This is a genomic window from Burkholderia sp. E168m22 (genome assembly GCF_001319805.1).
Classification (GTDB): domain Bacteria; phylum Pseudomonadota; class Gammaproteobacteria; order Burkholderiales; family Burkholderiaceae; genus Burkholderia; species Burkholderia orbicola.
Genome location: NZ_BBSK01000010.1, coordinates 1 through 56,981, shown reverse-complemented (window position 1 = coordinate 56,981; position 56,981 = coordinate 1). Strand labels below are relative to the sequence as shown.

54 protein-coding genes and 1 pseudogene (1 of these 55 running past the window's edge) are annotated in these 56,981 nt (G+C 65.0%); 19 read left to right on the top strand and 36 right to left on the bottom strand.

Annotated features, from left to right (window positions below):
• The 11 genes from urtD to ureG all read left to right on the top strand — a co-directional run.
• Positions 1-317: the final stretch of an urea ABC transporter ATP-binding protein UrtD gene (urtD, locus tag AP428_RS01810; protein WP_006476695.1), read on the top strand. 541 nt of this gene lie to the left of the window's left edge; only the last 317 of its 858 coding nucleotides appear in the window; the start codon falls outside the window, past its left edge; the stop codon is at positions 315-317.
• Positions 318-321: 4 nt separating this feature from the next.
• The gene (urtE, locus tag AP428_RS01805) at positions 322-1,014 is read left to right on the top strand and encodes an urea ABC transporter ATP-binding subunit UrtE (protein WP_011544776.1); all 693 of its coding nucleotides are present in this window, start codon (positions 322-324) and stop codon (positions 1,012-1,014) included.
• A gap of 269 nt (positions 1,015-1,283) precedes the next feature.
• Positions 1,284-2,015 (top strand): type IV toxin-antitoxin system AbiEi family antitoxin domain-containing protein, encoded by a 732-nt coding sequence (locus tag AP428_RS01800; RefSeq protein WP_011544775.1) that lies wholly within the window; start codon positions 1,284-1,286, stop codon positions 2,013-2,015.
• A complete protein-coding gene (locus AP428_RS01795; protein WP_011544774.1) occupies positions 2,015-3,007 on the top strand; it encodes a nucleotidyl transferase AbiEii/AbiGii toxin family protein in 993 nt (330 codons plus the stop codon). Before AP428_RS01800 ends, AP428_RS01795 begins: the two co-directional genes overlap by 1 nt.
• Before the next feature lie 208 nt (positions 3,008-3,215).
• Positions 3,216-4,091 carry an urease accessory protein UreD gene (locus tag AP428_RS01790; protein WP_054927466.1) on the top strand — a complete coding sequence of 292 codons (876 nt, stop codon included), beginning with the start codon at positions 3,216-3,218 and terminating at the stop codon, positions 4,089-4,091.
• Between the two features lie 236 nt (positions 4,092-4,327).
• A complete protein-coding gene (gene ureA / locus AP428_RS01785; protein WP_006406310.1) occupies positions 4,328-4,630 on the top strand; it encodes an urease subunit gamma in 303 nt (100 codons plus the stop codon).
• Between the two features lie 8 nt (positions 4,631-4,638).
• Entirely contained in the window at positions 4,639-4,944 is a 306-nt protein-coding gene (locus tag AP428_RS01780) for an urease subunit beta (RefSeq protein WP_011544772.1), read from the top strand.
• 28 nt (positions 4,945-4,972) lie between these two features.
• Positions 4,973-6,679, top strand: a complete 1,707-nt coding sequence (ureC, locus tag AP428_RS01775; protein WP_054927465.1) for an urease subunit alpha — start codon at positions 4,973-4,975, stop codon at positions 6,677-6,679.
• A gap of 18 nt (positions 6,680-6,697) precedes the next feature.
• The gene (gene ureE / locus AP428_RS01770; RefSeq protein WP_006476702.1) at positions 6,698-7,306 is read left to right on the top strand and encodes an urease accessory protein UreE; all 609 of its coding nucleotides are present in this window, start codon (positions 6,698-6,700) and stop codon (positions 7,304-7,306) included.
• Positions 7,293-7,973 carry an urease accessory protein UreF gene (locus AP428_RS01765; RefSeq protein WP_011544770.1) on the top strand — a complete coding sequence of 227 codons (681 nt, stop codon included), beginning with the start codon at positions 7,293-7,295 and terminating at the stop codon, positions 7,971-7,973. Before ureE ends, AP428_RS01765 begins: the two co-directional genes overlap by 14 nt.
• A 16-nt stretch (positions 7,974-7,989) precedes the next feature.
• Entirely contained in the window at positions 7,990-8,637 is a 648-nt protein-coding gene (gene ureG / locus AP428_RS01760; protein ID WP_054927464.1) for an urease accessory protein UreG, read from the top strand.
• A 63-nt stretch (positions 8,638-8,700) separates the two neighbouring features.
• Here the strand turns inward: ureG and waaA are convergent, their stop codons facing one another.
• The 4 genes from waaA to AP428_RS01740 form a co-directional block, all read right to left on the bottom strand.
• Positions 8,701-10,065 carry a lipid IV(A) 3-deoxy-D-manno-octulosonic acid transferase gene (gene waaA / locus AP428_RS01755; protein ID WP_054927463.1) on the bottom strand — a complete coding sequence of 455 codons (1,365 nt, stop codon included), beginning with the start codon at positions 10,063-10,065 and terminating at the stop codon, positions 8,701-8,703.
• Between the two features lie 37 nt (positions 10,066-10,102).
• On the bottom strand, positions 10,103-10,987 hold the full coding sequence (locus AP428_RS01750) for a Kdo hydroxylase family protein (RefSeq protein ID WP_054927462.1): 885 nt from the start codon (positions 10,985-10,987) through the stop codon (positions 10,103-10,105).
• Positions 10,988-11,010: 23 nt separating this feature from the next.
• Positions 11,011-12,006, bottom strand: coding sequence for a lipopolysaccharide heptosyltransferase I (gene waaC / locus AP428_RS01745; protein ID WP_054927461.1), 996 nt, complete (start codon positions 12,004-12,006; stop codon positions 11,011-11,013).
• A 172-nt stretch (positions 12,007-12,178) separates the two neighbouring features.
• Positions 12,179-13,573, bottom strand: a complete 1,395-nt coding sequence (locus tag AP428_RS01740) for a phosphomannomutase/phosphoglucomutase (protein WP_023475260.1) — start codon at positions 13,571-13,573, stop codon at positions 12,179-12,181.
• A gap of 245 nt (positions 13,574-13,818) precedes the next feature.
• On the opposite strand from AP428_RS01740, the gene AP428_RS01735 reads away from it, so the two are divergent.
• From AP428_RS01735 to AP428_RS01715, 5 genes are read left to right on the top strand one after another with little or no spacing between them, the layout of a single operon-like run.
• Positions 13,819-15,075, top strand: a complete 1,257-nt coding sequence (locus AP428_RS01735) for a lipopolysaccharide biosynthesis protein (protein ID WP_011544764.1) — start codon at positions 13,819-13,821, stop codon at positions 15,073-15,075.
• Positions 15,072-15,896: a glycosyltransferase gene (locus AP428_RS01730; protein WP_054927460.1), complete on the top strand. Its 825-nt coding sequence runs from the start codon at positions 15,072-15,074 to the stop codon at positions 15,894-15,896. The genes AP428_RS01735 and AP428_RS01730 overlap by 4 nt, the downstream gene beginning before the upstream one ends.
• A gap of 52 nt (positions 15,897-15,948) precedes the next feature.
• The gene (locus AP428_RS01725) at positions 15,949-17,085 is read left to right on the top strand and encodes a glycosyltransferase family 4 protein (protein WP_054927459.1); all 1,137 of its coding nucleotides are present in this window, start codon (positions 15,949-15,951) and stop codon (positions 17,083-17,085) included.
• Between the two features lie 15 nt (positions 17,086-17,100).
• Positions 17,101-18,123: a UDP-glucose 4-epimerase GalE gene (gene galE, locus AP428_RS01720; RefSeq protein ID WP_011544761.1), complete on the top strand. Its 1,023-nt coding sequence runs from the start codon at positions 17,101-17,103 to the stop codon at positions 18,121-18,123.
• 27 nt (positions 18,124-18,150) lie between these two features.
• On the top strand, positions 18,151-19,257 hold the full coding sequence (locus AP428_RS01715) for a glycosyltransferase (RefSeq protein WP_006476713.1): 1,107 nt from the start codon (positions 18,151-18,153) through the stop codon (positions 19,255-19,257).
• Positions 19,258-19,344: 87 nt separating this feature from the next.
• On the opposite strand, the gene AP428_RS01710 is transcribed toward AP428_RS01715, so the two are convergent.
• The 4 genes from AP428_RS01710 to AP428_RS01695 are packed head-to-tail and all read right to left on the bottom strand — an operon-like array spanning position 19,345 to position 24,072.
• A complete protein-coding gene (locus AP428_RS01710; protein WP_012328042.1) occupies positions 19,345-21,228 on the bottom strand; it encodes a nucleoside-diphosphate sugar epimerase/dehydratase in 1,884 nt (627 codons plus the stop codon).
• A 12-nt stretch (positions 21,229-21,240) separates the two neighbouring features.
• Entirely contained in the window at positions 21,241-22,257 is a 1,017-nt protein-coding gene (locus AP428_RS01705; protein ID WP_054927458.1) for a glycosyltransferase family 4 protein, read from the bottom strand.
• Positions 22,258-22,264: 7 nt separating this feature from the next.
• Positions 22,265-23,230, bottom strand: a complete 966-nt coding sequence (locus AP428_RS01700; RefSeq protein WP_054927457.1) for an SDR family oxidoreductase — start codon at positions 23,228-23,230, stop codon at positions 22,265-22,267.
• Entirely contained in the window at positions 23,227-24,072 is an 846-nt protein-coding gene (locus AP428_RS01695; RefSeq protein WP_054927456.1) for a glycosyltransferase family 2 protein, read from the bottom strand. The genes AP428_RS01700 and AP428_RS01695 overlap by 4 nt, the downstream gene beginning before the upstream one ends.
• Before the next feature lie 550 nt (positions 24,073-24,622).
• Between AP428_RS01695 and AP428_RS01690 the strand changes: the two genes are divergently transcribed.
• Positions 24,623-25,879: a sulfotransferase family protein gene (locus AP428_RS01690; protein WP_054927455.1), complete on the top strand. Its 1,257-nt coding sequence runs from the start codon at positions 24,623-24,625 to the stop codon at positions 25,877-25,879.
• 162 nt (positions 25,880-26,041) lie between these two features.
• Here AP428_RS01690 and AP428_RS01685 read toward each other — a convergent pair whose 3' ends face one another.
• The 11 genes from AP428_RS01685 to rfbB all read right to left on the bottom strand — a co-directional run bounded on the left by AP428_RS01685 (position 26,042) and on the right by rfbB (position 41,165).
• Positions 26,042-28,339: a glycosyltransferase family 2 protein gene (locus AP428_RS01685; protein ID WP_082409272.1), complete on the bottom strand. Its 2,298-nt coding sequence runs from the start codon at positions 28,337-28,339 to the stop codon at positions 26,042-26,044.
• Complete coding sequence (locus AP428_RS01680) at positions 28,336-31,704, bottom strand: class I SAM-dependent methyltransferase (RefSeq protein ID WP_197285581.1); 3,369 nt, start codon at positions 31,702-31,704, stop codon at positions 28,336-28,338. The genes AP428_RS01685 and AP428_RS01680 overlap by 4 nt, the downstream gene beginning before the upstream one ends.
• 147 nt (positions 31,705-31,851) lie before the next feature.
• The gene (locus AP428_RS01675; RefSeq protein ID WP_054927452.1) at positions 31,852-33,285 is read right to left on the bottom strand and encodes a mannose-1-phosphate guanylyltransferase/mannose-6-phosphate isomerase; all 1,434 of its coding nucleotides are present in this window, start codon (positions 33,283-33,285) and stop codon (positions 31,852-31,854) included.
• 86 nt (positions 33,286-33,371) lie between these two features.
• Positions 33,372-35,249, bottom strand: a complete 1,878-nt coding sequence (locus AP428_RS01670) for a glycosyltransferase family 2 protein (RefSeq protein WP_054927451.1) — start codon at positions 35,247-35,249, stop codon at positions 33,372-33,374.
• Between the two features lie 17 nt (positions 35,250-35,266).
• The gene (locus AP428_RS01665; protein WP_012328033.1) at positions 35,267-36,016 is read right to left on the bottom strand and encodes an ABC transporter ATP-binding protein; all 750 of its coding nucleotides are present in this window, start codon (positions 36,014-36,016) and stop codon (positions 35,267-35,269) included.
• A 10-nt stretch (positions 36,017-36,026) separates the two neighbouring features.
• Complete coding sequence (locus tag AP428_RS01660) at positions 36,027-36,809, bottom strand: ABC transporter permease (protein WP_054927450.1); 783 nt, start codon at positions 36,807-36,809, stop codon at positions 36,027-36,029.
• 60 nt (positions 36,810-36,869) lie between these two features.
• On the bottom strand, positions 36,870-37,769 hold the full coding sequence (locus AP428_RS01655) for a glycosyltransferase family 2 protein (protein WP_233631921.1): 900 nt from the start codon (positions 37,767-37,769) through the stop codon (positions 36,870-36,872).
• A 1-nt stretch (position 37,770) separates the two neighbouring features.
• Entirely contained in the window at positions 37,771-38,670 is a 900-nt protein-coding gene (rfbD, locus tag AP428_RS01650) for a dTDP-4-dehydrorhamnose reductase (protein WP_054927448.1), read from the bottom strand.
• On the bottom strand, positions 38,663-39,214 hold the full coding sequence (gene rfbC, locus AP428_RS01645) for a dTDP-4-dehydrorhamnose 3,5-epimerase (RefSeq protein WP_011544743.1): 552 nt from the start codon (positions 39,212-39,214) through the stop codon (positions 38,663-38,665). Before rfbC ends, rfbD begins: the two co-directional genes overlap by 8 nt.
• Positions 39,199-40,092, bottom strand: a complete 894-nt coding sequence (gene rfbA / locus AP428_RS01640; RefSeq protein WP_011694186.1) for a glucose-1-phosphate thymidylyltransferase RfbA — start codon at positions 40,090-40,092, stop codon at positions 39,199-39,201. The genes rfbC and rfbA overlap by 16 nt, the downstream gene beginning before the upstream one ends.
• Before the next feature lie 11 nt (positions 40,093-40,103).
• A complete protein-coding gene (gene rfbB / locus AP428_RS01635) occupies positions 40,104-41,165 on the bottom strand; it encodes a dTDP-glucose 4,6-dehydratase (protein WP_011544741.1) in 1,062 nt (353 codons plus the stop codon).
• Between the two features lie 343 nt (positions 41,166-41,508).
• Here rfbB and AP428_RS01630 point away from each other — a divergent pair, with 343 nt between their 5' ends.
• A complete protein-coding gene (locus AP428_RS01630) occupies positions 41,509-42,348 on the top strand; it encodes a symmetrical bis(5'-nucleosyl)-tetraphosphatase (protein ID WP_054927447.1) in 840 nt (279 codons plus the stop codon).
• A 36-nt stretch (positions 42,349-42,384) separates the two neighbouring features.
• Here the strand turns inward: AP428_RS01630 and AP428_RS01625 are convergent, their stop codons facing one another.
• The 8 genes from AP428_RS01625 to AP428_RS01590 all read right to left on the bottom strand — a co-directional run bounded on the left by AP428_RS01625 (position 42,385) and on the right by AP428_RS01590 (position 49,000).
• Entirely contained in the window at positions 42,385-43,242 is an 858-nt protein-coding gene (locus tag AP428_RS01625; protein ID WP_054927446.1) for a lysophospholipid acyltransferase family protein, read from the bottom strand.
• A 19-nt stretch (positions 43,243-43,261) separates the two neighbouring features.
• Entirely contained in the window at positions 43,262-44,539 is a 1,278-nt protein-coding gene (locus tag AP428_RS01620; RefSeq protein ID WP_054927445.1) for a dihydroorotase, read from the bottom strand.
• 61 nt (positions 44,540-44,600) lie between these two features.
• Complete coding sequence (locus AP428_RS01615) at positions 44,601-45,632, bottom strand: aspartate carbamoyltransferase catalytic subunit (RefSeq protein WP_054927444.1); 1,032 nt, start codon at positions 45,630-45,632, stop codon at positions 44,601-44,603.
• Between the two features lie 73 nt (positions 45,633-45,705).
• Positions 45,706-46,230 carry a bifunctional pyr operon transcriptional regulator/uracil phosphoribosyltransferase PyrR gene (pyrR, locus tag AP428_RS01610; RefSeq protein WP_054927443.1) on the bottom strand — a complete coding sequence of 175 codons (525 nt, stop codon included), beginning with the start codon at positions 46,228-46,230 and terminating at the stop codon, positions 45,706-45,708.
• Positions 46,217-46,666 carry a Holliday junction resolvase RuvX gene (ruvX, locus tag AP428_RS01605; RefSeq protein ID WP_006476737.1) on the bottom strand — a complete coding sequence of 150 codons (450 nt, stop codon included), beginning with the start codon at positions 46,664-46,666 and terminating at the stop codon, positions 46,217-46,219. The genes pyrR and ruvX overlap by 14 nt, the downstream gene beginning before the upstream one ends.
• Positions 46,663-47,241: a YqgE/AlgH family protein gene (locus AP428_RS01600; protein ID WP_011544736.1), complete on the bottom strand. Its 579-nt coding sequence runs from the start codon at positions 47,239-47,241 to the stop codon at positions 46,663-46,665. The genes ruvX and AP428_RS01600 overlap by 4 nt, the downstream gene beginning before the upstream one ends.
• A 182-nt stretch (positions 47,242-47,423) precedes the next feature.
• Positions 47,424-48,725, bottom strand: coding sequence for a hypothetical protein (locus tag AP428_RS01595; protein WP_054927442.1), 1,302 nt, complete (start codon positions 48,723-48,725; stop codon positions 47,424-47,426).
• 104 nt (positions 48,726-48,829) lie between these two features.
• The gene (locus AP428_RS01590) at positions 48,830-49,000 is read right to left on the bottom strand and encodes a rubredoxin (protein WP_004186709.1); all 171 of its coding nucleotides are present in this window, start codon (positions 48,998-49,000) and stop codon (positions 48,830-48,832) included.
• A gap of 255 nt (positions 49,001-49,255) precedes the next feature.
• Between AP428_RS01590 and AP428_RS01585 the strand changes: the two genes are divergently transcribed.
• The gene (locus tag AP428_RS01585; protein WP_054927441.1) at positions 49,256-50,122 is read left to right on the top strand and encodes a hydroxymethylpyrimidine/phosphomethylpyrimidine kinase; all 867 of its coding nucleotides are present in this window, start codon (positions 49,256-49,258) and stop codon (positions 50,120-50,122) included.
• A gap of 146 nt (positions 50,123-50,268) precedes the next feature.
• On the opposite strand, the gene groL is transcribed toward AP428_RS01585, so the two are convergent.
• From groL to AP428_RS37080, 9 genes and pseudogenes are all read right to left on the bottom strand, one after another.
• The gene (groL, locus tag AP428_RS01580) at positions 50,269-51,909 is read right to left on the bottom strand and encodes a chaperonin GroEL (RefSeq protein ID WP_006476740.1); all 1,641 of its coding nucleotides are present in this window, start codon (positions 51,907-51,909) and stop codon (positions 50,269-50,271) included.
• A gap of 46 nt (positions 51,910-51,955) precedes the next feature.
• Positions 51,956-52,249, bottom strand: a complete 294-nt coding sequence (locus AP428_RS01575) for a co-chaperone GroES (RefSeq protein WP_011544732.1) — start codon at positions 52,247-52,249, stop codon at positions 51,956-51,958.
• A gap of 392 nt (positions 52,250-52,641) precedes the next feature.
• The gene (locus AP428_RS01570; RefSeq protein WP_011544731.1) at positions 52,642-53,154 is read right to left on the bottom strand and encodes an SRPBCC family protein; all 513 of its coding nucleotides are present in this window, start codon (positions 53,152-53,154) and stop codon (positions 52,642-52,644) included.
• A gap of 44 nt (positions 53,155-53,198) precedes the next feature.
• On the bottom strand, positions 53,199-53,831 hold the full coding sequence (locus AP428_RS01565) for a sigma-E factor regulatory protein RseB domain-containing protein (protein WP_054927440.1): 633 nt from the start codon (positions 53,829-53,831) through the stop codon (positions 53,199-53,201).
• Positions 53,828-54,250, bottom strand: coding sequence for a hypothetical protein (locus AP428_RS01560; protein ID WP_054927468.1), 423 nt, complete (start codon positions 54,248-54,250; stop codon positions 53,828-53,830). Before AP428_RS01560 ends, AP428_RS01565 begins: the two co-directional genes overlap by 4 nt.
• 26 nt (positions 54,251-54,276) lie before the next feature.
• Entirely contained in the window at positions 54,277-55,059 is a 783-nt protein-coding gene (locus AP428_RS01555) for an anti-sigma factor (RefSeq protein WP_054927439.1), read from the bottom strand.
• On the bottom strand, positions 55,056-55,571 hold the full coding sequence (locus tag AP428_RS01550) for a sigma-70 family RNA polymerase sigma factor (protein ID WP_054927438.1): 516 nt from the start codon (positions 55,569-55,571) through the stop codon (positions 55,056-55,058). Before AP428_RS01550 ends, AP428_RS01555 begins: the two co-directional genes overlap by 4 nt.
• Before the next feature lie 27 nt (positions 55,572-55,598).
• Positions 55,599-55,958 carry a hypothetical protein gene (locus AP428_RS01545; protein WP_011544726.1) on the bottom strand — a complete coding sequence of 120 codons (360 nt, stop codon included), beginning with the start codon at positions 55,956-55,958 and terminating at the stop codon, positions 55,599-55,601.
• Between the two features lie 313 nt (positions 55,959-56,271).
• Positions 56,272-56,981: pseudogene (locus tag AP428_RS37080) on the bottom strand (hypothetical protein); the annotation flags it as partial.

Genomic DNA, 56,981 nt, shown 5'->3' with positions numbered 1-56,981 from the left:
CCGGCGAGTTGTCGCACGGGCAGAAGCAGCGGCTCGAAATCGGCATGCTGCTGATGCAGCGCCCCGCGCTGCTGCTGCTCGACGAGCCGGCGGCCGGGATGACCGACCACGAGACGATGGAACTCGCCGAGCTGCTGAACACGCTGCGCGGCACCTGCTCGATGATGGTCGTCGAGCACGACATGGAGTTCGTCGCGGCGCTCGCGGGCGACACGGGACGCGTGACGGTGATGGCCGAAGGCGCGGTGCTCGCGCACGGCACGCTCGACCAGGTCAAGCGCGACGACGCGGTGATCGAGTCTTACCTCGGACGATGATGCGATGCTGAAAATCGAAGCGCTGAACCAGTACTACGGCGGCAGCCATATCCTGCGCAACGTGAACCTCGTCGCCGACGACGGCAAGCTCACCGTGCTGCTCGGCCGCAACGGCGTCGGCAAGAGCACGCTGCTGCGCTGCCTGATGGGCGTCGTCGCCGCGAAAAGCGGCAGCGTGTCGTGGCGCGGCGCCGCGCTCGGTGCGCTGCCGCCGTATGCGCGCGTCGCGGCCGGGCTCGCGTACGTGCCGCAGGGCCGCGACATCTTTCCGCGGCTCACCGTCGAGGAAAACCTGCTCGTCGGCGCGGCGAGCCGCAAGGCGCCATCGAAGGTACCCGACCGTATCTACGATCTGTTCCCGGTGCTGAAGGACATGCGCGCGCGGCGCGGCGGCGACCTGTCGGGCGGCCAGCAGCAGCAGCTCGCAATCGGCCGCGCGCTGATGAGCGAGCCGCAGTTGCTGATCCTCGACGAGCCGACCGAGGGCATCCAGCCGTCGATCATCCAGGACATCGGCCGCACGCTGCGCCAGCTCGTCGACGAATCGAACATGACCGTGCTGCTCGTCGAACAGTATTACGATTTCGCGCGATCGATCGCCGATCGCTACTGGGTGATGAGCCGCGGTGAGATCGTCGCGGGTGGTGACGCGCGGGACATGGAAACGAATGGCGTACGCGAACTGATCGCGGTGTGATGGACACCCCGGCGTCCAGCCGGGGGTGTCGACGATCAACTCTTGTTATTCGACCCCCATACTTCGAGCGTTGAATATTTTCAAATTATCAAATGAATTACGCATTTCTCGCATGCAGTCAACGCGTCACCCCGGATCATGCCCTTCCCGAGGAGTGGTTTGAGGTGTGACGGGATCCGGCAAATCCGGCACGGCGGCGTTATAAAATTTCATATAATCAAACATACTCTATATATACTGCAATCAGACAACGCCCTAGTCACGCCACGATGAGCAACAAAACAGTCCAGCGGTTGATGCAGGAGACCCTGCGCGGTTACCCCATCGATTCCGAAACGCTTCGGAACATGGGCGTGAGCGCGGCTTTGGCGTCACATATGGTCAAGTCCGGCTGGTTACAACGCCTTTCAAAAGGTACCTACCTGCTGACCGGCGACACGCCCTCGCGGGACGGCATCATCGCGCATCTTGGCCGACGCGTCCCCGGCATCCATGTCGGCGGCAAAACAGCCCTCGCCTGGCAAGGTGTTCGCCACAACATCACATTCAAAGAGAAAGTCATTCTCTGGGGCCCGAGACCTTATCGCATCCCCTCATGGGTCGCGGAGCACATGCGCTACACGTACCAGACCACTGCGTTGTTCGACGAATCGTTGCCCTATTCATTCGGGCTGACGCAGCTTCCCGCCGGGGGGCCCGACGTGCTTGTTTCCGTACCGGAGCGAGCCATACTGGAGCTTGCAAGCGACATCGGAAAGGGACAGTCGTTAGAGGAAGCATCCAACCTGGTGATCGGATTGCGCAACCTGCGCGTCAAAACGCTGGACGTGCTTCTACATCACTGTACGAGCGTGAAGGTGGTACGACTGGTGCGGGATCTTGGACAGGGTGCGGACTTCCCGTGGGCGCGAGAACTCCAGAGGCACGTCAACCGTCTCGGCGAAGGCACGCGATGGTCGAACAAAATGAAAGACGGCAAGCGACTCACACTCAAACCGTGATGAACCAGATCTACGTAGACACCGTCCGGCTGATGCTCGCGATTGCACCGATCGTCTTCGACACGCCGCGCTTCGCGATGAAGGGCGGTACCGCGCTAAACCTCTTTCTCCATGACATGCCACGTCTGTCGGTCGACATCGATGTCGTGTTCACCGATCGAGGCCTGAACCGCGAAGAAGCGCTCGATGCGATCAACCAGGAGCTGGATCGAACCCGGAGGCAAATCGAGGCCGAGGGACATGCGACGGAGTTCTCGGCTGCCTCCTCATCCGGGAAAGCGAAGGGCGACGACGTGAAGCTCGTGGTCCTTTCCGGCGCGACCGCCGTCAAGGTCGAGGTCAACTACATATTCCGAGGCACGTTACTCGACCCCGTCCGGCGGCTCATCACGAAGCAAGCCGAGGACACCTTCAGCACCAGCATCGAAGTCCCGACGCTTCACGACGCGGAGCTCTACGGCAGCAAGCTGGTGGCCGCACTGGACCGCCAGCATCCACGCGACCTTTTCGATGTGATGCATATGTATTCGCACCATGGGTTGCGCCCGGATATCGTGGATGCGTTTGTGGGCTACCTGTCCGGGCATAACAGGCCGATTCACGAGGTGTTGTTCGGACCGAAGCATTCGATGGCAGATGCCTACGACTCCGATTTCGTCGGCATGACGGTCGAACCCGTCGACCTGGCGGTGCTCGAAACAACACAAGAACGGCTCCATCGGGAACTACCCGCATCGCTCACGGAGAATCATCGTCGATTCCTGATATCGCTGGTCCGGGCCGAGCCAGACTGGTCCTTGATGCCATACGCGCATCTGCGCGAATTGCCGGCCCTGAGATGGAAGCTCATCAACCTCGGAAATCTCAAAAAGAAAAAGCCGGAGGTGTTCGCCCAGCAGGAGTCGGCGCTCCGCGAGAAATTCGCCACGCTGGACAACGAACATGCGTCGGCCGACACGGAGACCGACACCATGCGACCGAGCCAAGAATAAACGCGCCAGCAGCGTGCCGCCATTCTCGCATCGCTCGCGTCCCTCGCACTGCTCTGACGCGCCATCGGACATGTTCGGCCATGCTGGTCACGCAGAGGATTGACGATTCGATCAAAGCCGGCACTTTCAACGCACGCGGCATCTGCATTATTGTTCCGGTAGCATCCACGTTCTTCGCACCCGCTTCCTCGTTTCCCGTTCGCCGCCGATGTCCGCCCCCGATTCGCATGCCCCGCTGTCCCGCCCCGCCGTCGCCAAGTCGTGGCGCGGCCGCCTCGAACTCGGCTTCGAGCGGCACGGCGCACGCACGACGCTCGCGCACCGGTTGCACGACGGCCCGCTGCGCGTGCAGCGGCCGCTGTACCCGGAAGGCGACGCGATCTGCCATGCGGTGATCGTCCATCCGCCGGGCGGCGTCGCGGGCGGCGACCGGCTCGACATCGACATCGCGCTCGGCGACGGCACGCACGCGGTACTGACGACGCCCGGCGCGACCAAGTGGTACAAATCGAACGGCCTCGATGCGACGCAGCGCATCGGCATCACGGTCGGCGCGCACGCGAAGCTCGACTGGCTGCCGCAGAACAACCTGTTCTTCGACGCAGCGCACGCGGCGCTCGACTTCACGGTGACGCTCGGCGAAGGGGCAAGCGCGATCGGCTGGGACGCGACGCAGCTCGGCCGGCAGGCGGCCGGCGAAACCTGGTCGGCGGGCCGCATCGCATCGACCTCTGCGCTCGTCGCCGCCGACGGCCGGCCGCTCTGGACCGAGCGCGCGCTACTCGATGCGCGCGACCCGCTGCGCGGCGCGCTGCAAGGCCTCGCCGGTTTTCCTGCCTACGGCACGCTGTGGGCCGTCGGCGCCGCGTGCGACGCGGCGCTCGCCGAAACGCTCGCCGCGCGGATGCCGTTCGACGACACGCTGCGCGCCGGCGCGACCTGCGTGACACCCGGCGTCGTGCTGGTACGCGCGATGTCGACGTCGATGGAAGCGCTGCAGCGCCACTTCACCGACTGCTGGCTGCAGTTGCGGCCGATCGTGCACGGCGTCGATGCGCGGCCGCTGCGTCTCTGGCAAACCTGACCGCGCACGCATCACGCACCGTTTCGGCGCAACGTCACCCCGCGCGCCGCACGCTCGCCATGCATCACGCACCACGAACGCGCATGAAGGCACGTCGGATGCACATGGCACGCACCTTGCTGCTTACATAAGCGATACACGACGCACGCAAAACAGCGCGGTGCTACGATGATCCGCACCCCTGCCCGGTCGCATGCGCACCGATAAAAATTACGTTTTCCTGAACGTCTGCCTTCATGAAACTGACTCCCCGCGAAAAGGACAAGCTGCTGATCTTCACGGCGGCGCTGCTCGCCGAACGCCGCCGCGCGCGCGGCCTGAAGCTCAACTATCCGGAGGCGGTGGCCTTCATCACCGCGGCGCTGATGGAAGCCGCGCGCGACGGCAAGACGGTGGCCGAAGTGATGCACTACGGCACGACGCTGCTCACGCGCGACGACGTGATGGATGGCGTGCCGGAAATGATTCCCGACATCCAGGTCGAAGCGACCTTCCCCGACGGCACGAAGCTCGTGACCGTCCACCACCCGATTCCGTGAGGCCCCGCATGATCCCCGGCGAAATCCTCACCGACGACGGCGAACACGAACTGAACGCGGGCCGCGCGACGCTCTCGCTCGTCGTCGCGAACACCGGCGATCGCCCGGTGCAGGTCGGCTCGCACTACCACTTCTTCGAAGTCAACGACGCGCTGTCGTTCGACCGCGCGGCCGCGCGCGGCTTCCGGCTCAACATCGCGGCCGGCACGGCCGTGCGCTTCGAGCCGGGCCAGACGCGCACCGTCGAGCTCGTCGCGCTGGCGGGCGAGCGCGCCGTCTACGGTTTTCAGGGCAAGGTGATGGGGCCGCTGTAAGCCGCGCCCCGCTCTTCAGGAACAGCACATGACACTACGCTTGAGCCGCCGCGCGTACGCGGAAATGTTCGGGCCGACGACGGGCGACCGCGTCCGGCTCGCCGATACCGAACTGCTGATCGAGATCGAACGCGACTTCACCACGTACGGCGAGGAAGTGAAGTTCGGCGGCGGGAAAGTGATCCGCGACGGGATGGGCCAGTCGCAGCGCGTGGCCGCCGACGTGCCCGATACCGTCATCACGAACGCGGTGATCCTCGATCACTGGGGCATCGTGAAGGCCGACATCGCGATCAAGCACGGCCGCATCGCGGCGATCGGCAAGGCCGGCAACCCCGACATTCAACCGGGCGTGACGATCGCGATCGGCGCCGCGACCGAAGTGATCGCCGGCGAAGGGCTGATCGTGACCGCGGGCGGCATCGACACGCACATCCACTTCATCAGCCCGCAGCAGATCGACGAGGCGCTCGTATCGGGCGTCACGACGATGCTCGGCGGCGGCACGGGGCCGGCCACCGGCACCAACGCGACGACCTGCACGCCGGGCCCGTGGCACATGGAGCGGATGCTGCAGGCCGCCGACGGCTGGCCGATCAATCTCGGCTTTCTCGGCAAGGGCAACGCGAGCCTGCCGCAGCCGCTCGTCGAGCAGATCGCGGCCGGCGCGATCGGGCTGAAGCTGCACGAGGACTGGGGCACGACGCCCGCCGCGATCGACAACTGCCTGTCGGTGGCCGACGACACCGACACGCAGGTCGCGATCCACACGGACACGCTGAACGAGGCCGGCTTCGTCGAATCGACCGTCGCCGCGTTCAAGGGCCGCACGATCCACACGTACCACACCGAAGGCGCGGGCGGCGGCCACGCGCCCGACATCCTGAAGGTGTGCGGCGAGATGAACGTGCTGCCGTCGTCGACCAATCCGACGCGCCCGTACACGATCAACACGCTCGACGAGCATCTCGACATGCTGATGGTGTGCCATCACCTCGATCCGTCGATCGCCGAGGATCTCGCGTTCGCCGAATCGCGCATTCGTCGCGAGACGATCGCGGCCGAGGACATCCTGCACGATCTCGGCGCGCTGTCGATGCTGTCGTCCGATTCGCAGGCGATGGGCCGCGTCGGCGAAGTGATCATCCGCACCTGGCAGACCGCGCACAAGATGAAGGTGCAGCGCGGCGCGCTGCCGGAGGACACCGCGCGCAACGACAACTTCCGCGCGAAGCGCTACGTCGCGAAGTACACGATCAACCCGGCGCTCACGCACGGCATCGCGCACGAAGTCGGCTCGATCGAGCCCGGCAAGTGGGCCGACCTCGTGCTGTGGGAGCCCGCGTTCTTCGGGATCAAGCCGTCGATGATCCTCAAGGGCGGGATGATCGCGGTCGCGCAGATGGGTGACCCGAACGCGTCGATTCCGACGCCGCAGCCGGTTCACTATCGCGAGATGTTCGCGACCCGCGGCGGGGCGCTCGCGCGCACGTCGCTGACCTTCGTGTCGCAGATGGCGGCCGATGCGGGCATCGCGGAGCGCTACGGCCTCGCGAAGCGGATCGTGCCGGTGCGCAATTGCCGCAACGTGACGAAGGCCGACATGATCCACAACGCATGGCGTCCGTCGATCAGCGTCGATCCGGAAACCTACGACGTGATCGCCGACGGCCAGTTGCTCACCTGCGAACCGGCGACGGTGCTGCCGATGGCGCAGCGCTATTTCCTGTTCTGATCCGGAATCCCCAGTTTCATGCGTACCCTCGACAAACGTATTGCCCCGAACGTGAAACTCGCCGCGTCGCTCGTGGCTCGCGCGCCGACGCTCACGCTCGCCTATGACGCCCGCTGCAAGAGTCGCCTCGCGGCGACGCTCGACACCGGCGAGGACGTCGCGGTGCTGCTGCCGCGCGGCACCGTGCTACGCGACGGCGACGTGCTCGTCGCCGACGACGGTGCGCTCGTGCGTATCGCGGCGGCCCCCGAAACCGTGCTGCTCGTACGCGCGGCCGACCCGCTCACGCTGATGCGCGCCGCGTACCATCTCGGCAACCGTCACACGCCGGTCGAGATCGGCGACGGCTACCTGAAGCTCGAAGCCGATCCGGTGCTCGCGGACATGCTGCGCCGGCTCGGCACGCAGGTCGACGAAACGCATGCACCGTTCCAGCCGGAAGCCGGTGCGTACGGCGGTGGCCACAAACACGGACACGACGCAACGTTCGCCGAAGACTACGCGCTCGCGCAGCAGGTGTTCGGCGAACACCACGGGCATGCGCATTCGCACGATCACGATCACGATCACGATCATCAGCATGGTCCCGGCTGCACGCACGGCCACCACGGTCATGACCACCACTGAGCTCGTCGCGCTGCTGCACCTCGCGTCGCCAGCTTTGCCGATCGGCGCGTACAGCTATTCGCAGGGCCTCGAAGCCGCGCTCGACGCGAACCTGATCCGCGACGCCGATTCCGCGCGCGACTGGATCGCGAGCGGCCTGACCGACGTGCTCGCGCACGGCGAACTGCCGTTCCTCGCGCACCAGCTCGCCCGCTGGCAGACGCACGACACGCACGCGCTCGCCGCCGAAAATGCCTGGTTCGTCGCGAGCCGGGAATCGGCCGAACTGCGTCGCGAAACCGAACAGATGGGCTGGTCGCTCGCGCAGCTGTGCGCATCGCTCGAATGGGGCGACGCCGCACGGCGCGCGACGCTCGCGTCGCTGTCGCCGATCGCGCTGCCGACTGCGTTCGCGTACGCGGCTGCCGCTCACGACGCCGGCGCCGACGCGACGCTCGCCGCGTACGCATTCGGCTGGGTCGAGAACCAGACGTCCGCCGCGCTGAAGGCCGTGCCGCTCGGCCAGCTCGCCGGGCAACGCATCATCGTCGCGCTGCGCGGCGCGATCGACGCGGCCGTACGCCGTGCGCTCGCGACGCCGCCCGACGCCGTCAACACGTTCGCGCCACAGCTCGGCATCCTGTCCGCGCGGCACGAAACCCAGTACTCGCGGTTGTTCCGCTCCTGAACCTCATCGCCCGACCATGAACGCACCCGCTCCCTCCTCCATCCGCCGCACGAAGAAACTGCCGCCGCTGCGCGTCGGCATTGGCGGCCCCGTCGGCTCCGGCAAGACCACGCTGCTCGAAATGCTGTGCAAGGCGATGCGCGACCGGTACGACCTCGTCGCGATCACCAACGACATCTATACGAAGGAAGACCAGCGGCTACTGACAGTCGCGGGCGCGCTGCCCGAGGAACGCATCATGGGCGTCGAGACGGGCGGCTGCCCGCACACGGCGATCCGGGAAGATGCGTCGATCAACCTCGAGGCCGTCGACCGGATGCTCACGCGCTTTCCCGATGCCGACATCGTGTTCATCGAGTCCGGCGGCGACAATCTCGCGGCGACCTTCAGTCCCGAGCTGTCGGACCTGACGATCTACGTGATCGACGTCGCGGGCGGCGAGAAGATCCCGCGCAAGGGCGGCCCGGGCATCACGAAGTCCGACCTGCTCGTGATCAACAAGACCGACCTCGCGCCGCTGGTCGGCGCGAACCTCGACGTGATGGCGTCCGACACGCGGAAAATGCGCGGCGAGCGGCCTTACGTGATGACGAACCTGAAGGCGCTCGACGGCGTCGCGGACGTGATCGCGTTCATCGAGAAAAAGGGCTTGCTGACGGTGTGAGCGGCATGGCGACGGCGCACGTCGCCGCGATGCGTTCGGGGGCGGCCTTGCGCCGCCCTTCGTCTATTCGTCTTCGGAAGCCGCGCTCGACTGGTCCGGCAACGCACGCGCGCCGGCGGCGGCGGCAGGCGGCAGCAGCGCGGCGAGCACGTCGACCGTGCGCGCGGTCGCGCCGCGATGACGCGCCGCGAAGGCCGCGCCGGCCGCCCCCATCGCGATACGCCGCGCCTTGTCGGCGAACAGCGCGTCGAGCACGTGCGCGAGATCGAGCGGATCTTCGACCTGCATCGCTGCCCCTGCCGCGACCGCGTCGGCGGTCGCCTGCGTGAAGTTGAACACGTGCGGCCCGATCAGCACCGGCACGCCGACCGCGCACGCTTCGATCAGGTTCTGCCCGCCGAGCGGCAGCAGGCTGCCGCCGATGAACGCGATGTCGGCCGCCGCGTAGTACGCGCCGAGCTCGCCCATCGAATCGCCGAGCAGCACCGTCACGTCATCCGCCAGCGGTTCGGCGGCCGGCCAGCCCGCCGCGAGCGCAGCCGCATCGGCCGCCCACACCGAGCGCCGCACGCACTTGAGCCCGCTGCGCGCGACGAGCGCCTCGACTTCGGCAAAGCGCTGCGGATGACGCGGCACGAGCACCAGCAGCGCGCCGGGCGTGCGCATTTCCGCGAACGCCTGCAGCACCAGCGCCTCTTCGTTCTCGCGCGTGCTGGCCGCGACCCACACCGGCCGCGCGCCGATCGCGTCGCGCCATGCATGGCCGCGTGCCGCGAGTTCCGGCGGCGTCGTCATGTCGAACTTCAGGTTGCCGAGCACGGTCACGTTGCGCGCGCCGAGCGACGTCAGCCGCTCCGCGTCGGCCGGGCTCTGCGCGAGCACGCGCGAGAAGCCGCCGAACACGTCGCGCGTCGCCGCGCCGAACTTCGCCGCGCGCCGGAACGAACGCGCGGACATCCGCGCATTGGTCAGCACGAGCGGCACGTCCGCACGCCGGCACTCGTCGATCAGCGTCGGCCACACCTCGGTTTCCATCACGAGGCCGAGCGTCGGCCGCCACGCGCGCAGGAAGCGCCGCACCGCGCCCGGCATGTCGTACGGCAGATAGCAGCGCAGCACGCGATCGCCGAAGATCTGTTCGCCCGTCGCACGGCCGCTCGGCGTCATGTGCGTGAGCAGGATGCGCGCATCGGGGCGCGCGCGCATCAGCGCATCGATCAGCGGCTGCGCGGCGCGCGTCTCGCCGACCGACACCGCATGCACCCAGATCAGCGGCGCGCGGTCGTCGCGCGAGCGGCCCGCGACGTGACCGAAGCGCTCGCCGATATGCTCGCGATAGCCGCGCTCCTTGCGCGAGCGCACATAGAGCCGGATCACGGCGGCCGGCGCGACGAGCCACCACAGCGCACGATAGATCGCCCTCAGCATGCGGCCGTCCGGGGGTTGCGTCGAAGCAGGTGCGCGCTCAAACCAGCGCCCTGCCCGTCAGGCGTTCGAGAATGCCGAGCGGCGCGCATTCGCGGCGCACCATCGCGTCGACCGGCAGAAAGAAGGTCTGCTCCAGCATGAACTGGCCGGACATCACAGCGTGAGAAGTCTGATCGGAGAAACATATCCACACGCTGCCCGGCGGAAACGGCATCGTCTGCTGGGGACACGTCTTCTGGTAGTCGAGATCGGCCTTCATCCCGTCGTGCAGGTTCAGCATCAGATGGTCGTACGCGCTGCGCGGCGATTTCGTTACGTGCAGGAGGTTCAGCAGCCACGCCGAGCCCGGCAACTGCGGCCGGATCTTCGGCAGGAAGCGCTTCGCGACATCCTCGAACGGCTCGCCGACGCGCCACACGCGCGGCACGCCGGCCGGGTTCACGTTCGTGAACACGCGCAGAATCCGCTCGCCGTAGTTCGGCCGCGACGGGAATGCGTCGACGTGCAGGCGGCTGTCGTCCTTGCGCCACGACGTCTGGCGCGTTTCGACCTGCATCAGCCGCAGGCTCGTCGGCGCGACGCGCAGCTTGCCGCGGTATTCGGGGAAAAGGCCATCGACGAGCATGCCGGCCTGCTGCTGGAAGCGCGCGACGAGCGCGCGCACGGCCGACTGCGTGACGCTGTCGCCGAGCACGCCGGCAAGCGCGCCGCCGTTCGGCGCGAGACTGATGTTCTTGCGTTTCGGATCGGCGAGCGCCGGATCGAGCAGCGCTTCCTCGCCGCCGTCGATCGCGAAGCGCAGATGCGGGAAATACAGCACCTTGCCTTCCTCGACCGCGGCGAGCAACTGCTCGCGCGGCGCCGACAGGTTGTGTCCGCTCCAGTCGGCGGACGGGACTTCGATGATCTGGGATTCGCTCATGATCGGTTCGCGTGTGGACAGCGTTACAGGAGACCGAAGCCCGCGAGCGCCGACTTCACCTGCGCGATCGACGGGGGTTGCCCCGCCGTGCCGAGATTGACGACGTTCGGCGACCAGTAGCCGCCGGTCCGCCAGGCCGTCGCGAAATTGTACAGTTCGACCGTCGGACGCTTCAGCGCGGCCGCGATGTGAACCAGACCTGTATCAACCCCGACCGTCGCGGCCGCGCCGTCGATCAGACCGACCACGGCCGGCAGCGACAGCTTCGGCGGCACGATCGCCGCCGCGCCGAATTCCTTCGCGAGCCGCTCGCTGGTCGCGCGCTCCGCGTCGTTGCCCCACGGCAGCACGAGCGACGCGCCGCGCCGCACGAGCGCCTGGCCGAGCTCGATCCAGGCGGCGTCCGGCCACTGTTTGTCGGCGCGCGACGTCGCGTGCACGAACACGACGTACGGCACCGGCAGGTTCAGGCCGAGCGCGGCCACCGCGAGCGCCGCCGCCCGCGTGTCGAGGCCGAATTCGACCGGATCGGCCGGGGTCGGCGCCGGGTCGTCCAGCGCGGCCGCGACGAGTTGGCGCGAGCGCTCGACCACGTGCGTGCGCGGCGCGATCGGCACGCGCTTGCGATAGAAGAGGCGCACGGGCCATTCGTAGCCGGCGCCGTCGGTCCGGTTGCCGAGCCCGACGAGCGGCCCGCGCGCCCAGCTCGCGACCCACGCCGTCTTGATGAGGCCCTGGCAGTCGATCACGAGGTCGTACTGCTCGGCCGCGAGGCGCCGGCGAAATGCGCGGATCTCGCGCCACGTCGCACCCGAGAACGGTTTCTTGCGCCAGCGGCGCAGCGAGAACGGCAGCACGTTGCGCACGCCGTCGACGAGCCGCACGAGGTCGACGAAGCTTTCCTCGACGAGCCAGTCGATCTGCGCATCGGGGTGGCGGCGCCGGATATCGGCGACCACCGGCATGTTGTGCACGACGTCGCCCAGCGACGACACGCGCACGATCAGGATCTTTTGCACGCTGAAAAAACGCCGGCTGGCAGCCGGCGACAGACATAAAGGGGGGATTTTATCCCGGCCGGACGACCGGACAGACAAAAAGCGGCCGCGCGCCCGGGGCACGCGCCGCTTTTCGAGACAAACACGGCCGACGAACCGGCCGTCGTACGGGCGGCCCGCCGGCCGCCGGCGCTCAGAACGGCAGCTTGACGTCCGGCTTCGCGGCCGTCAGCACGCGGCGGAAGTCTTCCTGGATGCGCTTGAGCCCTTCCTGCGTCTCGGCCTCGAAGCGCATCACGACGACCGGCGTCGTGTTCGACGAACGCGCGAGGCCGAAGCCGTCCGGGTACTCGACACGCAGGCCGTCGATCGTCACGACTTCATCGGCGCCGTCGAACTTCGCCTCTTTCTGCAACTGCTCGATCAGGCGGAAATTCTCGCCTTCGTCGAGCCAGAGCTGCAGTTCCGGCGTGCTCATCGCGTCCGGCAGGCTGTTGAGCAGCGCGCTCGGATCGGCCGTCTTCGCGAGAATCTCGAGCAGGCGCGCACCGGTGTACAGGCCGTCGTCGAAGCCGTACCAGCGATCCTTGAAGAACACGTGGCCGCTCATTTCGCCGGCGAGCGGCGCACCCGTCTCGCGCAGCTTCGCCTTCACGAGCGAGTGACCCGTCTTCCACATCAGCGGCTCGCCGCCCTTCGACTTCACCCACTGCGCGAGGTGGCGCGTGCACTTCACGTCGTAGATGATCTGCGCGCCCGGGTTGCGCGACAGCACTTCTTCCGCGAACAGCATCAGCTGGCGGTCCGGATAGATGATCTGGCCGTCCTTCGTGACGACGCCCAGGCGGTCGCCGTCGCCGTCGAACGCGAAGCCGAGTTCCGCATCGGTGTCCTTCAGCGCCTGGATCACGTCCTGCAGGTTTTCCGGGTGGGCGGGATCGGGGTGGTGATTCGGGAACGTGCCGTCGATGTCGGTGAAGCGCTCGACGAGCTCGCAGCCGAGCGCCTTGAACAGGCGCGTCGCGAGCGGGCCTGCGACGCCGTTGCCGGCGTCGACCACGATCTTCAGCGGCCGCGCGAGCTTCACGTCGCCGACGATGCGCGCGATGTATTGATCCGCGACGTCGATCTGCTCATAGGTGCCGCTGCCGGACTCGAACCGCTCGTCGACGATGCGGCGGTACAGCGCCTGGATCTGCTCGCCGTAGATCGCGGCGCCGCGCAGCACCATCTTGAAGCCGTTGTAGTCGGGCGGGTTGTGACTGCCCGTGACGACGATGCACGAATCGACGCGGCGCTCGCCGCCCTTCAGCGCCAGCGGCACGTTCGCCGCGAAATAACCGACCGGCGTCGGCACCATGCCGACGTCGACGACGTCGACCCCGGCCGCACGCAGGCCGTCGGCCAGCGCGCCGACCAGTTCCGGCCCGGACAGGCGGCCGTCGCGCGCGACGACGACCGCATCGCCGCCCTGCGCACGGACTTCGCTGCCGAATGCCCGGCCGATTCCGCGCGCCGTGTCGACGTCGAGTGTCTTGCCGACCACGCCACGAATGTCATATGCCTTGAAGATGGATTGGGAGATCATCGATTCTCTTCTCTCAGTTGCGTGCATGGAAAATTGTCTGGCTTGCGCGGGCCGCCGCTCACGGGTGCCGCGCATGATACATGCCTGCCGGCGGAACACCGCGCACAACGGCTGGAGCAGCCGCGATCCCACTTATAATCGCGGGTTTTGATGACGCGCATGTCGCCCATTTTAATGCCTAGCCGCTCCGCCGCCGCCCACCCGCCGCCTCCGGCCGCCCTCCGCGCGCGCCGCCGCTGCCGCGCATGCTGAAGCGCTTCGGCAACCCGGACGTCGCGAAGGCCGTCGCGAACCTCGTCTGGCTGGGGCTCGAACGGCTCACGCAGATCGGCGTCGCGATCGCGATCAGCGGCCTGCTGGCCCGTTATTTCGGGCCAGATGTGTTCGGCAAATGGCAGTATGCGAATACGCTTCTCCTGGTACTGGCGCCGCTCACCTGGGTGTGCGGCGCGGAAATCCTCGTCCCCACCATCGTCCAGCGCCCGCCCGCGCAGCTCGGCGCCGTGCTCGGCAGCGCGTTCGTGCTGCGCATCGCCGTATCGGTCGCCGCGCTCGCCGCGACCTGGATCGCGATCGCCGCGGGCGCCTTCGATCCGCTGGTCGGCGCGATGCTCGCCGGCCTGGCCGTCACGATGGTGTTCCGCGAGCCGTTCGTCGGCGTGATCAACGCGTGGCTGCAGAGCATGACCTACAGCAAGCCGCAGCTCGTCACCAGCATGCTCACCGCGCTCGCCAAGGCGCTGCTCGTCTGGCTCCTGGTGCGCGCGGCCGCCGGCCCCGCCCGTTTCGCGTGGCTGTGGGCGCTGGAAGCCGCCGCGATCGGCCTCGCGCTGCTGCTGTACTACCGCCATCGTAACGGCGGCGCGCTCGGCTGGACGTTCGACAAGCCGCTGTTCCGGCACTTTGCCACGGCCGGCACCGTGTTCTGGCTCGGCCTCATCTGCATGTACCTGTTCCTGAAGCTCGACCGCCTGATGCTCGAGCGTCACGTTTCGTTCGCCGATCTCGGCCGCTACTCGGCCGCGCAGCAACTCAACGAGAACTGGATCACGCTCGCGCTGATGCTCGCGCAGACCATCGCGCCCGCGTTCGTCTACCGCGTGCAGGACGTCGCGCGGCTGCGCCGCAACATCGTCCGGCTGATCGCGATGACGGCCGGCCTGATGACGGCCGGCGCGCTCGTGCTCGACGCCGCCGCCCCGCTGATCGTAGGCAAGGTATTCGGCCGCGGCTACGAGGCGTCCGTCGACATCTTCCGCTGGGCCGTCTGGCTGTCCGTGCCGGCCGGCATCGAGGCGATAGGCAATCTTATCGTTCTCAAATATCAAGCAAAATTCGTGTTGCTGACGAAATGGCTGCTCGCGCTGGCCATCGCCGCACTCGTCAACCTGTTCGCGATCCCGCGGCTCGGCCTGTACGGCGCGCTCGTCGGGCTGGCGGCCGGCTACCTCGCCGCCGCCGCCGTCAACTTTTATTACATCCGTTTCAAGCTGCGAACATGACGTCCCCTGATTGCCCGCCCCCGCTCGACGACGTGGCCGTGCTGATGCCGGCCTACAACGGGCACGACGACGTCGTCCGGACCCTCGCGTCGTTTCGCGAGGACGCGCCCGTGCACGTGCTGATCGTCGACGACGGCAGCACGCCGCCGATCGTCGCGCCCGACCTGCCGGGCCTCGCGATCGACGTGCTGCGCATGCCCCAGAACGGCGGCATCGAACGTGCGCTGGCGGCCGGCATCGACGCGCTCGCGGCTCGCAGCTTCCGCTACGCGGCCCGCATCGATGCTGGCGATCTCGCCGCGCCGCAGCGCTTGGCGAAAGAACGCGCCTATCTCGATGCCCATCCGCGCGTCGCCTGCGTCGGCATGTGGACCCAGGTCGTGTCGCGCGCCGGCGAGCCGCGTTTCATGCTGATGCCGCCCGCCGATCCGCGCACGCTGCGCCGAACGCGCTTCCTGCGCTCGCCGCTCGTGCATCCGTCTGTGATGTTGCGCATCGACGCCGTGCGCGAAGTGGGCAACTATCGGGCGAAGTACCGCGCGGCCGAGGATCTCGATCTTTTTTTACGGTTAATGCAACGCTACGATTGCGCGAACCTGCCGGAACTCGGCCTGTATTACGAGCTTAACGAGGGCGGGATCAGCGCGACCAAGCGCCGGCGCCAGCTGGTGTCGACGCTCACGCTGCTGCTGCGCCACTTCAACGTGCTGAACCCGTACGACTGGGCCGGCCTCGCCAAGAACCTGCTGCATTTCGTGACGCCGTACCGTACGCTGCAGCGCATCAAGCAGACGCTGTTCGCCGCGCGACCGTCCGCGTGACGCGCACCCGGCCCCGTTCGCCCATTTCGACGCTTTATTTTTTCTTTTTTTCATGGCCGCCACCTCCCCGCTGCGCATCGCGCTCGTCTGCAACACGGCCTGGGCGATCCATACGTATCGCCACGGGCTGATCCGTGCGCTCGTCGCGCGCGGCGCCGAGGTCATCGTGATCGCGCCGCACGACCGCACGGTGCCGTTGCTCGAGCAGATGGGCTGCCGCTACGTGGCGCTCGCCATCGCGTCGAAAGGCACGAGCCCGCGCGAGGATCTCGGCACGCTCGCCGCGCTGGTGCGTCACTACCGCGCGCTGCGGCCCGATCTCGTGTTCCATTACACGATCAAGCCGAACATCTACGGCTCGGTGGCCGCGTGGCTCGCGCGCGTGCCGTCGATCGCCGTGACGACGGGCCTCGGCTACGTGTTCATCCAGAAAAGCCGCGCGGCGAGCGTCGCGAAGCGACTGTACCGGTTCGCGTTCCGCTTCCCGCGTGAGGTGTGGTTCCTGAACCGCGACGATCTCGCGACCTTCACCGACGAGCGCTTGCTCGCGCATCCCGACCGTGCGCGGCTGCTGCACGGCGAAGGCGTCGATCTCGAACAGTTCTCGCCCGTGCCGCTGCCGGGCGGCGACGCCCCCGTCTTCATCCTGATCGGCCGGCTGCTGTGGGACAAGGGCGTGCGCGAATACGTGGAGGCCGCGCGTCTCGTGCGCGAGCGCTTCCCGAATGCGCGCTTCCAGCTGCTCGGGCCGCTCGGCGTCGACAATCCGAGCGCGATCGGTCGCGCGGACGTTGACGCGTGGGTCGGCGAAGGCATCGTCGAGTATCTCGGCGAAGCGCACGACGTGCGACCGCACATCGCGGCGGCCGACTGCGTCGTGCTGCCGTCGTACCGCGAAGGCGTGCCGCGCACGCTGATGGAAGCTTCGGCGATGGGCCGCCCGATCGTCGCGACCGACGTGCCGGGCTGCCGCGACGTCGTCGCCGACGGCGAAACGGGTTACCTGTGCCGCGTGCGCGACAGCGCGAGCCTTGCCGAACAATTGAATCGCATGATCGCGCTCGGGCCGCAAGGCCGGGCGACGATGGGCGCACGCGGCCGGCACAAGGTCGCGGCGGAATTCGACGAACAGCAGGTCGTCGAACGCTACAGGGAGACCATCCATTCGTTGACAGGATTCACACTCTGAAGGAGCGCATCAGCAATGACCGCTAAAGGCACCATCCTCGTTACCGGCGGCGCGGGCTATATCGGCTCGCACACGGCCGTCGAGCTGCTCGACAACGGCTACGACGTCGTGATCGTCGACAACCTCGTCAACAGCAAGGCCGAATCGGTGCGCCGGATCGAGCGGATCACGGGCAAGACGCCCGCGTTCCACCAGGTCGACGTGTGCGACGAAGCCGCGCTCGCGAAGGTATTCGACGCGCATCCGATCACCGGCACGATTCACTTCGCGGCGCTCAAGGCCGTCGGCGAATCGGTCGCGAAGCCGCTCGAGTACTACCAGAACAACATCGGCGGGCTGCTCGCCGTGCTGAAGGTCATGCGCGAGCGCAACGTCAGGCAGTTCGTGTTCAGCTCGTCCGCGACCGTGTACGGCGTGCCCGAGCGCTCGCCGATCGACGAATCGTTCCCGCTGTCCGCGACGAACCCGTACGGCCAGTCGAAGCTGATCGCCGAGCAGATCCTGCGCGATCTCGAAGTCTCGGACCCGTCGTGGCGGATCGCGACGCTGCGCTACTTCAACCCGGTCGGCGCGCACGCGAGCGGGCTGATCGGCGAGGACCCGGCCGGCATCCCGAACAACCTGATGCCGTACGTCGCGCAGGTCGCGGTCGGCAAGCTGGAAAAGCTGCGCGTGTTCGGCTCCGACTACCCGACGCCGGACGGCACCGGCGTGCGCGACTACATCCACGTCGTCGATCTCGCGAAGGGGCACATCGCCGCGCTCGACGCGCTCGCGAAGCGCGACGCGAGCTTCGTCGTGAACCTCGGCACCGGCCAGGGCTACAGCGTGCTGGAAGTCGTGCGCGCGTTCGAGAAGGCGTCGGGCCGCCCGGTGCCGTACGAACTCGTCGCGCGCCGCCCGGGCGACATCGCCGAGTGCTATGCGAACCCGCAGGCCGCGGTCGACATCATCGGCTGGCGTGCGACGCTCGGTATCGAAGAGATGTGTGCCGACCACTGGCGATGGCAGGAGGGGAACCCGCGCGGTTTTGTATAATCCGCTGTCCATTTTCCGAGCGATCCCATGCTCAGCTTCGCGTCCGGCTTCATCGTCTCCTTGCTCGTCACGCTGTTCATCGTGCGCTACGCGCACCTTCACGAGAAATTCTCGATCGACAGCGACCTGGCCGGCGTGCAGAAATTCCATGTGCGGCCGGTGCCGCGGGTGGGCGGCATCGGGATCCTCGCCGGAGTCGTCGTTGCCGCGCTGGTGCTGTTCCGGCGCTATCCGACGATCTCCGGCAGCATTCTCGGGATCGTTGCCTGCGGGCTGCCGGCGTTCCTGTCCGGCCTCGTCGAGGACCTGACCAAGCGCGTGTCGCCGCGCGCGCGGCTGCTGTGCACGATGGGCGCGGCCGCGCTCGCATTCTGGCTGATGAACATCGCGGTCACGCGCATCAGCGTGCCGCCGCTCGACTTCCTGCTCGGCTACGTGGCCATCTCGGCATTCATCACGGTGCTCGCGGTCGCGGCACTCGCGAATGCGATCAACATCATCGACGGGTTCAACGGGCTCGCGTCGATGGTCAGCTTCATGATGTTCGCGTCGCTCGCGTATGTCGCGTTCCACGTCAACGACCCGGTCGTGATGTCCGCGTCGATCATCATGATGGGCGCGGTGCTCGGCTTCTTCCTGTGGAATTTCCCCGCCGGGCTGATCTTCCTCGGCGACGGCGGTGCGTATTTCATCGGCTTCATGCTCGCGGAGCTCGCGATCATGCTCGTGATGCGCAACCGCGAAGTGTCCGCGTGGTACCCGGTGCTGCTGTTCATGTATCCGATCTTCGAGACCTGCTTCTCGATCTACCGGAAGAAGTTCATCCGCGGGATATCGCCGGGGATTCCGGACGGCGTGCACCTGCACATGCTCGTGTACAAGCGGCTGATGCGCTGGGCCGTCGGGACGAAGCATGCGCACGATCTGACGCGGCGGAATTCGCTGACTTCACCTTATCTGTGGCTGTTGTGCCTCGTCGCGGTGATACCGGCGACGCTGTTCTGGCGGCATACCGTGCACCTGTTCGCGTTCGTCGTGCTGTTCGCGCTGACCTATGTGTGGCTTTATCTCAGCATCGTGCGGTTCAAGGCGCCGCGATGGATGGTGGTGAGGAAGCATCGGCCCGGCCGCTGAATCGCGTAACCGTTTCTGGACGAAAAAAAGCGCCCTGCCGGGCGCTTTTTCTCTTCTTGCCGTTCAGTTCACGGCCGGGGGACCGCATCACCCGTTCGATACGACGCGCACCGACGGCACGCTCTGCAACACAGGGGCAACGGCCGTCTGGTATTCCGGCACCCAGCGCCGCAGATCGCGCCGTACCTCGTCGTCGGACAGCACGCGATGCTGCATCAGCCACGGCAGCAATTCGTCGAGGAAATTGTCCGGCACTTCGCGCGCACGTGCGATCCGCAGCTTCGGATGCGGCGTACGCGTCGTCGCCTCGTCGTCAGCGAGCAACTCCTCGTAGAGCTTCTCGCCCGGCCGAAGCCCGGTGAACTCGATGCGGATCTGTTCTTCCGAGAAGCCGTACAGGCGGATCAGGTCGCACGCGAGATCGACGATCTTCACCGGCTCGCCCATGTCGAGAATGAAGATCTCGCCGCCATGCCCCATGCTCGACGCCTGCAGCACGAGCTGCGACGCCTCCGGAATCGTCATGAAGAAACGCGTGATCTCCGGGTGCGTGACCGTCACCGGGCCGCCCTTCGCGATCTGCTGCTGAAACTTTGGGATCACACTGCCCGCGCTGCCGAGCACGTTGCCGAAGCGCACCGTCTCGAACTGCGTACGCCCGCTCGACTGCTGCAACGCCTGACAGGCCATTTCCGCGAGACGCTTGCTCGCGCCCATCACGTTGGTCGGATTGACCGCCTTGTCGGTCGAGATCAACACGAAGTGACGCACGTCGTGGCGGATCGCCGCCCGCGCCACGCGATAGGTGCCGAGCACGTTGTTGCGCAGCGCCTGCCATGCGTTGTGCTCTTCCATCAACGGCACGTGCTTGTAGGCGGCCGCATGGAACACGATGTGCGGCGCGTGACGCGACATCACCTGGTCGAGCAGCAGCGAATCCTTCGCATCGCCGATGATCGGCACCACGGGCAGATCCGGAAAACGCTCACGCAATTCCTCGGTCAGCCGGTACATCGCGTATTCCGAGAGATCGAATGCAACGAGCTGCGCAGGGGCGAAGCGCAGGATCTGCCGGCACAACTCGGAGCCGATCGAGCCGCCCGCGCCGGTCACCATCACGACGCGGCCGCGCAGCAGCGCCTCGACGTGCGGCGTATCGATCGTCACCGCGTCGCGGCCGAGCAGATCCTCGAGATCGATGTTCCGCACCTGCGACAGGAAGCCCTGCCCCGGCATCAGCGCGGTCAGCGACGGCAGCACCATCGCCTTCACGCCGGCCCGCACGCACAGGGTCGCGACGCGACGCTGTGTTTCGACCGACGCCGACGGAATCGCGATGATCGCGTATTCGACCTTCATCGCATCGGTCCAGTGCTTGAGGTCGTTGAACGAGCCCAGCACCTTGTAGCCGTAGATTTCGCGCCCCTGTTTCGTGACGTCGTCGTCGAGCAGGCCGACCAAGCGCCATTCACCGGAGCGCGACAGTTCGCGCGCGAGGCTCGCGCCGGCCGTGCCGGCACCCAGCACCAGCACCGGCTTGCCCTTGCCTACCAGCCCACCGTACAGGTAGTACTCCTTCGTCGCGCGATACAGCGCACGCGCGCCACCCATTGCCAGGAACAGCATCAACGGCGACACCAGCAGCACCGAGCGCGGAATGATCGGCTGCGGCTGGAACATCACGGCACCGATCATCACGATCACGCCGCCGCCGGCCACCGCCTTCGCGATGCGCATCAGATCGGGCAGGCTGGCGAACACCCACAGCCCGCGATACAGGCCGAAGCCGCGGAACATCAGCGCATAGACGGGCAGTGCCCACGTCAGCGCCATCAGCGCGCCGCTCAGGAAATCATGCGGAACGCTGCCGTTGAAACGAACGAGATAAGCGAACAACCATGCGGCGACAACCGCCGTCAGGTCGAACAGGAAAGCACTCAGGGACAGCCAAGATGCTCTGGATCGCAACATCGGCGGGAAACCTCAAGAATTGTTTTCGGCGGCCGCTTGAAACCGGCGCCAACGCATGTCGATCAACCATCCGAACCATGCCAGGACGCCATACCACGCAAGCAACGACAGCCATTGCTGCAGTTCGGGGCGGCCCTTTGCCCACGTGGCCAGAATTATGCCTGCGAGCATGATGAGGTACCAATAAAGGGCAGTCCGGCCGTGACTGACGCCCGACCGGACCATCCTTTGATAATAATGCTCGCGGTGCGCCTGCCAGAACTTTTCTCCGCGTAACAGACGTCTCAAAAGTGTTACAGATGCGTCTGCAATAAAGGGCGCGAATACCATGGCGGGGAACCAGATCGGCCAGACATCGGTACGCCAGCCCCAATAGCCCAGTGCGCCGGCCAGGAAGCCGAGCGGAATCGAGCCGGCGTCGCCGAGAAACAGTCTCGCCGGATGGAAATTGAGCAGAAGAAAGCCGAGCGCCGCGCCGGCCACTGCCGCGCCCGCCACGGCGAGATCGGGCGACGTATGCGGGCCGCCGAGCGCCGCGACCGCGTATCCGCCGAAGCCAAACAGTGCCATGCCGCCCGCGAGACCGTCGGCGCCGTCCATGAAGTTGTACAGGTTCGTCAGCCAGACCATCGCGAAACCCACGCCGGCGAGCAGCCACCACGGTGCGTCGGCCGGGAAGACGACGATCAGCGCGACGACTGCCGCGAGGTGCGCGGAGAATCGCACGCGGGCCGGCAGCCCGCGCCGGTCGTCGATCTGCGACATCGCGGCGAGTCCCGCGGCGGCGATCGCGATCAGCCAAAGCCGCGGCGCCAGCATCAGCAGCGCAACGACACAGACGGGCACGATGCCCCATCCGCCGACGCGCGGTGTCGGCAGCGTATGGAGCGAACGGTCGTTCGGAATGTCGGTGGCCAGGCGCCAGGCCCACCCGGTGGCGAGCAGTACGCGGAGAATCGTCGTCGAGGCGAATGCGGCGGCCAGGGCCACCGCGGCCGTGGTGAGCCAGGTGGGATTCGCGAGAAGCATGTGGCTTTTATTTTCGTGTATCGCGCGAACGATACCATGCGGCGGTCGCTTCGAGGCCCTGGCGGGTCGTATAGGGCGGCTGCCAGTCGAGCACGCGCCTGATCCGACCGGTATCGAGTTGCAGACTGCCCGTCAGGCGGTCGATAGCCGCACTGCGACCGATCAGCTTTCCGAGCACACGCAACAGCGCCGGCGGCACCGCGATCAGCCTCGCCGGCTTGCCGAGCGCGTCGCCGACGAGGCGCAGCAGGCCCGCGACCGTCGGGGCGTCGTCGTCGGCGACATGGAAGCATTCGCCGGCCGCTCGCGGGTCGATTGCGCAACGCAGCAGCGCGTCGGCGAGATTGTCGACGTAGACGATGCTGCGGCGCGCCGAAACCGCGCCGAGCGGCAACGGCATCCCGCGCGCGACCGCGTCCATCATTCGCAGGAAGTTGGCACGGACGGCAGGGCCATAGACGAGCGGCGGACGAACGACGACGACATCGAGCCCCGCCGACGCGCCGCACTGCGCGAGCTGCCGTTCCGCCCGCAACTTCGAACGGCCGTATGCATCCTGCGGGTCGGGTTCGAACGCTTCCGACAGCGGTATTCCGCCGTCGCCCTCTCCGACCGCCTTGATGCTGCTCGCGAACACGATGCGGCGCACGCCGTGATGGCGCGCGGCGTCGGCGAGACGCAGCGTGCCGGCGACGTTGGTGGCATCGAACGCAGCGTCGGGATCGGGGGACTCGTCGCGCATCACGTGCACGCGCGCGGCGAGATGGATCACGCAATCGGCGGTCAGGTCGGTTGGCCACGCTTCATCCAGACCCGCGAAATCGGCGGCGTCGTGCACCCATTCGAGCACGCCGTCGATGCAGCCGCCCGGACGCCGTACCAACGCGGTAACCGTATGTCCGGCATCCAGCGCACGACGACAGACCGCGCGGCCGACGAAGCCGTTCGCGCCGGTGACGACGAGGTGACTCACCAGAGCCTCCAGCCAAAGCGGTTGTAGAACTTGAAGGCCGACGCGGCGAACATGCGGATGTGCGCGAAGCCCTTGCGCGACGCCCCCCCACCGTGATGGATGACGCGCACCGAGGGAACATACGCGACGCGGGCAATCTCGTGCGTGCGCAGGCTCAGGTCGTAGTCCTCGAAGTACAGGAAATAGCGTGGATCGAAGCCGCCGAGTTTCTTCAGGACTTCGGTGCGGAACAGCATGAAGCAGCCGCTGACGATGGGGGGGTCCCAAACGACGTCGCGGTCGTTGATGACGTCGCGCATTTCGTAGCGGGCGAGGCGCTTCGCAAAAGCTGCCCGAAACCGCGCCGGCAGGAAGCCGCGCACGAGCAGATCGAGCACCGCCGGGTAACGGCGGCAGAGATACTGCTGCCCGCCTGTGTCATCGCCGATCCATGGCGTGAGCGCGCCGACGTCGGGACGCGAACCGAGAAACGCACGGGCGGCAACGAGCGCGTCTGCGTCGAGATCGATGTCAGGATTCAAGATCAGGTGAAACGGGCGTGTCGACGATTCGATCGCGAGATTGTGCCCCCGTCCGTAGCCAACGTTGCCGTGGCCCGACAGAATCCGGGTGGTAATACCTTTCGTATCGAGATCATCAATCAATGCAGACACGTCTCCCAGCCCACCGTTATCGACCAGAAACAGATCGACCGGGCATTCGAGCGAAGCCGTACGCAGGCGGTCACGCGCCGCGACCAGACTGGCCAGCGTCTGCTCAAGTTGAACGGTATCGGGGTGATAAACGACGATGGAGATTGACAAACCATCGACATCGCTGGGGGGCACGCTTATTACATTCATCCGTGGTTCGACTGCGCGCCTGCATGACGAAGCGCTGGTTGGACAACTGCCGATGCATGAAATCACGCACTCATACGGTTACTGAATCGTACAAGCCCGCTTTTCGTTTGAAATGCGGGGTCGACCCGATATTTTAACGCCTGCGTGCCCGGCAGCAATCATTAAATCAGTCCCCATTTTAAGCGCCGCTTCGACTACGACAAGCCGGCACCTCGACCGCATACTATGCCCTCTCCGTACACTAAGCTAGGCAGTTTTGACCCAGCCGGAACGATTCGGCCTTCGACGAGTCAATGCTGCTCGCAGGTAACACATGGTAACGGCTTGCCCTGAAATTACCGTACTCAAGTCGTACCTGCATTCCGTGTCTGCTTAGAATGTACCCACGGCTCAACATGCCAGCCATTGGATACCGTGCAACTGTGCCTGGAATGCCCGCGCGGAGCTCATCAGAGCCGCCTGAGCACAGCCTTGCCGACATCGAACCACGGCACCAGTTACGGAAGCGACAACGCAACGCCCCCCTCAATAGATAGGTCCGTTTCACTCTATGCTCAACTCCTCGTCCGTGACTCCGACCTTGATCGTGGTCTTGGGCATGCACCGTAGCGGAACAAGCGTTCTCACGCGCGCGATGGAAACGCTCGGCGCCAATCTCGGCTCGAGACTCATGCCTGCGGCAGCGGGAAACAACGACAAGGGATTTTTCGAAGATATCGACGTCAACCAGATCAACATCGATGTCATGCACGCCGCCGGCTTCGACTGGGACACCATGGCACCGATCGACTCGAACGCGATCGATATGCACCGACTCGACGAGCTCCGTGTCAAAGCCGCGGCCATGATTCGCGCAAAATGCGGTGGCAAGACTTTTGCGCTCAAGGATCCGCGCATTGCCCGCCTGTCTTGGTTCTGGCAACCCGTCCTCGCTGGCTTGCAAATCCGCGTCGTATACGTCATTGCCATTCGCAATCCAATCAGCGTTGCACGCTCGCTCCTGGAGCGCGACCAATTTGCCGAAGAAAAATCGCACATCCTTTGGCTCGCTCACACTCTTTCCGCACTCGAGATGAGCTTCGGCAGCACGCGGACACTCATGAGCTATGATGCGCTGCTGGATGCACCCCAAGCGGAATTGACGAGAATCTCATCCGAACTGGGATTGCAGCTAATCGAGTCCGAGGCTGCAACATTCGCCCGTGAATTCATCGACGGCGACCTCAGGCACACCAGATTTGCTGCGGAAGACCTCAATCTGCTTCACTCCGCGCCTCGCCAGGTCAAGGCGCTTTTCGCCGCACTCGATGAATCGGTACGATGCAGACTTCCGGCCGACAACACGTTGCTGTCCTCTGCCGCCAGAGACGCGCGCACTTATCTTGACGACATCTCGCCACTTTTAAGATATGAATGGCAGCTCGACCGGCAGTTCCACCAGGCACAAGCGTCCGAGAAAGCAAGCGACGCTGCACTTCACGATCACCAGCGCGCAACCGACACATTGCATGCAACAATTGCTTCGCTTAACGAAACAATTCACGCATTGGAGCAGCAGCAGCAAGCATGGTCCCAAGCACTGCAAAGCGCCCACAGCGAGCGTGACGATGCGTTTAACAGACAGGAAGAACTCGCGGCGCAACTGCGCTTGACCCATGCGGCGCTCGCCGACACGGAATCGAAAATGACGACCGCCAGCGCAGAACTCGATGATTTACGTAGATCACAGATCGAAATCTTGACGTCGAAAAGCTGGCGGATAACATCACCACTGCGTGCGGTCAAACGCTTGCTGAAGAGAGCCTGACCGGGCAAAGATACAACTCGCCTGACTCGTCAGGCCTCGCATTCCTTTCTAGTGAATGCGGGCCGCCATATCTCCGCCCATGCCCGTTGCGCCGATAGTGCAACATTGCACGCATCCCCTGACCGGAAAGCCCCGCGAAACAAGCAGCCATCACGCATGGCACTACGCCGCCATATCCTCGCTCAGATCCTTCTGCTCGACCCACGGCTTGCGCACGCGCGGCGGGAAATTGGGACGAAAATCGCCACCGCTTATGGTCAGATTCGGGTTATAGAACGGATCGTTCCTGATGACATCCGCCCAGATTCTGCGAAAATTGTCGCATTCCTCAAGGAACTGCCGACGGCGATCTTCGTTTGTCGGCAGTCCGAGGCTCGCCGATTCGTGATGGAAAAGCAATGCACGCGGCGTCCATACATTCGCGTAACCCGCCTGTCCCAGACGCATGCCAAGATCCACGTCATTGAACGCCACCGCGAAATTGACCTCGTCAAAACCCGAGACTTCGAGAAAGACTTCGCGACGCATCACCACGCACGCGGCCGTTACTGCCGAGTACCGTTGAGTGCACGCTGCACGACCGAAATAGCCGAACGTTTCGCCTGGCTCTCCGACATGCGGATGCCCCGCAAGGCCGCCGATACCCACGACCACGCCACTGTGTTGGATCGTCCCGTTCGGATAAAGCAGCTTGGCACCAACGGAGCCGACTTCGGGGCGCAACGCGTGCCCGACCATTTCCCGCAACCAGTTCGGTTCGATCACTTCAATGTCGTTGTTCACGAAGGCGACCAACGGCGCATCCGTCTGGGTCACGGCCCAATTATTCAGCGCGGCAAAACTGTACGGCTTGTCGTAGTCGAGCAAACGCACCTTCGGCGATTGCTGCACCTGCGCGAAATACTCCATCGTGCTCGCTTCGACGCTGCGATTGTTCACGATGACGATTTCATAGTTCTCGTAGGTCGTTTTTTCGAGAATCGAGTCGACGGCAACACGCAGCAGTTCTACCTTGTCCTTCGTCGGAATGATGATCGCGACCTTCGGCTCAGGTGCAGGAACCGGCCACGTAACCTGGTAGTAGCCGAGATGCGGCTGACGTTTCACCGTCGCACTCCGGCCGGTTCGCTCAAGATGCTCGCGAATCGCACGCTCCGCGGCCTCATACGGATACAGCTTCTCGGTCGTGGCAAGCGCGACAGAACCACTGATTGCCCGCCAGTGGTAAAGAATGAACGGAATATGCCTGATGCGCTCCGGCGTCGTTTGCTCGCTGAAGCGAAGTGTCACGTCGTAATCCTGGCTACCGTTGAACGCACTCCGGAAACCGCCGATCTCCCGCAGTATCGACGTGCGGTATACCGCCAGATGCACCACCGCGTTCTGCGACAGCATCAGATCGTAGTTCCAGTCCGACTTGAACCACGGCTCGTAGCGCTTGCCCTGCTCGTCGATCTTGTCTTCATCCGAGTAGAGCATGTCGAGATCGGGCTGCTTGTTCAGTTCCACCACGACCATATACAAGGCATGCGCGGCTAGCTCGTCATCATGATCGAGCAGCGCGCTGAACTCGCCTGTCGCAAGCGACAACGCCGAATTGGTGGCTTCGGCAATATGTCCGTTCGTCTCGCGCCGCATATATCGGATTCTTGAATCCTGCGCTGCATATCGTTCGCAAATCCGCTGCACGTGCGGTTGCGGCGACGCATCGTCGACGAGGCACAGCTCCCAGTGATCGTAGAGTTGCTCGCGGACCGACTCGATACATCGGATCAGGAACGGTTCGGGCGTGTTGTAGAGCGGAACCAGTACGGAAATGAGCGGACGATACGCCAGGCGCTGGATATGAGCAGCGATCCCGGATACGTCATCCTGCGACAACGTATCGTAGCGTGTCACCCAATCACCATACTCGTTGCCTGACTGGCCCGCCAAGGTATCGATCGTGCGATCCCTGAGGGCATGCCGCAGCGCGCCAACGACGCCACGCGCCTTGACTAGCCGCATGGCTTGCACGGCATACGGGAAAACCAACGCGGGCTTATCGCGCAGCACACGGATCACCGGCTTCATGCGACGCCACGCCAGCGAAAGCCTTGACATGGGTTGAATCGAGAACCGCTTGATCCTGAAACGTCCGGGGCAACTCATCGGATCCAGGCGAATCGCCTGTACATTCGCCGGGAATACGACCATCGCACCCTGAGACGACAACGACGCTGCGGGCAGCGCCTGCGCAAGCTCCTGTGAAAAACCGGCTCCGGCATTGAAATAGAACGTCGGCGCAAGAATCCCGCTCTCGAGTTCGACCTCAAGCGTGACAAGGTTCCACCCTGCCGAGATTCGAGCATTACCGAAATCAAGCAGAAAATAAGGATCCGCCCCGGTGGCAACCCACCACGGCCCGTCAGGCGTCAAATCATTCGCGGGGTTGAGCGTCGGCTCGATCATATGAGTCATTTTTGAGTTGACGAGTTGCGGGACAGACTATCGCCGCCGGGAATTTGCACAAACAGGTCGCTTACCGTCTGATCGAATCGCAGCGTTGAACAATCGACTGCGACACGCTCAAGCGCGTTCGCCCGTACGGCGTTCCACAACACCTCGTCGCTATACAAGCGCACACATGCGTCGGCATATGCATCGGCATCATCCTCGGCTAGCAGGTGCACACCGGACTCCCACCCGAGTTGTTCGGCAATCAATCGGGTGGTCACCATTGGAACACCATACGATGCGGCACTATGCGCCTTTAGCGGGATGCCTGCGGCGATTCGAGTCGGGGCAATGACGACTCGTGCAGCGTCGTACCATGGCTCGAGTTCATCGACTCGGCCGACTAGGTGTACCGATCGATCCTTCAATGCGAAAACACTGGCTGCCCGGTTGTAGCCGACGACGTGGAGCTTAAGATCGGCACCAAGTTTCTCGAGAATCCTCGGCCAGATTTGCGTGACGAACCAGCGCAGCGAATCGGCATTGGGCGATTTGTCGTCGTGAATCCCACCGACGAACAGGAAATCGGAACGTTGCGCGAACGCACGCGGCGTCGGCGTCGGCTCGACCGCATGGCCGAGCACGTAGACGGGTCCCACGCCATGCGATTCGAATTGACGCTTCTCGGCTTCGGACACGGAAATGATCGCCTTGGCCGGACGGGTCAACGCAATTTCGTCTGCAATCATCTTGCGTGCTTCGTCTGACGACACGGTCTCGCCGGACAACTTTCGCTCCAGCAGTACTCGCGACGAGAACAACGATTCTGCGTCGTAAATGATAGCCGTGTCGCTCACCCACGGTGACTTGCCGCCGTTGGTTGCCCCGAGAAACGCTTCCATATTGTGCGGACGGCAAACCACGATTGCGTCGTAGTAGCCTGCCCGCTCCTTAAGAAATCGCGGAAGCTCGCGCGCGGAATGGTCACGCATTACCTCCACTGAAGCCGGAACCGTGCGCCGGATGGCTGGCCAGCTCTCGTCGTGGCGGAACATCGGGAAAAGCGTGATGTCTGCTCCCGCCTTTTCCAGCGCGCACAGAAGTTCCAGCGCGCGCGGGTACCCCGATCCCAGGCTTTCATGCGGGACACGGTCCTCGATAAAGAGAAGTTTCTTCCGGTTGCTGCGAGCTGCACGTGCCCACAGAATCTTGTCCGGTGCCGCCTCCTGCTGCTCCCGGAGCCAGCCCGCGTGCCGCTCGCGGAATATCGCGTGGTTTCGTTGTTGCAGTTGTAAAGCCTGGGCACTGGTCGATGCACTGCCGAATTCGTAATGCATGATCACGACGTCTGGATCGAACACCACGCGGTGCCCTGACTCCCACAATCGCAGGCAATAGTCTGTTTCCTCGTAGTAGGCAGGCGCATAGCGTTCGTCGAACGCATTCAGGCTTTCGAACAATTGGCGCGGGGTCAACAGGAACGCCCCGGAGCAATAGTCGACATCGCGGCGGAACATGTATTCCGCACCATCAGGTGCGGCACCTCGGCCATAGCCCGTGCATGCACCGTTTTGCCAGACTACGGATCCAGCCTCCTGAAGTAATCCGTCGGGCAGGATGATGCGTCCTCCGACAGCACCGATATCGCCTTCCGCCTCGCAAAGCGCAATCGCTGCCTCCAGCGAGCCCGCCATTAGAAGTGCATCGTTGTTGAGGAACAGCAAATACTTGCCGCGCGCCTCCTTCGCCGCCTGGTTCGTGCCTTTCAGGAAGTGCAAGTTCTCCTTGCTGCGGATGATTGTTGCACCTTCGATACGGTCGAGCAGTCGGGACGTTGCATCGGTCGATGCATTGTCAAGGATGATAACTTCCGCCTTGATCGCGCTATCGCTCAGCACTTCGGCAATCGATGCCAAACATGCATAGCTCAACTCGACGCTGTTATAGAAGATCAGCAAAATGCTGACGTCGGGCTCGGCATGCCGTTTGAATCGCAGCATTCCGCTCGAGGTCAGGAACGCGTCGAAACGAACCTTGAATCCGGCGCGCATCGCCGCTTTCGCATCGGTTCCCAGAGCGGCGTTGGAAGACCCCGGGGCCGTCGTCAACGATCCACCGGGACCGGACGCACCGGCGGCTGAAAGCGCCAGCGGCTTCACCGCTCCCGAGCCGCGAAGCCGCGTAATCACGGCACGCATCGGTGCCGTCACTCGCCAGGATGTGGAGTTCCGAAACGATTGAACGATCTGATCGCGTTCGCGAAGCTCGCTCTCCATCAATCTGTGCAGCTGTTCTTCATACTCGCTGCGTTGCTGGGAAAGTTTCACTTCCAGCCGCTCGACTTCGGAAGAGAGACGCGCGCACTCTGCCTTGCTTGCCGCGTGGATCGATTGCTCTTCCCGTGCCCGCGCCAGATCTGCCTCAAGCACAACGATGCGTTGACGGAGGGCCTCTTGAGCGGCAACTGCATCCTCGGCGCCTGATTCAAGCGTCTGTCGAACCGCCCGCTCCTGTGCCAGCTCCGACGCAAGTGCGCCGATACGCTCATCGAATCCGGCCTTGGCAGACTGCGCTTCATGCGAGAGCCGCACGATCTCGCCACTCAGGTTATTGGCATGCCTGTCGAGATCAACTGCCTGAACATGACGGCGAAATGCCTCGCCGCGCGCCGCGAACATTGCCCGAATCGTCGATGCAGCTGCCGGATCGTCACCGAGCGCCATCAGTTTGGCAATTAACGGTGCACTCTCGGCCCCAATACAAAGCACGCCAAGCCCCTCGGAGTTGTCGAACTCGAACGACGGGTACTTGGCCGACAGTTCCTGCCAAAGCTGCCAGACTCCGAACCCTCGCTCGCGCACGTTGATATCGTGAAACAGGACAACTGCTTGATCCGAGAGAGCGTCGAACCATGTATCGAAATCGTGCTTAACCGCCTCGTAGGTATGCAAGCCGTCGATATGGAGCAGATCGATCTCTCCTTGCGGACGAGTCGGAAAGTATGCCCTCGCCTCGTCGAACGTCATTCTGAGGAGCTTCGAGAACCCCGCGTAGTGAAGGTCGTTGAACTTGGATATGCTCTCGAATACATCCTCGTCGTACTGGCCGGCATGCTCGTCTCCCTGCCACGTATCGACGGCAAAGCAGCGCGTCGATAACCCGTACTGAGATACTGCCTGACAGAACGCCGAATAGGAATTGCCGCTGTGAGTGCCCAACTCCACCAGCACCCGTGGCTGTACCGCTTTCACGAGCCAGAATGCGGTTGCGATGTGCCCCGCCCATGCACCCGGAGAAACAAGCCGGCGGGGCTCCCAGAACAGCTCCCCGTCGATGCCCAAGGCCTCGATAATTTCGGGAAGCAAATATTGACCAGTTGTATTTTCCACTTGATTCCTTCGTAGTCGGATGACTGTGCCGCCCCCGCCAGCAATCGATCCTGTGTTCAGGCGAATCCGACGCAAACCGCTACAACGCATTTCTTATCCAGCTCCGTCAGGCCGCGCTAAGCAGCTCTCACGACGCAGCACGCGCGCTTATATCGGCTTGACGTCACGTCCGTAGTTGTCCTCAAAGCGCACGATGTCATCCTCGCTCAAATAGGCGCCCGATTGAACCTCGATCAGTTCAAGCGGGATCTTGCCCGGGTTCTCCAGCCGATGCTTCGCACCGAGCGGAATATAGGTCGACTGATTTTCCGTCAACAGCAACTCGCGCCCGTCGTTCATCACTCGCGCCGTGCCGCGTACGACAATCCAGTGCTCGGCGCGATGATGATGCATCTGCAGACTAAGGGACGATCCGGGGTTCACGATGATTCGTTTCACCTGGAATCGCTCGCCGTGATCGATGCTTTCGTAAGTACCCCATGGACGCACAACCTTGCGATGCGTCACGGATTCGTGCCGGCCCGACGCATTCAAGCGCTCGACAATCGTCTTCACGCGCTCGGTCTGGCTCCGATGAGCAACGAGTACCGCGTCCGCCGTTTCAACGACGATCGTGTCCTTCAGCCCGATGGCGGCAACCATCCGATGGTCCGCCCGGATATAGCTGCCCGTCACGTCTTCTGCCATCACATCGCCCGACAATGCATTGCCGTCGGTGTCTTTCTCGGTGATGTCGGCGAGCGCAGACCACGAGCCGATATCGCTCCAGCCCATGCCCGATGCAACAACCATCGCCGCGCGGCTCGTCTTTTCCATCACGGCATAATCGATGGAGATATCGGGACACGGGGCAAACGCTTGCGCGTCCAAACGTATGAAGTCCTCATCCCGCCGGGCCTGCGCAACCGCTTGCTCGATATTTTCCAGTACCGTCGGGGTATAGCGGGCCAAATCTTCCAGATAGGCCGACGCCTTGAGCATGAACATGCCGCTGTTCCAGTAATACCCGCCTTGGTCCAGGAAGCGCCCCGCCGTTTCGGCATCGGGCTTCTCCGTGAATCCGTCGACGCGGTACGCTCGACCGATTTCGTCCAACGCAGCGCCACTGCGGATATAACCGTAGCCGGTATGAGGGCTCGTCGGCTCGATTCCGAAAGTCACGAGATACCCTTCTCGCGCGATATCGGCTGCCGACGATGCGAGCTCCGAAAACACGGCAGTGTCAAGAATGACGTGGTCCGACGGCAAGACCATCAGCAATGCATCCGGCGAGCGCTCGATAGCGATCAGCGCGGCGGCCGCAACCGCCGGCGCCGTATTGCGCTTCATCGGCTCCAGAACGATAGCCTGCGGTTTGACACCGATGCCCTGCAACTGGTCGGCGACCAGAAAGCGCTGATCCTGGTTTGCGACGACAATCGGCTCGGCCACGTCCGCCATGCCGGCCAGTCGGCGTACCGTTTGCTGGACGAGTGTGTGCTTCCCCGTCAGCCGCAAGTACTGCTTCGGATATCCGCCGCGCGACATGGGCCACAAGCGGGTGCCGCTCCCTCCGCACAAAACGACAGGATAGATGTTCACGTCAACTCCATTCTCTCCGGTGCTTCCTCAATGATCTGTTCGACAGTTCACTTCGTGCACCACTGCCATCAGTTTTCGCAAGACACCTAAGCAAGCGGTGCCACTCTGGGGGGCCACGCGAGACTGAAATCCTCACGATCGAGGGTAAGGTTCGGGCTGTAACACGGATCGTCCAGCAACATCTGGCCCCAACGCCCCATCATGTACGCGGTTTCACGCTGGAATCGCAGTTGGTTGGATGGATCGGTTTCCGGGCCGCGTGTCGCTGACTCGTGGTGATACAGCTCGGCAAATGGCGTCCATACGTTCCGGTAGCCCGCCTCGCGGACGCGCAAGCAGAAATCGACATCGTTGTAGGCCACGGCCAGATTTTTTTCGTCCAGCCCCTCGACTTCCCGGTAGATAGACGTGCGCACCAGCATGCATGCAGCCGTCACCGCAGAGAATGCGCTGACGAGACCGGCACGCCCGAAGTACCCACGCGTCGTCCGCGGAACGTGCTTATGCGCATTGCCAGCGACGCCCACGATTCCCAACACAAGACCTGCATGCTGCACGGTGTCGTTCGGATACAGCAATTTTGCACCGACTGCCCCCACTCCGGGCTGCAGCGCCAGGCCGACCATGTCGGACAACCAGTCAGGAGAAATGACTTCGACGTCGTTGTTGAGCAAACAAACAAACTCGCCGTTGGCAGCCGCTACCGCAGCGTTGTTCAGCGCCGAGTAATTGAACGGTCGATCGTCCCTCAAGACCCGAATTCTAGGATCCTGAACGAGAGACTCCAAATAAAGCAGTGCTTCCGCGTCATCCGAGCCGTTGTCAACGATCAGGATCTCGTAATTTTCGTAAATCGTACGCGCGAGAATGCTACCGATGCATTGACGCATCAGGTGCACTGCATTCCGGGTCGGAATAATCAGCGTAATGAGCGGCAGCTGGGCCGGCAGTGCATGCCGAACGCGATAGCCATATCCGATGTATTCGGCATGCGCTGCAGCCTTCAGCCGACCGAAATGCTCATTGATGGACTTTTCGCCAACCAGCGCCGCATAGGGCTTGGCTTCAACGCCGCTTGACGTGCTGGTCGAATGAATACGCCAGTGATACAGCACACGAGGAATATGACAAATGGCGCTCGCGTCGACGCGCTCGATGCAACGCAGTGCGAGATCGTAGTCCTGCGACCCTTCATAGCCGATGCGAAACCCGCCGACCTCGTCCAGCAGTGCTTTCTCGTAGACCCCGAGGTGGCTGAACATATTGTGCGAATGAAACAGCTCGGGGTTCCACTGGCATTTGAAATACGGATCCCTACGTTTGCCGGCCTCGTCGATCTTGTCCTCATCCGAATAAATCAGACGAATTGACGGATTTCGCTCGATCGTATCCGCCACGCAGTACAGCGCATGCTCCGGCAAAAGATCGTCGTGATCCAGCAAGGCAACCCACTCCCCGGTTACCAGACCGAGCGCGCTGTTCGATGCAGCGGAAATATGGCCGTTCGTTTCGCGGAATACCACCTTGATCCGCGAGTCCAATGCGGCATAACGCTCGAGTAGCGGACGAATCGCCGGGTTCGGCGAGCGATCGTCGGCGATGCACAGTTCCCAATGAGGATAGAGCTGGCTCCGCACCGATTCAATCGCTTCCGCCAGCCATTCGGGACGCGGATTGTAGACCGGCATCACGACCGAAATCAGCGGTGCTTTTGCAAGCTCGCTGATGCGACGCGCGATTGCCTCGCGCATTGCGTCGTCGATCCGATCGTGTCGACTTATCCAGTTCGCGTAATCCTCAGGATCGATCGCCCCAGGTGCTCCGGCCATCATCCACGTCAGCTTGCGTCTGACGCCGCCCCAACCTTCACGCCGATAGACGGCATAGCCCTGCCGCAACAGGGCGCCAAGATTCCTGCCACCGGTGATCCGGCCTACGAGCGAACTGATTTTTGACAATGTCATCTGGATAACGGCGAGACTCAGGCTACTGCCGCCTCGTACTGCGACACGACCTCATCGGCCGGGCCGAATGCGCGAATCCGGCCCCGCTCCATCCACAGCGCCTTGTTGCAGACCTTGCGGATTTCGCTGTTGGAATGCATGGCTAGGACGACAATCTCGGCACGACTATGCAGATCCGCCAAGCGCGCCTCCGCCTTGTGCATGAACGATGCGTCGCCCACGCCCATCACTTCGTCGAGCAACAGGATTTCCGCATCGACTGCGGTGGACACGGCGAATGCAAGGCGAACCCGCATGCCGCTGGAATAGGTACGAATCGGCAAATCAAGATAGTCTCCGAGTTCACAGAACTCAGCGATATCCTGTTGTTTCTTGCGGATTTCGGCGTCGGACATCCCGAGTAGCAGACCCCTCAGACGAATATTCTGCATACCGGTGGAATTTTCATCCATGCCGAGGCTGATATCCAGCAACGGTACGGCCTTGCCGCTGCGCGACACGGTGCCGGCTGTCGGCGGGTAAATGCCCGCCATCACACGCAACAGCGTCGACTTTCCCGCGCCGTTGTGCCCGATCAGTCCAATGCGATCGCCACGCTCGAAGCGAACGTTGACGTCGTCAAGCGCGCGCACGACGATTACGCCATCACTGCCCTCGGCAATGCGATTGCGTCGTCCCATGCGCATGACCTGCTTCTTCAGCGAGCGTCCCTGCACGTCATAGATCGGCAAATCGAGCGTCACGTTCTTCAAATCGATATAGGCCACGACGTGCTCCTCAAACCCAGTACGGGATACGTTTCACATAACGACCGGTCAGCCACAACGCGACAATCCAGCCTGCCACGGCCATACCGGCCGTGACCCCCCATGTCAGCGCACTCGGCGCCTGCCCGATCAGCGGACCACGTACGACATCGATCAGATAGGCAAGCGGATTCCACTCGACGATGAAGGTATAGCGGTTCAATGCGTTGGGACGAAAGATAATCGGCGTCACGTAGAACGCCACCTGCAGCAATGCCGAAATGATCTGGGGAAGATCGCGAAAGCGTGCAGACAGCAAACCAACCGTCATCGCAATCCAGAGAATGTTCAGGATGTACAGCAGCAGGCCGGGGATAAACAATGGCAGAGTTTCCCAGCTCTTCACACCGAACACCGCGAGGAGCACGACGATGATCACGGCGTTGTGAGTCATCACAATCAGGTTTCGCCACACCACCTGCAGCATGTAGATCAGCTTTGGGGTTGCCATTTGCCTGATGTATGACGCGCTGTTGATATAGGCAACGCTACCGTCCTGAATCGTCTGCGAAAGCAGCCCCCACATCACAAGACTCGCTGCCAGGAACGGCAGATACGCGTGCATGTCTTGGCCGAAAAGCGTACCGTAGACGACGCCCAACGACCCGATCATGACGCCCATGCTGATCGTCAGCCAGAACGGGCCGACCCGCGAGCGCGCATAGCGCTGCCGGATTTCCAGCCAGCCTAGCAGCGTCCATAACCGCCAGGACACGATGCTTTGTTTAAGGTCTGCAATTGCGACAGTGAGCATGCGATTCTTCAACAATAAGTAGTTAGACGACAAATCCTGGAACCTGCCGTAATCGATGGATTACAGCTCCCCCGAGCGCCCGGTCAGTCCATGCCAGATGCCGAGCAATGAGAGCCGCAGGTGCGCCACGCGAGGCTGCATGAACAACGCGTAGATCGCAAGCCGGACCGGCATCTTGACCAGTTCGGTCGACTTCCAGCTCCAGGGTACGTAGGAACGCCGGATCAGCGCGATCGCGTTGCGGAACAGATAGTAGTGCCGAACCGCGCTGTGCCCCGGGTAACTCCGCCCGAACACCTTCACCGGCTCGCCGCCCAGTTCATGCTTCAACCGCAACGCCGGCGCGCCGAGCACCGAATACCCCTTCGAGCGCGCGCGGACACACCATTCGAGGTCGACGAAGTCGATGAACAGCGAATCGTCCATCGGGCCGATGTCGCGCCATACAGCCAGATTCACGCACGATCCCGACGTAATCAGAAAGTCGACCTCGACCGGTTGCACACCGTCCGGCTGAACCCGGCGCAGCTTCACGTACCCGAAGCGGACGAACGGCGCGACGCCGCCCAATCGCGCATCCTCGTACGCGGGGCCGACGAGCGCCACGCGACGATTACGCATGCGCTCGGCCGCCATTGTCCGAGGCAGTTCGACCAGCAATTCGTCTGACGGCTCGCTATCCTGATCGAACAGCAATACCGACGTACAGTTCGCCGCGGCCAGCCGTTCGATGCCCTGGTTGAGCGCCGTCGCGATGCCAAGATTGGCGCCGTTCGCGACATAGTCGATACGCGCGTCGAGCCCGAGCGCTTCCGGCGCACTGATGCTCTCCGTGTTATCCACCACCACGCATGGCCATACTTTGGCGAGCCGGTTCGCACGGACTACGCAACCGCTATCCGGCCGGTAGAACACAATCACGACACCGGTCTGCTCCTGAACCCCGGAATTCTGATTCAAGTTACTCACTCAGGCACAGCTTCAGCGCATCGGCCCAGTCCGGCAACCGCAACCCGAATGCTTCGGTCAGCTTGTCGTGCGACAGCCGCGAATTGGACGGGCGCTTGGCGGGAACCGGGTAGTCGCTCGCCGGAATCGGCAACACCTTCGGCGCATGCTCGCCCATCGCCTGGGCGAAGATTGCCTCGGCAAACCCGTGCCACGACGTGGCGCCCGCGGACGTGAAGTGATAGACGCCGGAACGCCGCGCCCACCAGTCCGCGTCATCGGCCGCCAATGCCTGCGCGACGATGTGCGCGGTGGCGGTGGCGATCGTCTTCGACCATGTCGGGGCGCCAACCTGATCCGCGACGACACGCAACTCAGGACGCTCGCTCCCGAGCTTCAGCATCGTCAGCAGGAAGTTCTTGCCGCGGCGGCCGTACACCCAGCTCGTCCGCAGGATCAAGTGTGCGCAACCTGTCGCCGCGATGGCCTGCTCGCCCTCCAGCTTGGTCAGCCCATAGACGTTCTGCGGGTTGGTCGCGTCCGTTTCGACATAGGCACCCTCTTTGGTGCCGTCGAACACATAGTCGGTTGAGTAATGAACCAGCGCTGCACCGAGGCGCGCCGCCTCCTCTGCGAAAGCACGCGGGACTTCGACATTCAGCCGGCGCGCGGCGTCGACGTCCGCCTCGGCCTTGTCGACGGCCGTGTACGCGGCCGGGTTCACGATGATCGACGGCTTCAGCTCGCGCACGACGCTGCGCACCCGATCGAGGTCGGACAGGTCGAGCATCGAGCGGTCGCATGCGACCACGCGGCCGAGTCCTTGCAGCGAGCGCAGCAGTTCGAACCCGACCTGACCATTCACACCCGTCACGAGAATCGTCGGCTCAGGAGTCACACCCACCTCACGCATAAACTTCGGCTTCGCTCAAACGCTTGCCGGCCGCATCCTTCGCCGCCAGCAGCGGCTCGAAATCGATCGGCCACTCGATCCCGATCTCCGGGTCGTTCCACACGATGCTGCGCTCGTGTTCGGGGAACCAGTAGTCGGTCGTCTTGTAAAGGAACTGCGCGGCCTCCGACAGCACGACGAACCCGTGCGCGAAACCGGGCGGCACCCACAGTTGCCGATGGTTGTCGTTCGACAGCACCACACCCACCCACTTGCCGAAGTTGGGCGAATCCTTGCGAATGTCGACGGCGACGTCGAACACTTCGCCCTCGACCACGCGAACGAGCTTGCCCTGCGCGTGCTGGATCTGATAGTGCAGGCCGCGCAGCACGCCCTTCGACGAGCGCGAATGGTTGTCCTGCACGAATTCGACGCCGGGTGCGACCTGCTCGGCGAATTCCTTCCCGTTGAAGCTTTCGTAGAAGAACCCGCGCGCGTCGCCGAACACCTTCGGCTCGATGATCTTGACTTCGGGCAGCGCCGTTGCCGTTACTTGGATGGCCATGCGACTTGATCCGTAAGAATGTTCTTCAGGTACTGACCGTATGCGTTCTTCGCGAGCGGCTGGGCGAGCTTCAGCACTTGTTCCGCGTCGATCCAGTTGCGGCGATACGCGATCTCTTCCGGACAGGCAACCACGAGACCTTGCCGCTTCTGCAGCGTCGCGATGAAACTGGCCGCCTCGATCAGCGAATCGTGCGTGCCGGTATCGAGCCAAGCGTAGCCACGCCCCATGATCTCGACGTTCAGCGCGCCGCTGTCGAGATAACGCGAATTGACGTCGGTGATTTCGAGCTCGCCGCGCGGCGACGGCTTGATGTCGGCCGCGATGTCGCACACCTGGTTGTCGTAGAAGTACAGGCCCGTCACCGCGTAGTTCGAACGCGGCTTCGCGGGCTTCTCCTCGATCGACAACGCGCGGAACGACTTGTCGAATTCGACGACGCCGTAACGTTCCGGGTCGTGCACGTGATACGCGAACACCGTCGCGCCCGTTTCCTGCGCATGCGCGCGCTCGAGCTGCTTCGCGAGGTCGTGACCGTAGAAGATGTTGTCGCCGAGGATCAGCGCCGACGGATCGTTGCCGACGAACTCCTTGCCGATGATGAACGCCTGCGCGAGACCGTCGGGCGACGGCTGCACCGCGTACTGGATGTTCATCCCCCACTGGCTGCCGTCGCCGAGCATCGACTCGAAGCGCGGCGTGTCCTGCGGCGTCGAGATGATCAACACGTCGCGAATGCCCGCGATCATCAACGTCGACAGCGGGTAGTAGATCATCGGCTTGTCGTACACCGGCAGAAGCTGCTTCGAGACGACGTGCGTGATCGGATACAGCCGGGTGCCGGAACCGCCGGCGAGAATGATGCCTTTACGTGCCATCGCTTCTCTCCTCACGTGCGTTTCGCGTAGTTCGTCTCGACCCACTTGCGGTACTCGCCCGATGCGACCTCATCGGCCCACACCTGGTTGTCGAGATACCAGTCGACCGTCTTCGCCAGGCCGGTCTCGAACGTTTCCGCAGGCTTCCAGCCGAGTTCGCGTTCGAGCTTGCGCGCATCGATCGCGTAGCGGCGATCGTGGCCGGGCCGGTCGGTCACATAGGTGATCTGGTCACGGTACGAACCCGCTGCCTTCGGGCGCGCCTTGTCGAGCAGGTCGCACAGCGTATGCACGACTTCGAGGTTCTTCTTCTCGTTCCAGCCGCCGACGTTGTACGTCTCGCCCGGTACGCCACGCGCGAGCACTTCGCGGATCGCGCTGCAGTGGTCGCCGACGTACAGCCAGTCGCGCACGTTCTGGCCGTCGCCATACACCGGCAGCGGCTTGCCCGCGAGCGCGTTCGCGATCATCAGCGGGATCAGCTTTTCCGGGAACTGGTACGGGCCGTAGTTGTTCGAACAGTTCGTCGTCAGCACCGGCAGGCCATACGTATGATGGTACGCGCGCACCAGGTGGTCGGAGCCCGCCTTCGTCGCGGAATACGGGCTGTTCGGCGCGTACGGTGTCGTCTCGGAGAATTGCGGGTCGGTGGCCGACAGCGAACCGAACACCTCGTCGGTCGACACGTGCAGGAAACGGAACGCGGCCTTGTCGGCGTCGTTCAGACCGTTCCAGTACTGGCGGGTGGCCTCGAGCAGCGTGAACGTGCCGACGACGTTGGTCTGCACGAAGTCCGCGGGACCGTGGATCGAGCGATCGACATGGCTTTCCGCGGCGAAGTGCAGCACCGCGCGGGGCTTGTGCTCGGCCAGGAGGGCGTCCAGCGCGTCACGGTCGCAGATGTCGACGCGCACGAACACGTGCTTCGGGTTTCCGTCCAGCGACTGCAGCGTGCGCAGGTTCCCTGCGTACGTCAGCTTGTCGACGTTGAGCACGGCTTCGTCGGATGCGCGCAGCCAGTCGAGTACAAAATTGGCACCGATAAAACCCGCGCCGCCCGTAACCAGGATCATGAGGCTCCCTCAATTAGTGTGCGGCAGACGCCATCAGGCGCCTGCCACCTCAGATTCGCAAATGCTAGTAGCTTGTGATTGCCACGTCCAACCGGGAATTTTAACCGGTCGACATGGCCTCCAAAGTCATGAAATGCTAATTTTGTTGGGGAAAGCGACAATTATAGGTAGCCGCCCCCTGCAAAAGCCATGCCGCTAACAACTTGATACAGCGCTTCGAACCCTTTCCGGGCATGAAATTTCTTGCCAAATCAACGCACGGTTGCGGAACACAAATTGCGCAACACTGCAGTGACTGGATAATTTTTCCCGTGTTCTCGATACTCGCGAAATCCCCTGCCCCATGACTCCCCCCCCCATCGCCATCGGCGACATCCAAGGCTGTCACACCGCTTTCCAGGCGCTGTACGAAAAGCTTTCGCCCCCCACCGACACGCCCGTCTGGATCGCCGGCGACGTCGTCAACCGCGGCCCCGGCTCCCTCGCCGCGCTGCGCGCGGTCGTCGATCTCGGCCCGCGCGCGACCGTCGTGCTCGGCAATCACGACCTCCACCTGCTCGCGGTCTCCGCCGGGCTGCGCACCGAGCGCCCGGGCGACACGATCGGCGAGATCCTCGACGCGCCCGACGCCGACGCGCTGCTCGACTGGGTCCGCCATCGCCCGTTCGTGCATGTCGAAGACGGAAAGTTGCTCGTACACGCCGGCGTGTTGCCGCAATGGGACGCCACGCTCGCGCTTGAACTCGCGGACGAACTGCAGCGCGCGCTGCGTGCCCCCGATTGGCGCGACACGCTGCAAGGCCTGTACGGCAACGAGCCGAATCAATGGACGCCGAACCTGAAAAAACGCGACCGGATGCGCGTCGCATTCAACGCGTTCACGCGCCTGCGCTTCTGCACGCCCGACGGCGCGATGGAATTCAAGGCGAACGGCGGCCCCGACAGCGCGCCGCCCGGCTACCTGCCGTGGTTCGACGTGCCGGGGCGCCGCACCGAGGACGTGACGGTCGTGTTCGGGCACTGGGCCGCGCTCGGCCTGATGTTGCGCGACAACCTCGTCGCGCTCGATTCAGGTTGCGTATGGGGAAATCAGTTGTCGGCCGTGCGGCTCGCGGCCGACCCGGCGCAGCGCACGGTCACGCAGGTGCAGTGCGAAGCGTGCCGTTCGCCGGGCGGCGAATGACGGCACACTGATTCGCCCGCCCCGGCCGGCCGCGCATCAGCCCTCGCGCCCCGGCACCGGCGCATCGGCTGCCGCGTCGCCCGTCGCACCGGCGCCGAGCTCGGTCGCCGGATACGCATGCTTCTGCAGCTCGGCGAGCGACTCGGCCGTCGGCTTGCCGACCCTCTCCTGCAGCGTCGCCAGTGCGGCCGCGATCGCGTCGCGCGCCGCCGCGGACGTCGCCCGCCGGTCACCGCCCGGCGCGATCGGTTCGCATACGTACAGATGCGCGACGAGCGGGCCGCCGCGCAACACCATGTCGAGCGACGTGCCGAGCGACAGATCGCCCGTGTAGGCCGGCGCGACCGACTGCCGCCCGTGCGCGTCCTCGTACATCAGGCAGATCGGCTGCACCGCGCAGCCGGCCGATACCGCGGCCTGGAACAGGTTCGCATGGAACGGCAGCAGATCCTGGCCATCGGACGTCGTCCCTTCCGGAAACACGCACATCAGCCCGCCGGTGCGCAGGCGCTCGGCCATCTCGTGCATGATCCGCATCGCCTCGGTACGCTTCTCGCGCTGCAGGAACACGGTGTCGAGCTTCTCGGCGAGCCAGCCGACGACCGGCCACTGCCGCACCTCGGCCTTCGACACGAACGGCGTCGGCCGCCACGCGTTGACCGCATAGATGTCGAGCCACGACACGTGGTTGCCCACGACGAGCGCGCTCGCGTCGAGCCGCGCGCCGTCGTTGTGGACGACGAGGCGCATCCCGCAGATCCGCAGCAGCTTGAGCGACCAGCGGCGTATCAGCTCTGCGCGGCGCGCGGGCGTGACGTGCGAAAAACACAGCGCGACGATCACCATGCCGCGCAACAGGTGAAAGGCGAGACGCAGCTTGCGAAAGGCGATCATGGCGAAGGTCCCGCGTGGTTCAGTGGCGCTCGAACGCGACCTGTCCGGCCACGAGCGTGGTACGCACGGTGGCCGGCAGTTCGTAGCCGAGGAACGGCGAATTGTGGCCCTGGCTCTTCAGCGCACGCGGCTCGACGCGCCAGTGCGCGCGCGGATCGAACACGCACAGGTCGGCCGCGCCGCCTTCGGCGAGGCGCCCGGCCGGCAGCTGCAGCACGTCGGCCGGCGCGGACGTGATGCGGCGCAGCGCCTGCGCGAGCGGCGTGCGCGTCTCGTCCGCCCACTTCAGCGTCAGCGACAGCAGCAGTTCGAGCCCCGTCGCGCCCGGCGTCGCTTCACCGAACGGCAACAGCTTCTCGTCGTCGTCGACCGGCGTGTGATCCGAGCAGATCGCATCGATCGTGCCGTCGGCGAGCGCCACGCGAATCGCTTCGCGATCGCGCTCGCTGCGCAGAGGCGGATCGAGCCGGAACTGCGAATCGAAGTAGCCGATATCGACGTCGATCAGATGGACGTGGTTCACGCCGACGTCGCAGGTCACGGGCAGCCCCTCGGCCTTCGCTTCACGCACGAGCGCGAGCCCGGCCGCCGACGACAGCCGCGCGAGGTGCACGCGTGCGCCCGTCACGCGCATCAGTTCGAAAATCGTGTGGAGTGCGATCGTCTCGGCCGCGACCGGCACGCCGGACAGCCCGAGCCGCGACGCGAGCGCGCCGCTCGCGGCCACGCCGCCGCGGCCGATGAACGCGTCGAGCGGGCGCAGCCACGTCGTGTAGCCGTAGGTGCTCGCGTACTGCAGCGCGCGCAGCAGCACCTGCGTGTCGCGCACCGGCACGTTGGCATGCGTGAAACCGACGCAGCCGGATTCGGTCAGCGCGACCATCTCGGTGATCACCTCGCCCTTGAGGCCGACCGTCAGCGCGCCAAGGGGATGCACGTTGGCCTGGCGAAGATTGCGTGCGCGGAACTTGAGCATTTCGACGAGGCCCGGCTCGTCGAGCACGGGATCGGTGTCCGGTGGGCACACGAGGGTCGTGACGCCGCCCGCGACGGCCGCGGCCATCTCGGACGCGAGCGTCGCCTTGTGTTCGTAGCCCGGCTCGCGCAGCCGCGCGCACAGGTCGACGAGGCCGGGCGCGACGATCAGGCCCGACGCGTCGATCGTCTGGTCCACGTTGAAACCGGCGGGCGCGCTGCCCAGCGCGGCGATCTTGCCGTCCGCGACGAATACGTCGGCCTGCCCTTCGGTGCCGGCGACCGGGTCGATCAGCGTGCCGCCTTTGATATGAATCTTCATGCGCTGTCTGTGAATGCGTTGATTGCGTTGAATGCCTGAACGAGGAGGCGCGAAAGCGGGCTCAGTCGCTGTTGCCGGCGACGATGCCCATCACCGCCATCCGCACGGCGATGCCGAACGTGACCTGGTTGAGGATCACCGATTGCGGACCGTCGGCGACCTGCGAATCGATTTCGACGCCGCGGTTCATCGGCCCCGGATGCATCACGATCGCGTCGGGCGCGGCGAGCGCGAGGCGCTCGGGCGTCAGGCCCCACGTCTTGAAGTACTCCTGCGCGGACGGCAGCAGCGCGCCGCTCATCCGTTCGTTCTGCAGACGCAGCATGATGATCACGTCGACGCCCTTCAGCCCCTCGTCGAGGTTGTGGAACACCTTCACGCCCATCTGCTCGAGACCGCCCGGCAGCAGCGTGCGCGGGCCGATCGCTCGCACTTCCGGCACGCCGAGCGTGGTGAGCGCGTGGATGTCGGAGCGCGCGACGCGCGAATGCAGGATGTCGCCGACGATCGCCACGCGCAGCTTCGTGAAGTCGCGCTTGTAGTGACGGATCGTGTACATGTCGAGCAGGCCCTGCGTCGGGTGCGCATGACGGCCGTCGCCGGCGTTGATCACGTGCACGTGCGGCGCGCAGTGCTCGGCGATCAGGTACGGCGCGCCGCTCGACGCGTGGCGCACGACGAACAGGTCGGCATGCATCGCCGACAGGTTGTTGATCGTGTCGAGCAGCGATTCGCCCTTGCTCGTCGACGACGCGTTGATGTTCAGGTTCAGCACGTCGGCCGACAGGCGCGTCGCGGCAATCTCGAAGGTCGTGCGGGTGCGCGTCGAGTTCTCGAAGAACAGATTGAACACGGACTTGCCGCGCAGCAGCGGCACCTTTTTCACTTCACGGTCCGTCACGCTGACGAACTGCTCGGCGGTATCGAGGATGTGATTGACGATCGAGCGCGACAGGCCCTCGATCGACAGCAGGTGCTTCAGCTCGCCGTTTTTCGTGAGCTGCGGGTTGCCCTTCAGGAAACCGTAGCGAAACCGGTCGGGGCTCGCGGCCGCCGCGGGATTGCCGGTGCGGCCAGTGGTGTCGGTGGTCATGGTGTGCGTGATTCCAACTATGCAAACGGGCCGCGGTGCAAACCAGCGGCCCGGGATACGGTTCGCGTGCCGTTCAGGCGCCGTGCGACTCGCTCTGGGCCTCGAGACGCAGCGTGAATCGCGCATCGTCGCGCGCGAGCACGAGCGTCGCGTCGGCCGGCACGTCGAGCGTGCCGCCCGCGAAGCGCGCGGCGACCGGCAGCTCGCGGCCGCTGCGATCGGCGAGCACCGCGAGCTCGACCGCGGCCGGACGGCCGTAGTCGAACAGCTCGTTGAGCGCCGCGCGCACGGTGCGCCCGGTGTACAGCACGTCGTCGACGAGCACGATGCGCGCGCCGTCGATCTCGAACGGCAGCGACGTCGGGCTCGCCTGGCTGTGCAGCCCCTTCTTCGCGTAATCGTCGCGATGCAGCGCGACGTTGACGACGCCGAACGCCGGTGCGCCGAGATCGCGCGCGAGGCGCTCGGCGAGCCACGCGCCGCCGCTGTAAATGCCGGCGAGCCGCGGGCCGCCCGGTTCGGCGAACGCCGTGCCGTACGCGGCGCGGATCTGGTCGAGCAGGACGCGGTAAAGCGCCTCGGCGTCAATGGTGCTCATGGTCGGACAATTGATCGAGATACTGTTGAAGAATGACGCGCGCGGCTTCGGCATCGAGCATGTCGGTGCGAGCGCGGCCGCGCACGTTGCGCTCGCGCAGCCCGGCTTCCGCCTCGACCGACGAATAACGCTCGTCGACCCACGTGACGGGCAACCCGAAGCGGCCGTTCAGCTGGTTGCCGAAACGCTTCGCCTGCTGCGTCATGTCGTGCGGCGTGCCGTCCGGATGCATCGGCAGGCCCACGACGAGCGCATCCGGCCGCCATTCGGCCAGCAGGTCGCCGACCGCCTTGAAGCGGTGCTCGCGGTTCAGGTTCTGGATCACGACGAGCGCACGGGCCGAGCGCGTCAGCGCGTTGCCAATCGCGACGCCGATCCGTTTTTCGCCGTAGTCGAACGCCAGGAGCGTCGCATCGCGCGCGCTCGCGCCACTCATGCGTGCCCTGCCTCGCCGGACAGCATCGACGAACTGACGCCGAGCAGGCCGAGCGCGGCTTCGAAGCGCTCTTCGGCCGGCGTGTCGAACACGATGCGCGGATCGGCGGCGACGGTCAGCCAGCCGTTGCGGGCAATTTCTTCCTCGAGCTGCCCGGCGCCCCAGCCTGCATGGCCGAGCGTGAGCAGGAAGCGCTTCGGGCCGGTGCCCGTCGCGACCGCCTCGAGCACGTCCTTCGACGTCGTCATCTCGAGCCCGCCGTCGACGGACATCGACGAGTTGTAGCTCGCGCCCTCGACCGGCTCGTGCAGCACGAAGCCGCGCTCGGTCTGGACCGGACCGCCGAAGTACACCGGAATGTGCAGCAGCGGCTCGATGTCGAGCTTCAGGTCGATGCGGTTGAACAGCGATTCGAGATCGATGTCGGTCGGACGATTGATGACGAGGCCGAGCGCACCGCGCTCGCTGTGATCGCAAAGATAGACCACCGTTCCCGAGAACGTCGGATCGGCCATGTTCGGCATGGCGATCAGGAACTGGTTGGTGAGATTGATGCGATCGGAAGGCTTTGACATGGTTTGAATTTTAGCAAAGACGCCGCGACCTGACCGGGCCGCGATCAACAAGCAACGCCGCGCCACGCTGGCAACGGCGCGCGCGGATCACACGGCACTCTAACACGCGCGCGGGCGCTGTCGGCAGCGTGTTGCAGGCCCGCGCGGCAAGGGCTGCCGTCGGGTGTCCGTCCCCTTGTTCGTCAGGTCCGGCCGAGCGCCGTGCCGAGCGCTTCGGACGCCGCAGTAAGATCCGGCGGCGCGACGCCGGCCGCGATCTTCAGAAGCGCCGCGCGCAGCATGTCGGACGCGTGGCGGTGCGCATCGAGGCCGCCGTCGGCGAGCGGCACGCCGTGCGCCGCGCGGCGCCATGCCAGACCGAGCGTGTCGGCCAGCAGCGCCGCGTGACCGAGCCCGAGCGCGCACGCGGCCGTGCCGACCCGGTAGGCGGCGGCGGACGCATGCCACGCGGCGCCCGGGTCGGCCGCGGCCGGGTTGGCCGCAAGGTCGGCCATCGATGCATCGGCAGTCTGCAGGAAATCCTCATAGGCATGCGCGTTGACGGTCACGACGCCGAGCGCGCGGGTCGGCGCGGCGGTGACCGCCTCGTGCTCGGCCCGCGCGGCATCGGCCTCCCACAAGGCTTCGGAGGCTGGCGTGCCGGCCACGTGCCAGTCGACCGTCAACCCGTAGTCGTGCAGCACGTCGACGAGCGCGACGTCCTCGGCCGCGGCGCCGAACAGCGCGAAATCGCGCCACAGCAGCGCCACCGTCTCGCGCACCAGTTCGGGCGGCGCGCTGCGCCGGCCCTGCGCGTGTTCGCCGAGCAGCAGGTTGGTCCGCGCGAGAAAGCGCTTCAGCTCGGGCGCGCCGCTTGCGCGCAGCGCGCGCACGCACGCGGCCGCGAGCCGCCAGAAATCGTACGGCCCGTCGTCAGTGAGCGCGGCCAGCATCGCGTCGAGTTCGTCGAGCGCCGCGCCCGGCGCGCCGTGTTCGGCACGCAGTACGCCGAGCAGCGCCTGCTCGTAGCGGGCACGAATCCGGATCGCGAACGCATCGGGCAGCGCGCGCAGCGTGGCAGGCGGCACCGCGCGGCCGACCAGCGCGAGCGCATCGAGCGGCGCGCTCGTGCGCAGGTCGGCGACGCTTTGCGCGCGCAATGCACGGAAATGCTGGAAGAGAACGGGCGAGCACGCAAGCTCGCGCAGGTTGTGACGGCCGACCGCCGCACGGAAATCGCGCAGCGCGGCACGCCAGCCGGCCGAGGTCGGCTCGGTGGCGAGGAGCGGCACGGTGGCCGACAGTTGTCCGGCGAACCGCGCGGCCGGTAGCCAGCCGGCTTCCGCCAGCACCGCCGCGGCCGCGGAAAGCGGCGCCGCTGCATCGTCGCGCCGCTCGAATGCGTCGGCGGCCGCCGCCAGCCATGCGTCGGCCGCGCGCACGGCCCCGCCACGCGGGTTGGGCAATGCGTCAGGGTAGGGAACGTTCGCCGGATCGGACGTCATGGACACGCGCGCCTGTCATCGTCAAGTCGCTCGCGCGAGCCGCGGCGCGCGAGCGCCGGGCCGGTGCGAGGCCTGAGCGGAGTGTCCGTGGGCGCGGAGCCCGGTCAGATCTGGACCATCTCGAAGTCTTCCTTGCGGGCGCCGCATTCGGGACACGTCCAGTTGATCGGGACGTCTTCCCAGCGCGTGCCCGGGGCAATGCCCTCTTCCGGCAGCCCGGCTTCTTCGTCGTAAATCCAGCCACAAATCAGGCACATCCAGCTCTTGTATTCCATCTTAAGCCGCGTCGGGGAAAAGTCGGTAAATTCGGGAGCCATGATGGTACCGTGTCGGGGCCGGACTGCCTAGCAATCGCGCTGGAGGACGGCGCCTACGTTGCGCTGCGCTAAAAAATCCGTCGTACCGGCCGGATTCCACCGCATAATGGTTGAAAAGTGCGGCCTGCCGGGCAACACAGGGCCGACCCCGCCCATTCGCCTCGCCGTCCGCATGTCCGTCGCTCGTCCGTTTTTCTCTTGCCCCATTTTTACATGTCCAGCAACGCCCCTCCGATCGTCCTCACCTTCGGCCTGTCCGATCCCACCGGCGGCTCCGGCCTCCAAGCCGATCTGATGACCCTGGCGAGCATGGGCTGTCACGGCGTGTCCGTCCTGACCGGCTATACCGTGCGCGACTCGGCCGCCTGCGATGAAGTCACCGGCCTCGACCCCGATGTCGTCGCCGCGCAGGCGCGCATGCTGCTCGAAGACATGCCGGTTGCCGCGTTCAAGATCGGCGCGGCGACGCGCGCGGAAGTCGTCAGCGCGATCGCCGAAGTCGTCGCCGACTACGACGGCGTGCCGCTCGTGCTCGCGCCGGACTTCACGCTCGACGACGAACACGTGCTCGCCGCCGACGACCTGCGCGAATCGATCGCCGACCTGCTGGCGCCGCAAACCACGTTGCTGGTCGCCGACCACGCGACGCTGATCGCGCTCGCGCAACCGGACGGCGATGCCGAGGCGCCGAATCTCGACGCGGCCGTGTCGCATCTGCTGTCGCAGGGCTGCGAATACATCCTGTCGTCGGAAACCGGTTCGCACCGGCTCGTCAATACGCTGTACGGCGAGGAAGGCCAGCTTCGCGAAGACATGTGGGATCGCTCGCCGCACCGGCTGATGGGCATCACCGATACGCTCGGCGCGGCCATCGCGGCGCTGCTCGCGAACGGTCAGGAGCCGCCCGAAGCCGTGCGCGAGGCACAGGAATACCTGTATCAGGCCGTGCGCGACGCGTTCCGGCCCGGCATGGGCGCGTACCTGCCTGACCGGTTCTTCTGGGCGCGCAGCAATGACGACTCCGACACGCCGCCGGCCGTGAAGGCCGATCTGGTGCCGAGGACGTCGCATCGGCATTGAGTTGCGCGCGGCGGGCAGGTCCCGCCGCCGCGAACGGCATGCCGAATTCCACGTGCAAATAAAAAAAGACCCGCATCGCTGCGGGTCTTTTCTTTTGGCTGGAACGCGCATCGCTGCGCGCTCCGGACACCATCGACCGAAGTCGATTACATGTCCATGCCCATGCCGCCCATGCCGCCCGGCATGCCGCCCGGCATCGGTGCGTCTTCCTTCGGCAATTCTGCGACAGCTGCGTCCGTCGTCAGCAGCAGGCCAGCAACCGAAGCTGCGTTCTGCAGTGCGGTGCGCGTGACCTTGGTCGGGTCGACGACGCCGGCTTCAACCATGTCGACGTACTCGCCCGTTGCTGCGTTGTAGCCGTAGTTGCCCTTGCCTGCAGCAACTGCCGCCACCACGACGCTGGCTTCTTCGCCGCCGTTCGTGACGATCTGGCGCAGCGGCTCTTCCATTGCGCGCAGCACGATCTTGATGCCGGCGTTCTGGTCGGCGTTCGCGCCGGTCAGGCCTGCGATCGCGGTACGAGCGCGGATCAGCGCGACGCCGCCGCCTGCCACGATGCCTTCTTCCACAGCTGCGCGGGTTGCGTGCAGTGCGTCTTCGACACGTGCCTTCTTTTCCTTCATTTCGACTTCGGTCGCAGCACCGACCTTGATCACTGCAACGCCGCCTGCCAGCTTGGCCACGCGCTCTTGCAGCTTTTCACGGTCGTAGTCCGACGTCGCTTCTTCGATTTGCGCGCGCACTTGCTTCACGCGTGCTTCGATGTTCACGGCTTCGCCTGCGCCGTCGATGATCGTCGTGTTTTCCTTGCCCACTTCGATACGCTTCGCCTGGCCCAGTTCTGCCAGCGTTGCCTTCTCGAGCGTCAGGCCAGTTTCTTCCGCGACGACTTGACCGCCGGTCAGGATCGCGATGTCTTCCAGCATCGCCTTGCGACGATCGCCGAAGCCCGGCGCCTTGACCGCAACGGTCTTCAGGATGCCGCGGATGTTGTTGACGACCAGCGTCGCGAGTGCTTCGCCTTCGACGTCTTCTGCGATGATCAGCAGCGGACGGCCAGCCTTCGCGACTTGCTCGAGCACCGGCAGCAGATCACGGATGTTCGACACCTTCTTGTCGTGCAGCAGCACGAACGGGTTGTCGAGGACGGCGACTTGCTTGTCCGGGTTGTTGATGAAGTACGGCGACAGGTAGCCGCGGTCGAATTGCATGCCTTCGACGACGTCGAGCTCGTCGGCCAGCGACTTGCCGTCTTCGACGGTGATCACGCCTTCCTTGCCGACCTTGTCCATCGCTTCAGCGATGCGATCGCCGATCGACGAATCGCTGTTCGCCGAGATCGAGCCGACCTGTGCGATTTCCTTGTTGGTCGTGCACGGCTTGCTGATCTTCTTCAGCTCTTCGACAGCCGCTGCGACTGCCTTGTCGATGCCGCGCTTCAGGTCCATCGGGTTCATGCCCGATGCGACGTACTTCATGCCTTCGCGAACAATCGATTGCGCGAGGACGGTTGCCGTCGTCGTGCCGTCGCCTGCGTTGTCGCTGGTCTTGGAAGCGACTTCCTTGACCATTTGCGCGCCCATGTTCTGGAGCTTGTCCTTCAGCTCGATTTCCTTCGCGACCGACACACCGTCCTTGGTGACCGTCGGGCCGCCGAAGCTGCGCTCGAGCACGACGTTGCGGCCCTTCGGACCCAGCGTGACCTTGACTGCGTTGGCGAGAATGTTCACGCCTTCGACCATCTTCGAACGGGCGGAATCGCCGAATACGACGTCTTTAGCTGCCATCTTCTAACTCCTTGAATTCTTGGGAATATGTACCGTCGGAGGACGCTTACTTGGCGTTGACCACGGCCATGATGTCTTCTTCGCGCATGACCAGCAGTTCCTGGCCGTCGACCTTCACGGTCTGACCTGCGTACTTGCCGAACAGGACACGATCGCCGACCTTCACGTCGAGTGCGATCGGTGCGCCCTTGTCGTCGCGCTTGCCCGGGCCGACCGCGAGGATCTCGCCTTGATCCGGCTTTTCAGCAGCAGCTTCGGGGATCACGATGCCCGAGGCGGTCTTGGTTTCCTGATCCAGGCGCTTGACGATCACGCGATCGTGCAAAGGACGAAGGTTCATATTCACTCCTCTCTTGACTGAGATTGAAGAACGCTTAGGGAATCTGCCCGGCTTATCGCCCGGCAGAGAATTGTTAGCACTCTCGTGCAGCGAGTGCTAATTATATGGACGGGTTTTGACAAATTCAAGAAGGGGAACCAGAGGAATTTTTGGGGCGGCGACGCGGCGGGAAAACCCACGAAAACAACCAAAAACCCTTTCAAAACAAAGCCATGACGTACGCAACCGCCCCGGCGGAAGGGCTCGAGCGGCCCGCGCCTGTCATCCAGCCCCGTTTGGACACCGGGTAAGCCCGGAGTTCCTGAGACCGATGACATCGCATCGAAAAAATCGTGCGGACGCCGATTTCGTCTGCCGCGACGTGCTCGTTCGCCGGCGTCGCCGGGCCGATTTCACGCGTCGGCGCAGTCCGCGTCCGGCAGCGGCCGGAAGGTCCGGCCCTCCGTCTCGACGGTCGTGGCCAGCCGCCGCGCGAGCCCCTTCGCGCCTTCGCGCATCACGACGTCGTGATTCCATCGGAACAGCGGCCGTGCCAGCGGCTCCAGCCAGTTCATCCAGCCATGCGTGCGGATGTGCCAGTCGTAGCGCACGACGGTGCGCGCGCCGGCAGCGGCGAACGACCAGCGTCCGTCGCCCTCGATCGCGCCGCTCGCATGGCCTTCGAGCACATGCGGCCGCTCGACGCGCCGCACGCGCATGTCGAAGGTCAGCCGGTACGGCAGCGCGCCCTTCCATGTATACCGGTGCAACGCGCCGACGCCGCGCGCGTCGCCCGGCTCGAGCTCGACGGTGCGCACGGCGCCCTTCCACCAGTCGGGCCAGCGGTCGACCTGATAGATCGCATCCCAGACCGCCGCGAGCGGCGCATCCACCCGCCAGGTCGTCGAAAACCGGTATTCCGCCATGCAGCCTCCGGCACGCGCGTTCGGGAACGCGGATCGGCGCACCGTCAGGGCGCGAAGAAACGCTCGGGAAACGCGACGTCGATCTCCACGTCGTCGAGCGTCACGGTTTCGAGCGGCACGTCGTCATCGTCCGCGTAGCTGACGACCTTCAGCGGAAAACCGTCCGCGGCGTCGAGCCACAACCGGTAACGATGCACGCCGTCGACCGCGTGCGCGGGCGCGCCCGTGACCAGCACGCGCTGCGCGGTCCGGCCACCGACGGTTTCCTCGCCTTCGATCACCGTCGCGCCGCCCTGTTGCAGCGCATGTACGTTGCGCAGCAGTTCGCCGACGTCCGAGCGGTCGACCCGGTGGCCGGCGCGATCGCGTACGAGCGGATTGGACGGCGACAGCGTCAGCGCGGGCGGCGCATGCGTGCCGAACGGACGCAGCCGCACCTTGCCGTCCCCGGGATCGTACGCGAGCACCGCACCGCGATGCGGCGACACGAAATCCATCCGGACGAAGCCCGGCTTCAGGTACGCATAACGAATCTCGGTGCGCTCGCCGTCGCGCGCCGACGAACGAATCGTCGCGCGGTACGAGCGGACGTGGTCGAAATGCGACTGTGCGACGGTCACGGGATCGGCTGTCATGCTCGCTCCTATCAGGCTCGCGGCCAGCAACGCGGCGATCACGGCGCCGCCTCGACATCGAGCACGCCTTCCATCCCGCGCTCGCGATGGCTGCGGAAAAACAGCAGCCGGTGCGTGCAATAGTAGGCGAACCGGCCCGGCTGCTGCGGCGTGAAACGAAACGTTCTCGGCGTGGTGCCGAGCTCGGTATGCACCGCGATGCCCGCCTGCGGCGGAGCGTCGATCTCGAAGCTGTGCGGCACCACGCCGGGCTCGGCCGATACGGTCAGCTCGACCGGCAGGTGCGCGCGGACGATCACGTGGTTCGGCCGGAAGAAATAGCTGCCGCCGACGATCGTCACGCGCTGCACGCCATCGGCATCGACCGGCACGCGCACGGGTGCATCGCCCTGCGCTCGCGCAAGCATCGTGCCCACGACGAACGCCGCCAGCACGAGTCCCTTCATCATCGCCGTCTTCATCGCCTGCTCCCTGCGGGCGCCGCGCGTCATCCCTTCCACGCGTCGGTCGGCCCGCCCAGCGCGCCGCATGCGTCGATCGCGAGTTCGCGCAGACGCCGTTCGTCGCCACGGCCGGACAGCGCATAACCCATGCCGCGATCCGACCAGAAATACGTGTAGCGGCCGTCGGCCGACATCGCCCGCGGCGCGAGGCGACGCGCATCGTATGCGGTCATGTACAGCGTCACGCGCGCGCCGTCCGCGCGCTGGTACATCAGCTGCGCGGCCGGCCCCGCGTCGCCGGGCAGCAACCGGCCGCCCAGCAGCGCATAACCGTATTCGTCGAACGACGGCGCGCGTACCGGCTGGCCAATGCGCGCCGAGAGCCACGCGGCGAGACGCTTGGGATCGGCCGCACCGACTTCCACCGGATGCTCGCGGTCAGCGGCGTACACGGCGTACGCGACATCGGCACGCGCGGCGAACGCCGGTTCGCGGCCGAACGCCGCCCAGCCCGCATGCAGCGCGACGCCGATCAGCAGCCCGGCCGCTAGCCCGGCGAACGCGTGGGCGATGGCGCGCCAGCGCGGCGCGCGGCGCTGCACGAACAACGCGGGCGCGGCGGCCGGCAACGGGAACAGTGCTTTCAGCGCATCGCGCTGAGCACGGTAATGCGCGAATCGTTCGGCTTCCTGCGGATCGGACTGCAGGCGCTCGAGCATCTCGCGCCGCTCGTGCCCGGACAGTTCGCCGTCCAGCAGCGCGGACAGCAGTTGCGCCGACGCATCGTCGTCCTGCTGGTTCGAAGGCTTGCGCGGATCGTCCATCATGGCTTCCCGATCACTCGTAACGTGGCCGTGCCGTGCGGCGACGGCGCGTCCGACAGCAACGCGCGCATCTGCGCACGCGCCCGCGCGAGCCGCGACATCACCGTGCCGACCGGCACGCCGAGCACTTGCGCGGCATCGCGATAGCTCAACTCCTCGAGCGCGATCAGCAACAGCACCTCGCGCCGCTCGACCGGCAGCCGGTACAGCGCGCGCTGCACGTCGCGCAACTCCAGGCCGCCGACCTCGCCGGCGGGGGCAGCCATCGTCTGCCACGGCGCCGTCGCGTCGTCGACCGCGATCTCGTGCCGCGCGCGCAACTGATCGATGAAGCGGTGCCGCAACAGCGTCAGCAACCATGCGCGCAGGTTGCCGCCGTCGCGCGGCGGCCGGTTCAGCGCACGCTCGAGCGTGTCCTGCACGAGATCGTCGGCCCACGCGCGCTCGCCCGTCAGCGCACGCGCATAGCGCGTGAGATGCGGAAGCCACACCAGCAGGTCCGACTCATAGCTCATCGGGATGCCTCGCGCGTCGCCGCGCGGTCACGGCCGTGCGACGTGCCACATGCCGCCGATTCCGTCGCCGCCCGCGTCGCCGGCCTTGTGGTCCATCTTCCAGCGATACAGCGGGCGGCCGCGGTACGCCCACTGCTTTTTGCCGTCGTCGCGGGCGACGAGGCTCAGCGCCCCCGACGCCTTGTCGTACGCGTCGGCGAGCGCGGGCGGCCAGTTGGCCGCGCACGTGCCGTCGCACATGCTCTTGCCCGGCGCATCGCGATCGAACACGTACAGCGTCATGTGCGCTTCGTCGACGAGTTTCCCGTCGGCGACCTGTGGCGGTTCCGCGGCCGCCGGCCGCACGATCGCCGCCGTCAGCGCGGCGGCGAAGAGCATCCGTTTCATTCCCGTTCTCCTTGACGTCGTGTCGCGACACGATGCCGCCGGACGGGACGATCGGCTGCGTCGCGATCATTATCCCGCCGGCCGGCGGTGCCGGAACTCGGTATGTAAACGGACAGGGATGGCCGGTTATTCCATGCCACGCCGCGACGCGCGGCGGCGATCATTCATGCGACGAAAGCGAGCGGAAGCCTGAAATGACAACGCGGCATGACATCGCTGTCATGCCGCGTTGCGCGCCCCCTGTTGCAGGGGCCGTATCGCGCGAGCGTCTCGCACGACGGCCGATACGGCGCCGTCGTGCGGGTTCGGCCGGTTACCTCGGCAATGCGCCGGTCAGCGACTGGAGCAGTGTCGTCACCGGTGCGAGCGGGTTGTTCGCCGAGCCGTTGCCCGAATGCGGCGTCACCGACAGGCCCGGTGCGGAACCGAGCACCGTGCCCACCGACGTGCCGGCCGCATTGACGACCGTCGCCGTCGAGTTGGCGCCCGTCGTCAGCAGCGAACCGACCGCGCCGGCCGTACCGCCGGCTGCATTCGCGCCCGCGCCGAGCAGGCTGCCGCCCGCCGCTGCCGTCGAACCGGCCGCCCCCGACAGCGCGCCGGCCGCCTGGCCGAGCGCCGCCGGACCGGACCCGAGTGCGCCCGTCACCGCACCGAGCGCACCGGTCAGCGCGCCGGCCGGGTTGCCGCCGCCCGTCAGGCCGCTCACGAGGTTCGTGATCGGGGCGATCGGGTTATTGCCGGCCGCACCGGACAGCGTGCCAACCACTTGGTTGACGACGCCTTGCACCGGCGCCAGCGGATTGGAGCCGCCGAGGTTGCCGAGGGCACCCGTCACCGAGTTCAGCGCGCCCGTCAGTGCACCGGCCGGATTGCCGCTGCCGAGCGTACCGACGACCTGGTTCACGACACCCTGCACCGGCGCCAGCGGGCTCGTGCCGCCCAGTGCGCCCAGTGCACCGGCCACCGAGCCGACCGCGTTGCCGAGAGCGCCCGTGGCCGTCCCGACCACGTTGCTCAGCG

What these genes read in the sequence shown, in the direction of transcription:
- urtE (WP_011544776.1), top strand. Translation starts at nt 322, where the DNA reads ATGCTGAAAATCGAAGCGCTGAACCAGTACTACGGCGGCAGCCATATC.
- AP428_RS01800 (WP_011544775.1), top strand. Translation starts at nt 1,284, where the DNA reads ATGAGCAACAAAACAGTCCAGCGGTTGATGCAGGAGACCCTGCGCGGT.
- AP428_RS01795 (WP_011544774.1), top strand. Translation starts at nt 2,015, where the DNA reads ATGAACCAGATCTACGTAGACACCGTCCGGCTGATGCTCGCGATTGCA.
- AP428_RS01790 (WP_054927466.1), top strand. Translation starts at nt 3,216, where the DNA reads ATGTCCGCCCCCGATTCGCATGCCCCGCTGTCCCGCCCCGCCGTCGCC.
- ureA (WP_006406310.1), top strand. Translation starts at nt 4,328, where the DNA reads ATGAAACTGACTCCCCGCGAAAAGGACAAGCTGCTGATCTTCACGGCG.
- AP428_RS01780 (WP_011544772.1), top strand. Translation starts at nt 4,639, where the DNA reads ATGATCCCCGGCGAAATCCTCACCGACGACGGCGAACACGAACTGAAC.
- ureC (WP_054927465.1), top strand. Translation starts at nt 4,973, where the DNA reads ATGACACTACGCTTGAGCCGCCGCGCGTACGCGGAAATGTTCGGGCCG.
- ureE (WP_006476702.1), top strand. Translation starts at nt 6,698, where the DNA reads ATGCGTACCCTCGACAAACGTATTGCCCCGAACGTGAAACTCGCCGCG.
- AP428_RS01765 (WP_011544770.1), top strand. Translation starts at nt 7,293, where the DNA reads ATGACCACCACTGAGCTCGTCGCGCTGCTGCACCTCGCGTCGCCAGCT.
- ureG (WP_054927464.1), top strand. Translation starts at nt 7,990, where the DNA reads ATGAACGCACCCGCTCCCTCCTCCATCCGCCGCACGAAGAAACTGCCG.
- waaA (WP_054927463.1), bottom strand. Translation starts at nt 10,065, where the DNA reads ATGCTGAGGGCGATCTATCGTGCGCTGTGGTGGCTCGTCGCGCCGGCC.
- AP428_RS01750 (WP_054927462.1), bottom strand. Translation starts at nt 10,987, where the DNA reads ATGAGCGAATCCCAGATCATCGAAGTCCCGTCCGCCGACTGGAGCGGA.
- AP428_RS01740 (WP_023475260.1), bottom strand. Translation starts at nt 13,573, where the DNA reads ATGATCTCCCAATCCATCTTCAAGGCATATGACATTCGTGGCGTGGTC.
- AP428_RS01735 (WP_011544764.1), top strand. Translation starts at nt 13,819, where the DNA reads ATGCTGAAGCGCTTCGGCAACCCGGACGTCGCGAAGGCCGTCGCGAAC.
- AP428_RS01730 (WP_054927460.1), top strand. Translation starts at nt 15,072, where the DNA reads ATGACGTCCCCTGATTGCCCGCCCCCGCTCGACGACGTGGCCGTGCTG.
- AP428_RS01725 (WP_054927459.1), top strand. Translation starts at nt 15,949, where the DNA reads ATGGCCGCCACCTCCCCGCTGCGCATCGCGCTCGTCTGCAACACGGCC.
- galE (WP_011544761.1), top strand. Translation starts at nt 17,101, where the DNA reads ATGACCGCTAAAGGCACCATCCTCGTTACCGGCGGCGCGGGCTATATC.
- AP428_RS01715 (WP_006476713.1), top strand. Translation starts at nt 18,151, where the DNA reads ATGCTCAGCTTCGCGTCCGGCTTCATCGTCTCCTTGCTCGTCACGCTG.
- AP428_RS01710 (WP_012328042.1), bottom strand. Translation starts at nt 21,228, where the DNA reads ATGTTGCGATCCAGAGCATCTTGGCTGTCCCTGAGTGCTTTCCTGTTC.
- AP428_RS01705 (WP_054927458.1), bottom strand. Translation starts at nt 22,257, where the DNA reads ATGCTTCTCGCGAATCCCACCTGGCTCACCACGGCCGCGGTGGCCCTG.
- AP428_RS01695 (WP_054927456.1), bottom strand. Translation starts at nt 24,072, where the DNA reads ATGAATGTAATAAGCGTGCCCCCCAGCGATGTCGATGGTTTGTCAATC.
- AP428_RS01690 (WP_054927455.1), top strand. Translation starts at nt 24,623, where the DNA reads ATGCTCAACTCCTCGTCCGTGACTCCGACCTTGATCGTGGTCTTGGGC.
- AP428_RS01685 (WP_082409272.1), bottom strand. Translation starts at nt 28,339, where the DNA reads ATGACTCATATGATCGAGCCGACGCTCAACCCCGCGAATGATTTGACG.
- AP428_RS01670 (WP_054927451.1), bottom strand. Translation starts at nt 35,249, where the DNA reads ATGACATTGTCAAAAATCAGTTCGCTCGTAGGCCGGATCACCGGTGGC.
- AP428_RS01660 (WP_054927450.1), bottom strand. Translation starts at nt 36,809, where the DNA reads ATGCTCACTGTCGCAATTGCAGACCTTAAACAAAGCATCGTGTCCTGG.
- rfbD (WP_054927448.1), bottom strand. Translation starts at nt 38,670, where the DNA reads ATGCGTGAGGTGGGTGTGACTCCTGAGCCGACGATTCTCGTGACGGGT.
- rfbC (WP_011544743.1), bottom strand. Translation starts at nt 39,214, where the DNA reads ATGGCCATCCAAGTAACGGCAACGGCGCTGCCCGAAGTCAAGATCATC.
- rfbA (WP_011694186.1), bottom strand. Translation starts at nt 40,092, where the DNA reads ATGGCACGTAAAGGCATCATTCTCGCCGGCGGTTCCGGCACCCGGCTG.
- rfbB (WP_011544741.1), bottom strand. Translation starts at nt 41,165, where the DNA reads ATGATCCTGGTTACGGGCGGCGCGGGTTTTATCGGTGCCAATTTTGTA.
- AP428_RS01630 (WP_054927447.1), top strand. Translation starts at nt 41,509, where the DNA reads ATGACTCCCCCCCCCATCGCCATCGGCGACATCCAAGGCTGTCACACC.
- AP428_RS01625 (WP_054927446.1), bottom strand. Translation starts at nt 43,242, where the DNA reads ATGATCGCCTTTCGCAAGCTGCGTCTCGCCTTTCACCTGTTGCGCGGC.
- AP428_RS01620 (WP_054927445.1), bottom strand. Translation starts at nt 44,539, where the DNA reads ATGAAGATTCATATCAAAGGCGGCACGCTGATCGACCCGGTCGCCGGC.
- AP428_RS01615 (WP_054927444.1), bottom strand. Translation starts at nt 45,632, where the DNA reads ATGACCACCGACACCACTGGCCGCACCGGCAATCCCGCGGCGGCCGCG.
- pyrR (WP_054927443.1), bottom strand. Translation starts at nt 46,230, where the DNA reads ATGAGCACCATTGACGCCGAGGCGCTTTACCGCGTCCTGCTCGACCAG.
- ruvX (WP_006476737.1), bottom strand. Translation starts at nt 46,666, where the DNA reads ATGAGTGGCGCGAGCGCGCGCGATGCGACGCTCCTGGCGTTCGACTAC.
- AP428_RS01600 (WP_011544736.1), bottom strand. Translation starts at nt 47,241, where the DNA reads ATGTCAAAGCCTTCCGATCGCATCAATCTCACCAACCAGTTCCTGATC.
- AP428_RS01595 (WP_054927442.1), bottom strand. Translation starts at nt 48,725, where the DNA reads ATGACGTCCGATCCGGCGAACGTTCCCTACCCTGACGCATTGCCCAAC.
- AP428_RS01590 (WP_004186709.1), bottom strand. Translation starts at nt 49,000, where the DNA reads ATGGAATACAAGAGCTGGATGTGCCTGATTTGTGGCTGGATTTACGAC.
- AP428_RS01585 (WP_054927441.1), top strand. Translation starts at nt 49,256, where the DNA reads ATGTCCAGCAACGCCCCTCCGATCGTCCTCACCTTCGGCCTGTCCGAT.
- groL (WP_006476740.1), bottom strand. Translation starts at nt 51,909, where the DNA reads ATGGCAGCTAAAGACGTCGTATTCGGCGATTCCGCCCGTTCGAAGATG.
- AP428_RS01575 (WP_011544732.1), bottom strand. Translation starts at nt 52,249, where the DNA reads ATGAACCTTCGTCCTTTGCACGATCGCGTGATCGTCAAGCGCCTGGAT.
- AP428_RS01570 (WP_011544731.1), bottom strand. Translation starts at nt 53,154, where the DNA reads ATGGCGGAATACCGGTTTTCGACGACCTGGCGGGTGGATGCGCCGCTC.
- AP428_RS01560 (WP_054927468.1), bottom strand. Translation starts at nt 54,250, where the DNA reads ATGAAGACGGCGATGATGAAGGGACTCGTGCTGGCGGCGTTCGTCGTG.
- AP428_RS01555 (WP_054927439.1), bottom strand. Translation starts at nt 55,059, where the DNA reads ATGATGGACGATCCGCGCAAGCCTTCGAACCAGCAGGACGACGATGCG.
- AP428_RS01550 (WP_054927438.1), bottom strand. Translation starts at nt 55,571, where the DNA reads ATGAGCTATGAGTCGGACCTGCTGGTGTGGCTTCCGCATCTCACGCGC.
- AP428_RS01545 (WP_011544726.1), bottom strand. Translation starts at nt 55,958, where the DNA reads ATGAAACGGATGCTCTTCGCCGCCGCGCTGACGGCGGCGATCGTGCGG.